The organism is Pseudomonas sp. CFBP 13602, assembly GCF_014842725.1.
Lineage (GTDB): Bacteria > Pseudomonadota > Gammaproteobacteria > Pseudomonadales > Pseudomonadaceae > Aquipseudomonas > Aquipseudomonas baltica.
On sequence record NZ_JACYVT010000002.1, the window covers coordinates 115,343 to 173,013 of the forward strand.

The window sequence follows — 57,671 nt, forward strand, 5'->3', positions numbered from 1 at the left end:
TTTGGATCATGATCAAGAACTATGCGCAGCTGGATTTCGGTACCAGCTTCTTCCGCGATGCCAAGGTCATCGACCTGATCGTGGAAAAGATGCCGGTGTCGATCTCGCTGGGCCTGTGGAGCACCCTGATCATGTACCTGGTGTCGATTCCCCTGGGCATCGCCAAGGCCACCCGCCACGGCAGCCATTTCGACGTCTGGACCAGCTCGGCGATCATCATCGGCTATGCCATTCCCGCCTTCCTGTTCGCCATCCTGCTGATCGTGGTATTCGCCGGCGGCAGCTACCTGGACTGGTTCCCGCTGCGCGGCCTGACGTCCAACAATTTCGAGGAGCTGAGCTGGAGCGGCAAGGTGCTGGACTACTTCTGGCACCTGGTGCTGCCCGTCGGCGCCCTGGTGATCGGCCACTTCGCCACCATGACGCTGCTGACCAAGAACAGTTTCCTCGACGAAATCGGCAAGCAATACGTGGTCACCGCCAAGGCCAAGGGGCTGAGCAATCGCCGCGTGCTGTACGGCCACGTGTTCCGCAATGCCATGCTGCTGGTGATCGCCGGCTTCCCCTCGGCCTTCATCGGCATCTTTTTCACCGGGTCCCTGCTGGTCGAAGTGATCTTCTCCCTCGACGGCCTGGGGCTGATGAGCTTCGAGGCGGCGATCAACCGCGATTACCCGGTGGTGTTCGGCACCCTGTTCATCTTTACCTTGCTGGGGCTGGTGGTGAAATTGATCGGCGACCTTACCTACACCCTGGTCGATCCACGCATCGACTTCGGCCATCGGGAGCACTGAGATGAACCTGTCTCCCCTCAATCGGCGGCGCTTCGAACGGTTCAAGGCCAACAAGCGCGGCTGGTGGTCGCTGTGGCTGTTCCTGGTGCTGTTCGGCCTGAGCCTGGGCGCCGAACTGATCGCCAACGACAAGCCCCTGGCGGTGCGCTACGACGGCGAGTGGTATTTCCCTGCCTTCAAGCGCTACCCGGAAACGACGTTCGGCGGCGAATTCCCCCTCGAAGCCAACTACAAAAGTCCCTACCTGCGCGAACTGCTGGCGGCCAAGGACAGCTGGACGCTCTGGGCGCCGATCCCGTTCAGCTACCAGAGCATTAACTACGACCTCAGGGTACCGGCACCGGCGCCGCCTTCCGCGCAGAACTGGCTGGGCACCGACGACCAGGGGCGCGACGTGCTGGCGCGGGTCATCTATGGCTTCCGCATCTCGGTCCTGTTCGCCCTGACGCTGACCATCGCCAGTTCGATCATCGGAGTCATCGCCGGTGCGCTGCAGGGCTTCTATGGCGGCTGGGTGGACCTGGCAGGCCAGCGTTTCCTGGAGATCTGGTCCGGCCTGCCGGTGCTGTACCTGCTGATCATCCTGGCCAGCTTCGTGCAACCCAATTTCTGGTGGCTGCTGGGCATCATGCTGCTGTTTTCCTGGATGAGCCTGGTGGACGTGGTGCGCGCCGAATTCCTGCGTGGCCGCAACCTGGAATACGTGCGCGCAGCCCGCGCGCTGGGCATGCAGAACGGCGCGATCATGTTCCGCCACATCCTCCCCAACGCCATGGTCTCGACCATGACCTTCATGCCGTTCATCCTGACGGGCGCGATCGGCACCCTGACCGCCCTGGATTTTCTCGGCTTCGGCCTGCCTGCCGGTTCGCCATCGCTGGGTGAGCTGGTCGCCCAGGGCAAGTCCAACCTGCAGGCGCCCTGGCTGGGCATCAGTGCTTTCACCGTGCTGGCGCTGATGCTCAGCCTGCTGGTGTTCATTGGCGAATCGGCCCGTGACGCCTTCGACCCGAGGAAATGACATGAGCCAGGACAATCTGATCGAGGTCCGCGACCTGGCCGTCGAGTTCGTCGCCGGGGAAAGTCGGCAACGCGTGGTCGAACACATCAGCTTCGATATCCGCCGTGGCGAAACCCTCGCGCTGGTGGGTGAAAGCGGCTCGGGCAAGTCGGTGACTGCGCACTCCATCCTGCGCCTGCTGCCCTACCCGCTCGCCCAGCACCCCAGCGGCACCATCGTCTACAACGGCCGCGACCTGCTCACGCTCCCGGAAAAGCAGCTCAGGCACATCCGTGGCAACCGTATCGCGATGATCTTCCAGGAGCCGATGAGTTCGCTCAATCCGCTGCACAACATCGGCAAGCAGATCGGTGAAGTGCTGGCCCTGCACAAAGGGCTCACCGGGGCTGCCGCTGCCCGGCGCACCCTGGAATTGCTCGAGCTGGTCGGCATCGGCGAGCCGCACAAGCGCCTCAAGGCGTTGCCGCACGAATTGTCCGGCGGCCAGCGTCAGCGGGTGATGATCGCCATGGCCCTGGCCAATGAGCCTGAACTGCTGATTGCCGACGAGCCCACCACCGCACTCGATGTCACCGTGCAACTGAAGATTCTCGAACTGCTCAAAGACCTGCAGGCGCGGCTGGGCATGGCGTTGCTGCTGATCAGCCATGACCTCAACCTGGTGAAGCGAATTGCACACCGGGTATGTGTCATGCAGCGCGGTCGCATCGTCGAACAGGCTGGCTGTGAAGAATTGTTTCGAGCGCCGCAGCATCCGTACACCCAGGTTCTGCTGGGTGCCGAACCCAGTGGCGAGCCGGCGGCCACCGCGGTCGGCGAGCCGATACTGGCGGTCGACGCCTTGCGCGTGTGGTTCCCGATCAAGAAGGGATTGCTGGGCCGTACCGTGGATCACGTCAAGGCCGTCGATGGCATCCAGTTCACCCTGCCCCGTGGGCAGACCCTTGGTATCGTTGGCGAAAGCGGCTCGGGCAAGTCCACGCTGGGCCTGGCGATCATGCGCTTGATCGCCAGCCGTGGCTCGATCCAGTTCCAGGGCACCGCGCTGGACGGCTTGGCCCAGCAGCAGGTACGACCGCTGCGCAAGCAGATGCAGGTGGTCTTCCAGGACCCGTTCGGCAGCCTCAGCCCACGCATGAGCGTGAGCCAGATCGTCGGCGAAGGCCTGCGAATACACAAGATCGGCAACGAAGCCGAGCAGGAACAGGCTATCATTGCCGCGCTCGAGGAGGTTGGGCTGGACCCGCAGACCCGCCATCGTTACCCTCACGAGTTCTCCGGCGGGCAACGGCAACGTATCGCCATTGCCCGGGCCTTGGTTTTGAAACCGGCGTTGATCCTGCTGGACGAGCCCACATCGGCGCTCGACCGCACCGTTCAACGCCAGGTAGTGGAGCTGTTGCGTTCACTGCAACTGAAATACAACCTGACCTATTTGTTTATCAGCCACGATCTGGCGGTAGTCAAAGCCTTGAGCCACCAACTGATGGTGATCCGGCACGGTCAGGTCGTCGAACAAGGGGCGGCGCGGGCTATCTTTGCCGCGCCGCAGCACCCTTATACACAGCAGCTGTTGGAAGCAGCCTTCTTGGCCCCAACGGCTGTCGATTAACCTGAAGAGGAACAACACATGGGTTTTCTCGCCGGTAAGCGCGTCCTGATCGTCGGTGTCGCCAGCAAACTGTCCATCGCATCCGGCATCGCTGCCGCCATGCATCGCGAGGGTGCTGAACTTGCCTTCACCTACCAGAACGAAAAGCTCAAGGGCCGCGTCGAAGAATTCGCCGCCGGCTGGGGCTCGAGCGCCGATCTGTGCTTCCCTTGCGACGTGGCCAGCGATGCTGAGATCGCCTCGGTCTTCGAAGCCCTGAGCAAGAAGTGGGACGGCCTGGACGTCATCGTTCACTCCGTCGGTTTCGCCCCCGGCGACCAGCTCGATGGCGACTTCACCCAAGCCACCACCCGCGAAGGCTTCCGCATCGCCCACGACATCAGCGCCTACAGCTTCGTAGCCCTGGCCAAGGCCGGTCGCGACATGATGAAAGGCCGCAATGGCAGCCTGCTGACCCTGTCGTACCTGGGCGCCGAGCGCACCATGCCCAACTACAACGTCATGGGCATGGCCAAGGCTTCGCTGGAAGCCGGCGTGCGTTACCTGGCCGGTTCTCTGGGCCCGGAAGGCACTCGCGTCAACGCCGTATCGGCGGGTCCGATCCGTACCCTGGCAGCGTCGGGCATCAAGAACTTCCGCAAGATGCTCTCGGCCAACCAGGCGCAGACCCCGCTGCGCCGCAACGTCACCATCGACGAAGTCGGCAACGCCGGCGCGTTCCTGTGCTCCGACCTGGCGTCGGGCATCAGTGGCGAAATCATGTACGTGGACGGCGGCTTCAACACCACCGCCATGGGTGATATCGAAGAGTAAGTCGTCAGGCTGCACTCGATCGAAGAAAACGCCGCTCACCTCGAGCGGCGTTTTTTTACCTGAGATTCAGAAATCTCCGTAGGAGCGGTCATCGGCCGCGAAAGGGCGCCGCCGATGCCTGGACAAACAAAAGGCCGCATACGCGGCCTTTTGTTCAAACATCCATCACCTCAATACTTGGTGATGTCCGCCTTGGTTTCCAGCAACTTGCGGTACGCGGCAAAATCCTGCTGCCCCATGCGCGACGCCAGGAACCGGCGATACTGGGTCTTCTCTTCATCACTGGGCGCAGCAGCCTCGTTCACGCCGTCCAGGCGGAGAATCACGAAGCTGCCGTCCTTGAGCGACACACTGGTAAACTCGGGCTTCTCCTTGGCCTGCGGCTTGGGCATGCGGAACAGCGCCTGCAGCTCGGCCGGCTCGATGCCGTCCTGACCGCGGGTGACCGCCTCCAGCACTTTCCACGACTGCCCGTCCTGGCGGGCAGCCAACGGCACCTTGCCGTCACGCAGACCGGCCAGCAACGCTTCGCCCTTGGCCTTCACCTGGGCTGCAGCGTGCTGCTTGGCCAACTCGGTACGGATCGGCCCGGATACGGCTTCCAGCGGCAGCTGCGCAGGCTTGCGATGCTCCTTCACACGCACCACGACCATGGTTTCCGGATCCAGCTCGAGCGCAGCGCTGTTGGAACCCTCTTCCAGCACTTCGGGGCTGAACGCAGCCTGGACCACCGCGCGACTGGCCGTGACGCCCTGGCTGCCGCCGTCCCTGCCGAATGGCTCGGAGGTCTGCACCTTGAGGCCCAGTTCCTGGGCGGGCTGACCGAGGTCGGAGGCTTCGAACGCCGAGTCTTCCAACTGCTTGGTGGCGGTGACGAAGCGCTGTTCCACTTCCTGGGTCTTGAGGTCGCTGGTGAGCTTGGCCTTGAGGCTGGCAAAGGTCGGTACGTCCGGCGCCTGCACGTCTTCGAGCTTGATCAGGTGCCAGCCGAAATCGGTGCGCACCGGCGCCGACACCTGGCCCTTGCTCAAGGCATTGAGCGCCGTTTCGAACGCCGGGTCGTACACGCCATTGCCGGCGAAGCCGAGATCGCCGCCATTGTTGGCCGAGCCTGGGTCCTGTGAGACTTCCTTGGCCAGCTTGGCGAAGTCCTCGCCCTTGTCCAGGCGCGCCTGTACTTCCTCGATCCTGGCCTTGGCCTGCGCGTCATCGAGCTTGTCGTTGACTTCGATCAGGATGTGCGCGGCACGGCGCTGCTCGGACAGGTTGGCGATCTCTTTCTGGTAGGCGTCCTGGAGATCCTCGTCCTTCACGTTGATCTGGTCGAAGAACGAAGACTTCTTCAATTCGACATAGTCGATGACCACCTGATCGGGACTCATGAACTCCTTGGCGTGCTCTTCGTAGTGCGCCTTGATCTCCTCGTCGGTGACCTTGGTCGCCGACGGGTCAGCCTTGAAGGTCAACGAAGCGAAATCGCGGGTCTGCTTCTCGAGACGGGCGAAAGCGGCAACCTGCTCGTCGGTCACGAAGCTGCTGCCTGCCAGGCCGGCGCGCAGCTGGCTGATGAGCATCTCTTCGGAGAGCATCTGGCGGAACTGCAAGCGGCCATAACCCATCTGGCGGATGACCTGGTCGAAACGTTCGGCGCTGAACTTGCCGTCAACCTGGAATTCCGGTGTCTGCAGCATGATCTGGTCGAGCGCGCCTTCGGAGAAGGCGAACTTGGCGTCATGTGCGCCTTGCAGCAGCAACTTGCGGTCGATCAGACCCTTGAGGGCCGCTTCGCGCAGCATCTTGTCGTCGAGCAGGGCCGGATCGAAATCCTTGCCCAGCTGTTGCATCAGCTGGCGACGTTGCATCTCGGTGGCCTGGCTTAGCTCGTTCAAGGTGATCTCGTCACCGTTGACCTTGGCAGCGTCCTGGCTATGGCTGGCGGCCTGGAAGATCGCGTCGAAACCGGTAAGCGCCATCAACACGATGATCAAACCGATGATGGTCTTGGCAATCCAGCCCTGGGAGTTATCCCTGATGTTCTGCAGCATGCATCCCCCGAAAACGGTCGTACAGATAGAGCGACCGCGGAGAGTAATAGGAATCCGGATAGAAGAAAGGCGCATCCGAGGATGCGCCTTCTCGTAACTCGCGGAGCTTGCTCAGCTCCACTCCTGTTGCCGGCATGGCCTGGCAGCAGGTAGCAAAGGCGTGGCCGAAGCTTAGTTGACAGCTTCTTTCAGGGCTTTACCGGCTTTGAAGCTGGGCTTCTTGGCAGCCGCGATTTCCAGCGCCTTGCCGGTTTGCGGGTTGCGACCGGTGCGCGCCGGGCGATCAGTCACGGAGAACGTACCGAAACCTACCAACACAACCGAATCACCGGATTTAAGGGCGCCCGTCACGGATTCGATCACGGCGTCCAGCGCCTTGCCAGCTGTAGCCTTGGAGATATCAGCAGATGCGGCGATTGCGTCAATCAGTTCCGACTTGTTCACTATAAGTCCCCTTATATCGATATTTTGAGTTGTTTCTAAGTATGTGGTGAAACGTGCGCCGGGTGGCTGTCGAGACAGCAAGTGCCGCTTTATAACAAGGGCTCTAAAAAACTGTCAAGAAAGCCACCCAGTCAAATCAAGGCTCAATGCGTGCTGATTCGTTCCTTGGAATCCGTATCGCGTTTCTCATCCTTGGCGACAATCTCGGGAGCCACATCGGGCAAGGGCTCAGGCGCGTATTGCAGCGCAATTTGCAGGACTTCGTCAATCCATTTAACAGGTTTAATCTGCAGATCCTGTTTGATATTGTCGGGAATTTCCTTGAGATCGCGCACGTTTTCTTCAGGGATGATTACAGTCTTGATTCCACCACGATGGGCCGCCAGCAACTTCTCTTTGAGGCCACCGATGGCCAATACCTGGCCGCGCAGGGTGATCTCGCCGGTCATGGCGACATCGGCACGCACCGGAATCTTGGTCAGGGCCGAAACCAGCGCAGTGCACATGCCGACACCGGCACTCGGACCGTCCTTGGGCGTGGCGCCTTCGGGCATGTGGATATGCGTGTCGTGCTTCTCATGGAAGTCCGGCGCGATACCCAGGCTCTTGGCGCGGCTGCGTACCACCGTCTGCGCCGCCGTGATGGACTCGACCATCACGTCACCCAGCGAACCGGTCTTGATCAGCTGGCCCTTGCCGGGAACCACGGCAGCCTCGATGGTCAGCAACTCGCCGCCCACCTGAGTCCAGGCAAGGCCGGTGACCTGACCCACCTGGTCCTGCTGCTCGGCCAGGCCGTAGCGGAACTTGCGCACGCCCAGCAAGTGCTCCAGCGATTCGGCGGTGACCTTGACGGTGAATTTCTTCAGGTGTGCATGTTCCTTCACCACCTTGCGGCAGATCTTGGCGATCTGACGCTCCAGGCCTCGCACGCCCGCTTCGCGGGTGTAGTAGCGAATGATGTCGCGGATCGCCTCGACGTCGATCTCGACTTCGGTCTTTTTCAAGCCGTTGGCTTCGATCTGCTTGGGCGACAGGTACTTGATCGCGATGTTGATCTTCTCGTCTTCGGTGTAGCCGGGCAGACGGATCACTTCCATCCGGTCGAGCAACGCCGGCGGAATGTTCATCGAGTTCGAGGTGCACAGGAACATCACGTCGGAAAGGTCGTAGTCGACTTCCAGGTAGTGATCGTTGAAATTATGGTTCTGCTCTGGATCGAGCACTTCCAGCAGCGCCGAGGCCGGATCGCCGCGCATGTCGCTGCCCATCTTGTCGATCTCGTCGAGCAAGAACAGCGGATTGCGGACCCCCACCTTGGTCATCTTCTGAATCAGACGACCAGGCATCGAACCGATGTAGGTACGACGGTGACCGCGAATCTCGGCTTCGTCGCGAACACCGCCCAAGGCCATGCGCACGAACTTGCGGTTGGTGGCATGGGCGATGGATTCGGCCAGGGAGGTCTTGCCCACACCGGGCGGCCCGACCAGGCACAGCACAGGGCCACGGATTTTCTTCACGCGCTTTTGCACGGCGAGGTATTCGAGGATGCGTTCCTTGACCTCTTCGAGCCCGTAGTGATCGGCATCGAGAATGCTTTCGGCGCGTGCCAGGTCGAGGCGCACCTTGCTCTGCGCCTGCCAAGGCACCTGCACCAGCCAGTCGATATAAGTCCGCACCACCGTTGCTTCTGCAGACATCGGCGACATCTGCTTGAGCTTGTTCAACTCGGCCGTGGCCTTGGCCAGGGCGTCCTTGGGCAGGCCCGCCGCGTCGATGCGCTTTTTCAGCTCTTCGACTTCGTTGTGCCCTTCCTCGCCATCGCCCAGCTCTTTCTGAATGGCCTTCATCTGCTCGTTCAGATAGTACTCGCGCTGGCTGCGCTCCATCTGCTTCTTGACCCGCCCGCGAATGCGCTTCTCGACCTGCAGCAGGTCGATCTCGGCATCCAGCAGTGCCAGTACGTGTTCGACACGCGCCGGCAACTCGATGATCTCGAGGATCTCCTGCTTCTGTTCGATTTTCAGCGCCATGTGCGCGGCCATGGTGTCGACCAGGCGGCCAGGCTCATCGATGCTGTTCAGCGAGGACAGCACCTCGGCAGGGACCTTCTTGCCCAGCTGCACGTACTGCTCGAACTGACCCAGCAGCGTGCGCACGAACACTTCGGACTCGCGATCCGGCGCATCGACTTCGTCGATCAATTGCACTTCGGCGCGAACGTGGCCGTTGATCTCCAGGAACTGCTCGACGCTGCCGCGCTGCTCGCCTTCGACCAGCACCTTGACGGTGCCGTCAGGCAGCTTGAGCAGCTGCAGAACGGTGGCAACGGTACCGACACGGTACAGGGCGTCCTCACCTGGATCATCATCGGCGGGATTCTTCTGCGCGAGCAAAAGGATCTGCTTTTCGCCAGACATCGCCGCCTCGAGGGCTTCGATGGACTTCTCACGACCCACAAACAGCGGGATAACCATATGCGGATAGACGACGACATCACGCAATGGCAGGAGAGGCAATTCGATGGTTGTCTTCATGATTTCGCCTCTACAGCGGCCCCGAAGGCCGTAAACAGATGGAATTGAGCATGCCTTCAATGTGGGGGCTCGCCCCGCAAAAAACAAGTTCACTGTCTGAAAAACGAAAGGGGCCCGTAGGCCCCTTCCTTGTTCCAGCTCAGATTGTCGATCAGGCGTCGGGTGCAGCCTTCGCCGGCGGCTCGCTGTTTTCGTAGATCAACAGCGGCTTGGACGTCCCTTCGATCACGCTCTCATCGATGACCACTTTGCTTACATCGGTCTGCGAAGGAATTTCATACATGGTGTCGAGCAGAACGCCTTCGAGAATCGAACGCAGGCCTCGCGCACCAGTCTTGCGCTCAAGAGCACGACGAGCAACGGACTTCAAGGCATCGCTGCGGAACTCGAGATCCACACCTTCCATTTCGAACAACTTGCCGTACTGCTTGGTCAGCGCGTTCTTCGGTTCGGTAAGGATCTGGATCAGTGCCGCCTCGTCCAGTTCGTCCAGCGTTGCCAGAACCGGCAGACGACCGACGAACTCGGGGATCAGCCCGAACTTGACCAGATCGTCCGGCTCCACTTCACGCAGCGACTCGCCGACCTTCTTGCCTTCCTGCTTGCTGCGCACCTGGGCACCGAAACCAATACCACCCTGGGTGGAGCGATTCTGGATGACTTTTTCCAGGCCGGAAAATGCACCACCACAGATGAACAGGATGTTGCGCGTGTCGACCTGCAGAAACTCCTGCTGAGGATGCTTGCGACCACCTTGCGGCGGTACCGAGGCAACGGTGCCCTCGATCAGCTTCAACAGCGCCTGCTGCACGCCTTCGCCCGAAACGTCACGGGTGATGGACGGGTTGTCCGACTTGCGCGAAATCTTGTCGATTTCGTCGATGTAGACGATGCCCATCTGGGCTTTCTCTACGTCGTAGTCGCACTTCTGCAGCAGCTTCTGGATGATGTTCTCGACGTCCTCACCCACGTAACCGGCTTCGGTCAGGGTGGTGGCATCGGCGATGGTGAACGGAACGTTGAGCAGGCGAGCCAGTGTTTCAGCCAGCAAGGTCTTGCCCGAACCGGTCGGGCCGATCAGCAGGATGTTGCTTTTGCCGAGCTCGACGTCGTCGTTCTTCTTGTCACGCTGGTTCAAGCGCTTGTAGTGGTTGTACACCGCTACCGCCAGAACCTTCTTCGCGCGCTCCTGGCCAATCACATACTGATCCAGGATGCCGCTTATTTCTTTGGGCGAGGGCAATTTATGCGCGCTGCTCTCGGCCTGGGCTTCCTGCACCTCCTCGCGGATGATGTCGTTGCACAGGTCGACGCACTCGTCGCAGATAAAGACCGAGGGGCCGGCAATCAATTTGCGCACTTCATGCTGGCTTTTGCCACAGAAGGAGCAATAGAGCAGCTTGTTGCCGTTGTCCTCGCCGTTGCGGGTGTCAGTCATTCGATCGATCCAAATCCGATAGGCTTGCAACACAAGATGAAGGCTATTGCGGGCTTTTTCAAGCCCACAGGTGGCTGACATGGCCACCACCCCCATCTGGCTGCTTAGGCGGGCAAGTTGCGCTTGGACATCACAGAGTCGATCAAACCGTAATCGACCGCACGCTCGGCGCTCATGAAATTGTCGCGGTTGGTGTCCTTCTCGATGGTCTCGATGCTCTGGCCGGTGTGGTGCGCCAGCAGCGAATTGAGACGCTCGCGAATGAACAGGATTTCCTTGGCATGGATCTCGATGTCCGAGGCCTGGCCCTGGAAACCGCCCAGCGGCTGGTGAATCATCATGCGCGAGTTGGGCAGGCAATGACGCTTGCCCGCGGCGCCACCGGCAAGCAGGAACGCGCCCATGCTGCAGGCCTGGCCGATGCAGGTGGTGGACACGTCCGGCTTGATGAACTGCATGGTGTCGTAGATCGACATCCCCGCCGTCACCGACCCGCCTGGTGAGTTGATGTAGAGATGGATGTCCTTGTCCGGGTTTTCCGCCTCAAGGAACAGCAACTGCGCGGCGACTAGGTTGGCCATGTAGTCTTCCACAGGGCCGATCAGGAAGATCACTCGTTCCTTGAGCAGGCGCGAGTAGATGTCGTACGCACGTTCGCCACGAGCCGATTGCTCGATAACCATCGGGACCAGGCCGCCTGCGGCCTGGATGTCAGAGCTCTGCTGAATATAAGAATTGCGGGACATGTCTCGCACTCACTCCCAAATAGTCATGTCTTGAATACGCATAAGCCAGCGCGAAGGCTGGCTTATGGTGTTTTCGAACCTCAGAGAACGATCACTCGGCTTGTGCTGCTTCCGCCGGCTTGACCGCTTCTTCGTAAGAGACCGACTTGTCGGTCACCTTGGCTTTCTGCAGAACAGTATCCACAACTTGTTCTTCCAGCACAACCGAACGGACTTCGTTCAGCTGCTCATCATTTTTGTAGTACCACGATACAACTTGCTCAGGCTCCTGGTAGGCCGAGGCCATTTCCTGGATCAGCTCGCGCACGCGTGCTTCGTCCGGCTTGAGTTCGTTCTGCTTGACCACTTCGGCAACGATCAGGCCCAGCACGACGCGACGCTTGGCTTGCTCGGTGAACAGCTCGGCCGGCAATTGGTCAGGCTTGATGTTGCCGCCAAACTGCTGCACGGCTTGAACGCGCAGACGGTCGACTTCGTTGTCGAGCAGCGCCTTGGGCACTTCGATCGGGTTGGTCGATACCAGACCGTCCATGACCTGATTCTTGATCTTGGCCTTGATTGCCTGACGCAGCTCGCGCTCCATGTTCTTGCGAACTTCGGCGCGGAAGCCGTCGAGACCGGTTTCCTTGATGCCGAACTGGCCGAAGAACTCTTCGTTCAGCTCTGGCAGTTTGGCTTCGGAAACGCTGTTGACGGTGACGGTGAACTCGGCGGCCTTGCCGGCCAGCTCGAGGTTCTGGTAGTCCTCGGGGAAGCTCAGGTTCAGGACCTTCTCTTCACCGGCCTTGGCGCCGACCAGGCCGTCTTCGAAACCAGGAATCATGCGGCCCGAACCCAGAACCAGCTGGGTACCTTTGGCGGAACCACCGGAGAACTCTTCGCCTTCGATCTTGCCGACGAAGTCGATGTTCAGCTGGTCTTCGGTCTGCGCGGCGCGATCGGTCTGCTCGTAGCGTACGTTCTGCTTGCGCAGCACTTCGAGCATGTTGTCCAGGTCGCTGTCGGCGACGTCGGCGCTCAGACGCTCGACTTCGATGCTGTCGAACGCGCCGACTTCGAACTCGGGGAACACTTCGAAGGTGGCGATGTATTCCAGGTCCTTGCCCTTCTCGAACACTTTCGGCTCGACGGCGGGTGCGCCGGCTGGATTGAGCTTCTGCTCGACCACGGCTTCATAGAAGGAAGCCTGGATGACGTTGCCCAGGGCTTCCTGGCGCGCGTCAGCCTCGTAGCGCTGACGGATGACGCTCATAGGCACCTTGCCTGGACGGAAGCCCGGGATCTTGGCGTTACGGGCGGTCTGTTGCAGACGCTTGTTGACTTCGGCCTCGATGCGCTCGGCGGGAACGCCGATGGTCATGCGGCGCTCGAGAGCGGAAGTGTTTTCAACAGAAACTTGCATGGATTTTCCTCGTTGCACAGACGTTAGCCGGCCATTTCCGACCCCAGATCAAGGGCAAGCATTCTAGAGGCTCGAACTCAAGAAGTCACCCTATGCACATGGATGCGCACAAAGTCGCTGAAGAAACCGTCAAACGGCAGCAAAAGAAGGCTGGCCCAGGCCTGCAAATGCCCTGACGGACAAGTTTTGCAAGATAATCTCAGGCTCGCTGGTATCCTATGCAAAGGATAAAGCCATTACCTTGCACTTCCACGTGGAGATCTCGGCCATTCTGTCGCTTCCCGTAGCAACCTCTATTCTTGCAGGACCCTCATGGCCATAAGCCCTGACACGCCGGTCTCCCTCGCCAATTGCGAGGACGAGCCCATTCATCGGCCCGGGGCCATTCAGCCTCACGGCGCGCTGATCGCACTGGACGGCGAAGGTCGCGTGCTGACTCGCAGCGCCAACCTGATGGCCATCACCGGATTGGATGTATTGCCGGGCACTACCCCGAACAGCGAACTGCTGGGCGCCGATGCCCTGGCCTTGATCGCCGAGGGCCTTGCCAGCAGTGATCACTGGGCGAACAGCGTCGAGAGTGTCCTGCTTGGCCGCCTGTTCGACGTGGTTGCCCATCGCCATCTGCAGGTCCTGTATCTGGAGTTCGAGCCGCGTCGGACCGCCAGCGGCTCGTTCAGCCAGTTCGCCCTGTACGCGCAGCGCATCATCAGCCAGATGCAGAACCGCCACGACATCGACGCACTGCTGAGCCGCGTGACTGCCGAAATCCGCAACATGACAGGTTTCGACCGGGTCATGGCCTACCGTTTTCGCCCCGACCTGTCTGGCGAAGTCATCGCCGAGGCCCACCGCGAAGACCTCGAGAGCTACCTGGGCCAGCGCTACCCGGCATCGGACATCCCTGCCCAGGCACGCCTGCTTTATATACTCAACCCGATTCGCCTGATCGCCGACGTGGCCTATGCGCCAGCGCCGTTGACGCCGTCCTTGGATCCACGGACCGGCCAGCCGTTCGACCTCAGCTTCAGCACCCTGCGCAGCGTTTCGCCGATTCACTGCGAATACCTGACCAACATGGGCGTGCGCGCCTCGATGAGCGTGTCGATCGTCGTCGGCGGCAAGCTGTGGGGGCTGTTCTCCTGCCATCACATGGCACCCAAGACGATGGCGCATCCATTGCGCATGTCTTTTCAGGTCATCTCGCAGGTGTGCAGCGCGCTGGTCGAGCGGTTGGAACACAACCTGGCCACCCAGACCTTGAAGCAGGCGAGCGACCAGCAACAAAAACTCATGACCCTGGCGCGCGACTCCGAAGACCTGGTCAGTGCATTGGCGGGCGAGCCGGACAACATTGCCGCGCTGATACCCTGCGATGGCGCCGCAGTGGTCATGTCGGGTCGCACCCAAAGCATCGGCGGGCACTTCGACCCACTGTGTCGCCAGGTGCTGGAGCACGTCGAGCAGGACCCGAACCTCGAGGTCTTCCACACCGACAATTGGCAGGGTTCAGAGAGTGAACGCAATACCAGCGGCTACTGCGGCATTCTGGCGGTCCGTTTCCATCGCCAGGAATCGGGCTGGGTGATGTGGCTGCGCAAGGAAGAAATCAACAATGTGCGCTGGGGCGGCAAGCCGGAGAAAATCATCAAGGTCGGGCCGTCCGGGCCACGCCTGACGCCACGGGGCTCCTTCGAGGCTTGGGAAGAAGTGGTGCGTGGGCGTTCGGCCAACTGGGGCGATACCGATATCACCATTGCCGAGAAGCTGCGACGCGACCTGGTCGAATTGTGCCTGAGCCGTGCCAGCGAGATCGATGGCATGCGTCAGCGCCTGATCGCCATGCTCGGCCATGACCTGCGCAATCCGCTGCAGTCGATTTCCATGGCTGCGGCCATGTTGTCCTCGAGCGAGACGCGCGACACCGAACTGCGCAAGCACATCAGCCACTCCAGTGGTCGCATGGAACGGCTGATCAGCCAGATCCTTGAGATGAGCCGCCTGCAGTCCGGCCTCGGCATCATGGTCAATCGGGTCGAAACCGATCTGTCGGCGCTGGTCGAAAGCATCGTCGATGAGACAGCGGTGGCTTTCCCTGGCCTGACCATCGAGGCACGCATCCAACCGGATGTGCGCGCCATGGTCGATCCGGACCGCTACGCGCAGGTCATCACCAACCTGCTGGGCAACGCCCGCTACCATGGCACGCCGGATACGCCGGTACTGATCAGCTTGAGCACGGAGCAAAACAACACGCGGCTGTCGGTCCTCAACCAGACCACCCCGGTGGCCCCCGAGCGCCTGTCGACGCTGTTCCAGCCGTTCAAGCCGCACAGCAGTGAAAACCTGCGCAACAAGAACGGCCTGGGGATCGGGCTGTACATTTCTCAGGCCATCGCGGTTGCGCACAGTGGCAACCTGAGCGTCGAGCAGAACGGCAATGTCATCACCTTCAGCATGGTCCAGCCCGTGGAGGCGTGACTCGTCGACTGAAACGCAGACACGAAAAAGCCGCCCGAAGGCGGCTTTCACGTTGCGCAGCAGGCCTAGGCCTGGCTGTACGGGTTGGTGCGGACGAAGAGACTCGAACTCTTACACCTTGCGGCGCTGGAACCTAAATCCAGTGTGTCTACCAATTCCACCACGTCCGCGTGTAGCTTTTAAAGCAAAGGCGCCGGATCGGTAAGAATCGGGCGCCTTTCGGAATATGGGGTGGACGATGGGGATCGAACCCACGACAACAGGAGTCACAATCCTGTGCTCTACCAACTGAGCTACGCCCACCATATTGCGTTTACTGCGTTACTTGTGCCAAAGCTGCCTAATGGCGCACCCGGCAGGACTCGAACCTGCGACCATCCGCTTAGAAGGCGGATGCTCTATCCAGCTGAGCTACGGGCGCTTTTGAGTCTGTAGTCCTTGCAGATTACAAATCCAGAGCTTCAGTCGGTGATGACAAACAAGCCTTGAAACCGCCTGTTTTGCTCTACCTTCTTCACCAGTGCTAGGCCCTGCCCGACAAGTGCGACGAATGTTATAGGCGAGCCTTGGGGTCGTCAACTCTTTTTTGAAAAAAATTCATTTAATTAAAGGGCTTAGGAGGTTTCGCGAAGCAAGCGCCTTTGCCCTGGGCGTGCGACATGCGAGAATGCGCGCACATTTTCATTCCTTTTCGATGGTTAATCACGCGTCATGACTGCACAACTTATCGACGGCAAGACGATCGCCGCCAACCTGCGTCGGCAGATCGCTCATCAGGTTGCCGAGCGTCGTCGGCAAGGCCTGCGCACGCCGGGCCTTGCGGTGATTCTGGTGGGTACCGACCCCGCGTCCCAGGTCTATGTTTCGCACAAGCGCAAGGACTGCGAGGAAGTCGGTTTCGTTTCCCGGGCCTTCGACCTGCCGAGCACCACCTCGCAGATTGAGCTCGAGACGCTGATCGACACGCTCAATGCCGACACCGAGATCGACGGCATTCTGTTGCAGTTGCCGCTGCCCGAGCATCTGGACGCCTCGCTGCTGCTCGAGCGCATCCGTCCGGACAAGGACGTCGATGGTTTCCATCCCTATAACGTCGGCCGCCTGGCCCAGCGCATTCCGTTGCTGCGTCCGTGCACGCCCAAGGGCATCATGGCCCTGCTGGAAAGCACTGGCCAGGATCTGTATGGCATGGACGCGGTAGTGGTGGGTGCCTCCAACATCGTTGGCCGACCGATGGCCATGGAGTTGCTGCTGGCAGGCTGCACCGTGACCGTGACCCATCGGTTCACCAAGGACCTGGCGGGCCACGTGGGCCGCGCCGATCTGGTGGTGGTTGCCGCGGGCAAGCCAGGGCTGGTGAAGGGCGAATGGATCAAGGAAGGTGCGATCGTGATCGACGTGGGCATCAATCGCCAGGCCGATGGCAAGCTGGTGGGCGACGTGGTGTATGACACTGCCCTGCCCCGTGCCGGCTGGATCACTCCAGTCCCAGGCGGCGTAGGTCCGATGACTCGCGCCTGCCTGCTGGAAAACACCCTGTATGCGGCAGAAACGCTGCACCAGTGACGTAAGCCCTGATGCGCGCTGCATCCGTTGCACCGCAGCGCGGCTTTCGCGGCCGCTGACCGCGCCTGCGGGGGTATCCATCTTCCGTAGGAGCGGCCTGTGGCCGCGAAAAGGACAGCGCGGTGTGGCAGGCCAATCGCAGCGCGGCTTTCCTGGCCGCTGACCGCGCCTGCAGCTACTTTCTTGCATCCTCCCACGACTTGACCAGTTCGGCGTAGCCCACGGTCTGACCTTGCGGTTTTTCGTTGGCCAGTTTAGGCTTGGGTGCGCCGGGCTGGTCGAACCAGTACTGGGCGTCGCGCTCGGGGTTCATCTTCGGCCCGCACACGGGTTGCACCTTGCTGCGCTCCAGGCGGGTCATGATCGCGTCCTGGTCCTTGGCCAGGCCATCGAGCGCCTGCTGTGGGGTCTTTTCGCCGCTGGCTGCCTCGGAAATGTGGCTCCACCACAACTGCGCCAGACGCGGATAGTCAGGCACGTTGGTGCCGGTCGGGGTCCATTGCACGCGAGCCGGGCTGCGGTAGAACTCCACCAGGCCACCCAGCTTGGGTGCCAGATCGGTCATGGCCTGGGAATTGATGTCCGATTCGCGAATCGGCGTCAGGCCGACGATGGTCTTTTTCAGCGAGACCGTCTTCGACGTCACGAACTGCGCGTACAGCCAGGCTGCCAGGCGCTGTTTCTCGGGCGTCGACTTGAGGAAGGTCCAGGCGCCGGTGTCCTGATACCCCAGCTTCATGCCCTCTTCCCAGTACGGGCCCTTGGGCGAAGGTGCCATGCGCCATTTCGGCGTGCCATCGCCATTCATCACCGGCAGGCCAGGCTTGGTCATGTCTGCAGTGAAGGCGGTGTACCAGAAGATCTGCTGGGCGATGTTGCCCTGGGCCGGTACCGGGCCGGATTCGGAGAAGGTCATGCCCTGAGCTTCGGGCGGTGCGTAGGCACGCATCCAGTCGACGTATTTCTGCGTCGCATAGACGGCTGCCGGGCCGTTGGTGTCGCCGCCACGGGTCACGCTGGAACCCACCGGATGGCAGTCCTCCACGCGAATGCCCCACTCGTCCACCGGCAAGCCGTTGGGCAGGCCCTTGTCGCCACCGCCGGCCATGGAGAACCAGGCATCGGTGAAGCGCCAACCCAGCGAGGGGTCTTTCTTGCCGTAGTCCATGTGCCCGTAGATGCGTTTGCCGTCGATCTCCTTGACGTCCTCGGAGAAGAACTTGGCGATGTCCTCGTAAGCCGACCAGTTGACCGGGACACCGAGTTCGTAGCCGTAGATTTCCTTGAACTTCTTCTTCAGTTCCGGGCGCTCGAACCAGTCGGCACGGAACCAGTACAGGTTGGCGAATTGCTGGTCGGGTAGTTGATAGACCTTGCCGTCGGGCGCGGTGGTGAACGAGATGCCGATGAAATCCTTGAGGTCGAGGGTCGGCGAGGTAGCCTTCTTGCCCTCGGGACTGGCCATCATGTCGGTGATCGATTCGCTCTTGCCGTAGCGAAAGTGGGTACCGATCAAATCCGAATCGTTGACCCAGCCATCGTAGATGTTCTTGTCCGACTGCATCTGCGTCTGCAGCTTCTCGACCACATCGCCTTCCTGCAACAGGTCGTGGGTGAGCTTGATCCCGGTGATCTCGCTGAACGCCTTGGCCAGGGTCTTGGCTTCGTATTCATGGGTGGTGAGGGTTTCGGACACCACGTTGATGCTCATGCCTCGGAACGGCTTGGCGGCCTCGATGAACCATTGCATCTCCGCCATCTGCTGCTCGGGCGTGAGGGTGGATGGCTTGAATTCGGCGCCTACCCATTTCTTCGCCGCGTCTTCATAGGCATCCGCCCAAGCCGCGGCGCTCAGTCCGGCACACGCCAGCGCGGTCGCCAGGGCAATGCTATGTCGCAGTTTGTTGTTGTTCTTGTACATAGTGACCTCCTGTTTGGAATTTTTGCGTCGCGCAGACCCGTGTGGCTCAGCCCCAACGCATTACCGCCAGCAACCACACCAGGGACAGCGCCGAGGCGACCCAGATGCTCCAGTCGGTAACGCCGATCACCAGCAGGTGCAGGTAGGCGCTACCGAGAAGACCGATGAACAACCGATCGCCGCGAGTGGTCGCGATCGGCAGGAACCCGCGCCGCTCGGTGCAGGGCGAGCGCAATTCGTAGAACGTCATGCCGGCGAGCAACAGCGCGATGGCGCCGAAGAACAGGGCAGTCGGTAGAGTCCAGGCCATCCACTCCATCACAGGCTCCTCATACGCGGCCCAGGGCGAAGCCCTTGGCCACATGGTTGCGAACGAACCAGATCACCAGCATGCCGGGCACGATGGTCAGCACGCCGGCCGCAGCCAGCACACCCCAGTCGATGCCCGAGGCTGAAACGGTACGGGTCATCACCGCCGCGATCGGCTTGGCATTGACCGAAGTCAGGGTGCGCGCCAGGAGCAATTCCACCCACGAGAACATGAAGCAGAAGAAGGCCGTTACACCGATACCCGAGCCAATCAGCGGCATGAAGATCTTCACGAAGAATTTCGGAAAGCTGTAGCCATCGATGTAGGCGGTTTCGTCGATCTCCTTCGGCACGCCGGACATGAAGCCTTCGAGAATCCACACCGCCAGCGGTACGTTGAACAGGCAGTGCGCGAGCGCGACGGCGATGTGCGTGTCGAACAGGCCGATGGATGAGTACAGCTGGAAGAACGGCAGCAGGAACACCGCAGGCGGCGCCATGCGGTTGGTCAGCAGCCAGAAGAACAGGTGCTTGTCGCCTAGAAAGCGGTAACGCGAAAACGCATAGGCCGCCGGCAGCGCGACGCTGAGCGAGATCAGCGTGTTGAGGCTCACGTAGTACAGCGAATTGATGTAGCCGGTGTACCAGCTGGGGTCGGTGAAGATCACCCGATAGTTGGCCAGGGTGAATTCGTGGGGAAACAGGGTCAGCCCGCCGAGGATTTCACCGTTGCTCTTGAACGACATGTTCAGCAACCAGTAGATGGGCACCAGCAAAAACAGGATGTACAGCAGCAGGGGAATCAGTTTGCGTTTGCTCATGGCTGCCTCAACCTTGCTTGTCGTTGTGGGTCATGGCGGTATAGAACAGCCATGACACCAGCAGGATGATCAGGAAGTACACCAGCGAGAAGGCCGCGGCCGGGCCCAGGTCGAACTGACCCACGGCCATCTGCGTCAGGGTCTGGCTGAGGAACGTGGTGGCGTTGCCCGGCCCGCCACCGGTCAGCACGAAGGGTTCGGTGTAGATCATGAAGCTGTCCATGAAGCGCAGCATGACCGCGATCAGCAGCACGCTTTTCATCTTCGGCAACTGGATGTGCCGGAACACCGCCCAGTTCGAGGCACGGTCGATACGCGCAGCCTGGTAGTAGACGTCGGGGATGGCGCGCAGGCCCGAATAGCACAGCAGCGCCACCAGCGAAGTCCAGTGCCACACATCCATGACCAGCACCGTGACCCAGGCGTCCACGGTGTTGGACGCATAGTTGTAGCTGATGCCCATGGCGTTGAGCGTGTAGCCCAGCAAGCCGATGTCGGCGCGGCCGAAGATCTGCCAGATGGTGCCTACCACGTTCCACGGAATCAGCAGCGGAATGGCCATGACGATCAGGCACAGCGACGACCAGCGGCCCTTGGCCGGCATGGTGAGGGCGATGGCGATGCCCAGGGGTATCTCGATCAGCAGCACGCAGCCCGAATAGATGAACTGGCGCAGCAGCGAATCGTGCAGGCGCGGGTCCTGCAGGACCTGACGGTACCAGTCGGCGCCAACGAAGTAGCGGCTGGACTGGTCGAAGATGTCCTGCACCGAATAGTTGACCACGGTCATCATCGGAATCACGGCGCTGAACGCCACCAGCAGGAACACCGGCAGCACCAGCCACCAGGCCTTGTTGTTCTGAACCTTGTTCATGGCTTCACCTCCAGCAGGCGGTCATCGGCATAGACCATCAGCCACTGCGCGGGAAAGCTGATGAACACCGTGCCCTCGGGCACGGTGCGGTCCTCGGGCAAACGCACCTTGAAGGTCTGGCCGCCGAGCAGCAGGGTGAGAATCTTGTAGGTGCCCAGGTCTTCCAGATGGACCCGCTCGCTGTGCAGGGCCGCCTCGAAGCCTTCGTCCCAGACCCGGATGAACTCGGGACGGATGCCGATCTGCAGGCGTTGCCAGCCGCCCTGGGCAATGCGCGCCTGCAAGGCCTCCGACAAGGGCACATGAATGCCGCCGAAACCGACCCCACCACGCTCGGGCTGGACATCGACGAGGTTCATGCCGGGGCTGCCGATGAAGTAGCCGACGAAGGTGTGCGCCGGTCGCTCGAACAGCTCGCGCGGGGTGCCGAACTGGACGATCTGGCCGCCGTACATGACCGCGATCTTGTCGGCGAAGGTGGAGGCCTCGAGCTGGTCGTGGGTGACATAGACCATGGTGATGTTGAACTGCTCGTGGATCTGCTTGAGCTTGCGCCGCAGTTTCCATTTCAGGTGCGGGTCGATGACCGTCAGCGGTTCATCGAAGAGGATCGCCGAGACGTCGTCGCGTACCAGGCCACGGCCCATCGACACCTTTTGCTTCTCGTCGGCGCTGAGGTTGCGCGCCTTGCGCTGCAGCAGGCGCTGCAGGTCGAGCACTTCGGCCACTTCCTGCACCCGAGCGTGAACCTGTTCCTCGGACTTGCCCTGGTTGCGCAAGGGGAACGCCAGGTTGTCGAATACCGTCATGGTGTCGTACACCACCGGGAACTGGAACACCTGGGCGATGTTGCGCTGCTCGGGCGGCAGTTCGTTGACCACTTTGCCGTCGAACAGCACCTGCCCGTGGGACGGGCTGAGCAACCCGGAAATGATGTTGAGCAAGGTCGATTTGCCGCACCCGGACGGGCCGAGCAAGGCATAGGCGCCGCCCTGCTCCCAGATGTGATCCATCTCGCGGATGGCATAGTCTTCGGGCCCCGCCGGGTGGGCGCTGTAGCTGTGGGCCAGGTGCTGCAGACGTATCTCGGCCATCAGGCAGCCCTCGCTACACGCAGGCCGGGGGCCTGGACCAGTTGCCCGTCGAGCTGGAACACGAACAGCTTGTGGGTCGGGATGTACACCGGGATGGCTGCGTCCACCGCATAGTCGTGAACGCCCGGCAGGTGCAGCACCAGCGAAAAGTACTCGTTGCGTACGTGCAGGAAGGTTTCCGAGCCGCTGATTTCCGCAAGTTCCACGGTGACCGCCAGCTCCAGGTCATCGTCGTTGCTGGGTGTCAGGCCGATGTGGCTGGGTCGTACGCCGAAGCGGTAATCGCCATCGGGGACCCCGGACAGGTCGAGATTGCGGGCGAAGTGCACGAAGTTGGCGAAGCTGACCTCCTGGCCACCGATGCGACCTTCGATCAGGTTGATCGGCGGTTCGGAAAACAGCTCGGCCGCGAGCACAGTGGCTGGCCGGTGGTAGACCTCCGGCGTTCTGCCACTCTGGATCACCCGCCCCTCGTGAAGAATGGTGGTGGTGCCGCCCAACGCCAGGGCTTCGTTGGGCTCGGTGGTGGCGTACACGGCAATGGTATGGCGGGTCAGGAACAGTTCACGCATTTCGAAACGAAGTTCTTCGCGCAGCTTGTAGTCCAGGTTCACCAGCGGTTCGTCGAACAGGATCAGCTCGGCATCCTTGACCAGCGCGCGCGCCATGGCCGTACGCTGCTGCTGGCCGCCGGACAATTCCAGCGGGTGGCGCTTGAGGAACGGCTCGATACGCAACATGCGTGCGGTCTGCAGCACACGCTCCTCGATCTGCTCGCGGGCCATGCCAGCCTGGCGCAGCGGCGAGGCAATGTTGTCGAAGACGGTCATGGTCGGGTAGTTGATGAACTGCTGGTAGACCATGGAGACGTTGCGCTGGCGCACCGGCTTGCCGGTCACGTCCACACCGTTCATCAACACCCGGCCCTGGTCGGGTTTGTCCAGGCCGGCCATCAGGCGCATCAAGCTGGTCTTGCCGGACAACGTGCGCCCCAGGAGGACATTGAACGAACCGGGTTCCAGCACCAGCGATGCATTGTCGATGTACAGCTGGTTTTCCACACGACGAGTGACCTGCTCGAGCACAAGGGACATGGCGGCGCCTTTTTTATTATTGGAAGCGGTTGCGGCTTCGCATCGGTACGACTGCTGGCAAACCCAGAGCGATAAGCGTGCCAATTGCCGCCAGTCAAGGCTGAAAGCGCCAGCCAAACGGTTCGAGGGTATGTGTCACAGGCAGGCGGGGTTCACCACTGAACAAAAATGAACGCCTGGCGCATTGACAATGAACAACCGTGAACAACACTGCATGAACAAAAACAACAAGGCCGCGTGCCGGGATACTCGAACCATGTCCGTATCCAATCCAATGCTTGCCCATGACCGGCTCATCCACGACTCCTGGGCACGCTGTCGCGAAGCGGGGCTTGAGCACCATCACGCGCCGCGCTTCGAGCCGCTGCCACGGGCCGCGTTGCAACAGATGCTCGAACGCCACCAGGCGCTGCTGCACACCACCCATCGCGAGGTGTTGCCCTACTACGAACACATCCTGGGCAATTCGCGCTGCCTGATTCGGCTGGCCGACCCGCAGGCGCGCGTGCTCAGGTCGTGGGGAGAGCAGCCGGGCGCTACCCACAGCCATGCCGGTTTCGTCCCCGGCGCGTCCTGGCTGGAAACATCGGCCGGGACCAATCCGATCGGCACTGCGCTAGCCTGCCGCCAGGCCGTGCACGTCGAGCCCGACGAGCACTTTCTGCTTGCCAACCGCTTGATGAACGGCTCGGCGTCACCGATCTTCGACGCGCAACGGCGATTGGTCGCGGTGCTGGACGTTTCCAGCGACAGTCACCTGCCGCCTTCGCACACGCTCGGGCTGGTGAAGATGATGAGCCAGACGGTGGAGAATCGTCTGATTCTCGAGGCGTTCGCCGACCGGCATCACCAATTGATCTTCAATACCGGAGTCAACAACCTCGACAGCCAGTGGGCCGGACTGCTGGTGTTCGACGACAACGGTTGCGTGCTGGCGGCCAATCGTCGTGCCGACAGCCTGCTGGGTGTCGAGCTTCCGGGCTTGACCGTGCAGCAGGTGTTCCGGCTGACGCCGCAGGCACTGCTCGACCACCCGCCGGAGCGCACGTTCGCCCTGCAACCGCCAGGGCGCAACCGGTTGCAGTGTCTGCTCAAGAAGCCGGTTTTACCGTGCCCGGCGCCGGCTGCAGCGCACCGTGGCACCGACCCGCGCCTGGACAAAGCCATGCAACAGGGTCTGCGCCTGCTGGAAAAGGACGTGCCGTTGCTGCTGCGCGGCGACACCGGTACCGGCAAGGAAGTGCTGGTCAAGGCTCTGCACCGGGCCAGCAGCCGCGCGTCGTGCCCGCTGATTGCGGTCAACTGTGCGGCGATTCCCGCCGAGCTGGTGGAGTCGGAACTGTTCGGCTACGAGCGTGGTGCCTTCACCGGTGCCAGCCAGAAGGGCAGCCCTGGCCTGGTGCGCAAGGCCGACAAGGGCATTCTGTTCCTCGACGAGATCGGCGACATGCCGTTGCCGACACAGGCGCGGCTGCTGCGCGTATTGCAGGAGCGCTGCATCCAGCCGCTGGGCTGTGGCGACCCGATACCGGTCGACATTCGTCTGATTTCCGCGACCCATGAGGATCTGCGCCAGCGGGTGCAGGCCGGCTTGTTCCGCGAAGACCTCTACTACCGCCTGGCTGGCATGACCCTGCACCTGCCGACCCTGCACGCGCGCAGCGACAAGCGCGAGCTCATCGAACAGGTGTGGGAGTCGCACCGCGAACCCCAGCAGAGCGCCGGTTTCAGCGCCGAGGTGTGGGCCGCATTCATGGCCCACCCATGGCCTGGCAACGTGCGTCAGTTGTCTGCGGTGGTCAAGGTCGCGCTGGTCCTGGCCGATGAGGAGGTGATAGGCCTGGACCATCTGCCCGAGGATTTTCTTCGCGAGGCGGGCCAACTGCCGACGCAGGAACAGGCCTTGCCGCGCCCGCTGCTGACCCTGGCCAAGGTCAGTGACCTGGGCGAACTGTTGCAGGCCAACGACGGCAACATCTCGCGTCTGGCCAGGCGCCTGGGAGTCAGCCGCAATACGCTTTACAAGCGTCTGCGCGAACAGGGCCACGCCGGGCACGGCGGCCCGTCAGACCTTGCCGAAGGTCTGCGAGGGCCTGCGCAGGGTCGGGTCGAAGGGGTTCAGCCGTGGGCCGATGGCAGCAGCTTCGCGCTTGAGCAGTTCGACCACGGTGGGTAGACGGTCGGGGCCAAGTCGATCGCTGATGGTGGCAACACTGAGGGCCGCCACCGCGTGGCCGTTGCGGTCGAGTATCGGCACCGCCAGGCCCGCCATGCCGGGCAGCACGCCGGTGTTGCGCGCGGCATAGCCGAGCTTGCGCACGCTGTCGACTTCCGAACGCAACAGCACCTCGTCGTACAGGTGCAGGTCCCTGAGCCGGGGCAGGTTGTAGTGGATCACGGTTTCGCGCTCGTCTTCGGGCAGGAACGCGAGGATCGCCAGGCTGCCTTGCCCTACCCCCAGCGCAACGCGGCCACCGATGTCGCCGGTGAAGGTGCGTATCGGGTAGGGCCCTTCGCTGCGGTCCAGGCAGATGGCATCGAAGCCACTGCGCGCCAGCAGAAACAGCGAGTCACCCAAAGACGCCGACAGCCGCAGCAGGCTGGGGCGCGCCAGTTCGCGCAGGTTGCTGCCATTGCCGGCGCGGGCGGCCAGGGCGAAGAACTCCAGGCTCAGCCGATAGCGCTTGCTGCGTACATCCTGCTCGACCATGCCCTCCTCTACCAGCCCGCGCAACAGGCGGTGCGTAGTGGGTTGCGACAGGCCGATGCGCTCAGCGAGCTGGATGACGCGCTCGCCCTCGGTGGGCGCTGCCGACAATCCACGCAATACGGCAAACAACCGGGAGACACCGCCTGTACCTGGTTCTGAATTCCGCTCAGTGGAATCGTTATTCATATTTTATTCATCCGATTTCATTGAAAGGATTAATCTGAAAATAACCATCCGCTCAGTGAAATAAGCGCTTTCGCCATCCTAGTCTTCGTCCTACTCTGCGTCCACGGGGCGAGACCAACAATAGCCGGCAGCCGACTCAGAACGAGCGCCACCCCATTGCAGGACCCCTTTCGCCTCTGCCCTCGATCAACGCACCGCACATGCGGCCGACAACGACAGGAGGAACGCAGCCATGGCCTTTCTCGAACTTCAAGCACTGTGCAAACGCTACGGACCCGTGCAGGCCGTGGTAGCGACCGACCTGAGCGTCAGCCAGGGCGAGTTCGTCTCGCTGCTCGGCCCTTCGGGTTGCGGCAAGACCACCACGCTGCAGATGATCGCCGGCTTCGTCGATGTCACCAGCGGCCGGATCGTGCTCGACGGCCGCGACATCACCCATGCCAAACCCAGCAGCCGCGGCCTGGGCGTGGTGTTCCAGAGCTACGCGCTGTTTCCGCACATGAGCGTGCGCGACAACGTGGCCTTCGGCCTGAAGATGCGCAAGGTTGGCAGCAGCGACATCCGCACCCGTGTCGACCAGGTGCTGGCGCTGGTGCGCCTGACCGCCCATGCCGACCGTTACCCACGCGAGCTGTCCGGGGGCCAGCGCCAACGGGTGGCCCTGGCTCGGGCCTTGGTGATCCAGCCGCCGGTGCTGCTGCTCGACGAGCCATTGTCCAACCTCGACGCGAGCCTGCGCGAGGAAATGCAGTTCGAGATTCGCCGCATCCAGTGTGAAGTCGGCATCACCACGCTGATGGTGACCCACGACCAGGCCGAAGCCTTATCGATCAGCGACCGGGTGGTGGTGATGCAAGCCGGTCAGGTCACCCAGATCGACGAGCCCTACAAGCTCTACGAGCACCCGCGCACGCCGTTCATTTCCGGTTTCGTCGGCAAGGCCAACCTGCTGCCCGGCGAATACGACGCGCTGGGCCACCCACAGGTCTTGGCACAGGCCGGGGAAGGCGAACTGATGTTGAGCCTGCGCCCGGAGAAGATCGATTTCTGCAACGCCGGTGATGGGCGCATCCAGGGCCGTATCGTGACCCGCTATTTTCTCGGCAGCCAGTGGCTGTACCGCTTGGAAACGGTGCTCGGCGAGATCACCGTGGTGCGTCGCAACGATGGCAGCGCACCGCTGGCCACTGGCGTCACCGTCGGCCTGGACTGGCCGGGCGAGCTGCTTCGAGTGCTCGCCAGCGAGGCCTGCGCATGAGCCGCGGATACCTGCTGTCGGCGCCGGCGCTGGCGCTGTTCGTCGGTCTGCTGATCGTCCCGCTGGGGCTGACCCTGGTGCTGTCGTTCAACCTGTTCGACTACGAAGTGGGGGTCAAGAGCGACAGCTACACGCTGGCCAACTACACCGCCCTGCTCAGCGACGGCTATTTCTACGAGATTTTCTGGCGGACCTTCTGGATCAGCGCTCTGGTGACCTTGCTGTGCGTGGTGATCGGCGTGCCGGAGGCCTACATCCTAAGCCGCATGGGCACGCCGTGGCGCTCGATCTTCCTGATTCTGATCCTGACCCCGCTGCTGATTTCGGTGGTGGTGCGCGCCTTCGGCTGGAGCCTCTTGCTGGGCGCCGATGGCCTGATCAATCAGGCTATCGCAGCGCTGGGCGGGCGGCCGCTGAAAATGCTCTATACACCCTTCGCGGTGATTCTGGCGCTGGTGCACGTGATGTTACCGTTCATGATCATCCCGGTCTGGACCTCGCTGCAGAAGCTCGACCCGGCTGCCGAGCAGGCGGCGCAATCGCTGGGCGCAAGCCAGGCCAAGGTGATGCGCATGGTGGTGCTGCCGCAGATCATGCCCGGCGTGCTGTCGGGCACGCTGATCGTCTTCGGTCTGGCGGCCAGCTCGTTCGCCATTCCCGGGCTGCTCGGCGGGCGCCGCTTGAAGATGGTCGCCACGGTGGTCTACGACCAGTACCTGTCGGAACTCAACTGGCCCATGGGCGCAACCATTGCCGTGGCGCTGTTGCTGGCCAATCTGCTGATCATGCTGTCCTGGAACCGCCTGGTCGAAGGTCGCTACAAGAAAGCCCTGGGGGAATGATCGATGTCCAAGAACGGTCCGTTGGCCCTGTCGTTTCATGCCTTGGTGGTGGTGTTCATGCTGGCCCCGCTGGTGGTGGTGTGCCTGGTGGCGTTCACCCCGGAGAACACCCTCACCCTGCCCACCTCCGGGTTTTCCCTGCGCTGGTTCCGCGCCGTGTTCGAGCGCGCCGATTTCATCGATGCGTTCTATAACAGCCTGATCCTGGCCGTGGTGGCTGCAACCCTGGCGACCCTGATCGCCGTGCCGGCGGCGCTGGCGATCACCCGCTATCACTTTCCGGGACGCGACTTTCTCAATGCGCTGTTTCTGTCGCCGATCATCATTCCGCACCTGGTGTTGGGCGTGGCGATGCTGCGCCTGTTCGCGCTGATGGGGGTCAATGGCAGCTTCGTCTGGCTGATGCTGGCCCATGTGGTGGTGATCACGCCTTATGTGCTGCGTCTGGTGATCGCCGCCGCCATCGGTATCGACCGCAGTGCCGAGCAGGCGGCGGAATCGCTGGGCGCCAGCCGTTTCACCCTGTTTCGTCAGATCACTCTGCCGATGATCCTGCCGGGGGTGGCCGGGGGCTGGCTGCTGGCGTTCATCAACAGCTTTGACGAGGTGACCCTGTCGATCTTCGTTACATCGCCCGCCACCCAGACCCTGCCCGTGCGCATGTACGTGTACGCCACCGAGTCCATCGACCCGATGATGGCGGCGGTGTCGGCACTGGTGATCGCCTTGACCGCGGCGACCATGATTCTGCTCGACCGGGTGTATGGCCTGGACCGCGTACTGGTAGGGAAAAACTGATGGCTTTGTTCAAGCGGCTGGCCGAACTCGATCGCGCGTCGGTACCCTTCACCCTCGACGGACAAGCGGTCACCGGTCTGGTCGGGGATACCCTGCTGGTCGCAGTACTGACCTGCGCCGAGGACCTGCGCGGCAGCGACTTCAGTGCCCAGGCCCGTGCCGGTTTCTGCCTGATGGGCGCCTGCCAGGATTGCTGGGTGCGCTTGGGCGACGGCCGCCGCGTGCGCGCCTGTGCCACGCCATTGGCAGCCGGCATGCAGGTCGACCGCGAACCGGGGCGGCGCTCGTGAACGCGGTGGTGATCGTCGGCGCCGGACCGGCCGGCATCCGTGCCGCGCAGACCCTGGCCGCCCATGGCCTGCGCCCGTGCCTGGTGGACGAAGCCTTGCAGGGCGGCGGCCAGGTCTATCGCCGAGCACCAGGCAACTTTCAACGTCCTGCCAGCCAGCTCTATGGCTTCGAAGCGCGCAAGGCAGGTGCGGTGCATCAGGCGCTGGACGCGCTGCGCGGGCAGATCGACTACCGGCCCGACACATTGGTGTGGAACGCCGAGGATGGCTACCTGCACACGCTCAACCAGCAGCGCGTCGGCACCGTCAAGTATGACTGCCTGTTGATCGCCACCGGCGCTACCGACCGCATCCTGCCGGTGCCGGGTTGGACCTTGCCCGGTGCCTACAGCCTCGGCGCTGCGCAGATTGCCTTGAAGGCCCAGGGGTGTGCCATTGGCGAGCAGGTGGTGTTCGCCGGCAGTGGGCCGTTGCTGTATCTGGTGGCTTATCAGTACGCCAAGGCCGGCGCGCGGGTGCTGGCGGTACTGGACAGCTCGCCGTTCGCTGCTCAGGTCGCAGCCCTGCCCCGGCTGCTGCGTCAGCCCTTGACCCTGGCCAAGGGCTTGTATTATCGGGGCTGGTTGACCGCCCACGGGATCGCCGTGCATCAGGGCGCGCATCTGGTCAGGGTCGACGGCGAGCGCAGGGTCGAAGCCGTCACCTGGCAGCAAGGTGGCAAACGACACACCCTGGCCTGTGACGGGTTGGCCTTCGCTCACGCGCTGCGCAGCGAAACGCAACTGGCCGACCTGCTCGGTTGCGCGTTTGCCTGGAGCGCGCTCAACCGGGCCTGGCTGCCGAGCCGCGACCCGGCCGGGCGCAGCAGCGTGCCGGGGGTCTACCTGGCCGGTGATGGCGCTGGGATCATGGGCGCCGATGCGGCGGAAATGGCGGGTGAGCGCGCCGCCCTGGCCCTGCTCGAAGACCTGGGCGTGGCCATCGACGCCAGGCGTGGCGCGCACCTGCAAAGGCAACTGGCGCGCATCCAGGGGTTTCGTGCCGGCCTGGAAGACGCATTCCCGTTCCCCGAGGACTGGGCTCGCCAGGCGCCCGATGAACTGATGCTGTGCCGATGCGAGGAAGTCAGCGTCGGCGAGGTACGCGGGGTGGTCGCCCAGGGCCATACCGATATCAACCGAGTCAAAGCCCATTGCCGGGTCGGCATGGGCAGGTGCCAGGGGCGCATGTGTGGCAGCGCCACCGCGGAAATCATTGCCCAAGCCGCCGCGTGCTCGCCGCAGGACGTCGGCCGCCTGCGCGCGCAGGCGCCCATCAAGCCGCTGCCCTTCGGTGTGGAGGTGCAGCCTTGAGCCAGGTCTGCGAAACCGATGTGATCATCGTCGGCGGCGGAATTGTCGGTGCTTCGGCAGCCTTGATGCTGGCGCTGCGCGGTCAGCGGGTGGTATTGCTGGAGCGCGACTTCTGCGGCTCGCGGTCCAGCGGCGTGAACTACGGTGGCGTGCGCCGTCAGGGCCGTTCGCTGGTGCAATTGCCGCTGTCGCAGCGCGCCCATGAACTGTGGAGCGACCTGCCCGGACTGATCGGCATCGACGGCGAGTACGTGCGTTCCGGTCATCTCAAGCTGGCCCGCAGTGACGCCGACATGGCCCGTCTGCAAGCCTGGGCCGACGCCGCCGCGGATTTCGATCTGGGTGTGGAGCTGCTCGATCGTGGTCAGTTGCGCCAGCGTTTTGCCTGGGTGGGCGACGTGGCCGTGGGTGCGTCGCTGTGCAGCGCCGATGGGCATGCCAACCCACGCCTGGTCTCGCCCGCCTTCGCGGCAGCGGCCAGGCGTGCCGGTGCACGGATCGTCGAGCAGGTGCAGCCGTTGGCCTTCGACCATGACGGCCAGGCGTTCGTGCTGGCCTGCAGCAACGGCGAACGGCTGCGCGCGCCCTGGCTGCTCAACTGTGCCGGGGCTTGGGCGAACCACATCGCCGAACAGTTCGGCGAGCAGGTACCGATGACCAGTGGCCACCCGGCAATGCTGGTGACCGAACCGCTGCCTGTGGTCATGGACGTCAGCACCGGGGTCGAGGGCGGTGGCATCTACGCGCGCCAGGTGGCACGGGGCAATTGCGTGCTCGGCGGCGGGCAGGGTTTCGCCGTGGACACGGTGCGGGCACGCCCCGGTCAACTGGCCACCCTGGATATCCTGCGCAACGCCGTCGAGTTGTACCCGTTCCTGCACGGCGCGCAGGCGATCCGTACCTGGAGCGGGACCGAAGGCTACCTGCCCGACCGCGAGCCGGTGATCGGCCACAGCCTGGCGCAGGCGGGCCTCATCCATGCATTCGGCTTTGCCGGAGCCGGTTTCCAGATCGGCCCGGCAGTCGGTGAAGCCTTGTCGCAACTGATCGTCGAGGGCAGCAGTCGAGCGCCGATCGACGCGTTTTCCATCCAACGCTTTTCTCCCCTTGAACTGCATAAAGGAAGGTCGCTTTCATGAAGCCAGTCAAACCTACGGTTCACGCACTCTCCCTCGCTGCACTGCTTGCAGCCACCGGCGCCCAGGCCGGGCCCACGCTCTACCTGGGCATGAACGGCGGCACCATGGAACGCCTGTACGCCGACAAGGTGCTGCCGGCGTTCGAGGAGGCCAATGATGTGAAGGTGGTTATCGTTCCGGGCACTTCTTCGGACATTCTCGCCAAGGTCCAGGCGAGCAAGGACAACCCGCAGATCCATGTGATGTTTCTCGACGACGGCATCATGTACCGCGCCATCTCCATGGGCCTGTGCGACACCCTGCAGGACAGCGACGGCCTGGCGGCCATCCCGGCCAAGGCGCGGATCAAGGATCAGGCCGCTGCGGTCAGCCTGGGGGTGACTGGGCTGGCCTACAACACGCGCCTGTTCAAGAAGAATGGCTGGGCCGCCCCCACCTCGTGGATGGACATGGCCGACAGCCGTTTCAAGGACAAACTGGTGTTCCAGTCACTCGCCTCCTCGACCTTCGGCCTGCATGGTTTCTTGATGTTCAACCGCTTGCAGGGTGGCAGCGACACCGATGTCGAACCGGGGTTCATGGCATGGCCCAAGACGGTAGGCCCGAATGTGCTGGAGTACATTGCCAGTTCGGCGAAGATCTCCGAGATGGTGCAGACCGACGAGGCCGCGTTGTTTCCGCTCACACCGACTCAGGTGACCGCCTTGAAACTGCGCGGTGTACCGGTTGAGTACGCGCAACCCAAGGAGGGCGCGGTGGTGCTCAACGTGGCGGAGTGCGTGATCGCCAAGAACGACCAGCCCGAGCTGGCCCAGAAGCTGGCGGCCTACCTGCTGAGCCCCGAGGCCCAGGCACCGGCACTGGAGGAAGGCGATCAGATACCGTCCAACCCCAATACCCCAACAACCGACAAGACCCGTGGGCAGGTGCAGGCGATGGAGAAATACCTGGAAACGGCAGTGGCCATCGACTGGGATCAGGTCAACCAGCTGCGCCCTACCTGGAACGCCCGCTGGAGCCGCTCGATCGAGCGCTAGGCCACGCACCGAGTCGCCCGTTTCGCGGCCGATGACCGCTCCTACGCAAAATCCGTAGGAGCGGTCCGTGGCCGCGAAAAGCGTGACGCGGTCCAACTGGTACACCCCAGTGCCCGGTCCGCGGCCGATGACCGCTCCTACGCAAAATCCGTAGGAGCGGTCCGTGGCCGCGAAAGGCGCGACGCGGTCCAACTGGTACACCGCAGTGCCCGGTTCGCGGCCGATGACCGCTCCTACGGGGAATGTTGCTGTATCAGTCCGCCAGGCGCCAGGTGGTGCCGCCCTTGCCGTCTTCCAGCACAACGCCCAGCGCGGTGAGCTGGTCGCGGATGCGGTCGGATTCGGCCCAGTCCTTGCCGGCCCGCGCCGCCAGACGTGCGGCGATGAGCGCGTCCACGTGCGCCGCATCCACGCGTCCGGCAGCGCCGGCCTGGAGGAATTCGTCGGAATCGAGCTGCAATACCCCGAGCAGGTCGCCCAGTTCGCGCAAACGACCGGCCAAGCCCGCAGCTGCGTCGACATCACTGTCACGCAAACGGTTGATCTCGCGCACCAGATCGAACAACACGGCGCAGGCCTCCGGTGTGCCGAAGTCATCGTTCATGGCATTGGCAAAGCGCTCGACGAACAGCTCGCCCCCCGCTGCCGCCACTTTCGGCAAGCCCTTGAGCGCATGGTAGAACCGCTCCAGCGCGCCCTTGGCTTCCTTCAGGCTGTCTTCGGAGTAGTTGATCGAACTGCGGTAATGGCTGGAAACCAGCAGGTAGCGCACTACCTCGGGCTGATACTTCTCCAGCACATCGCGAATGGTGAAGAAGTTGTTCAGCGACTTGGACATCTTCTCGCCGTTGATGCGGATCATCCCGCAATGCAGCCAGGCGTTGGCGTACGGCTTGCCGGTGGCCGCCTCGCTCTGGGCGATCTCGTTCTCGTGGTGCGGGAATTCCAGGTCGTTGCCGCCACCATGAATATCGAAGGTGTCGCCCAGGCAGCAGGTCGACATCACCGAGCATTCGATGTGCCAGCCAGGACGGCCTGGGCCCCACGGTGACTCCCAACTAGGCTCGCCGGGCTTGACGCCCTTCCACAGGACGAAATCGAGGGGGTCCTGCTTGGCCTCTTCCACTTCGATGCGCGCCCCGATGCGCAGGTCTTCGATCTTCTTGCGCGACAGCTTGCCGTAGCCTTGGAACTTGCCGACCCGGTAGTACACGTCGCCGTTGCCCGGCGCATAGGCATAGCCCTTGTCGATCAAGGTCTGGATCATCGCCAGCATGCCCGGGATGTGCTCGGTGGCGCGCGGCTCCTGATCCGGCTTGAGGATGTTCAGGCGCGCCTCGTCCTCGTGCATCGCATCGATCATGCGCGCGGTCAGGGCATCGAAGCTTTCGCCGTTGTCCCGAGCACGGTTGATGATCTTGTCGTCGATGTCGGTGATGTTGCGCACGTAGGTCAGCTCATAGCCGCTGTAGCGCAGCCAGCGCGTGACCAGATCGAACGCGACCATGCTGCGACCGTGGCCCAGGTGGCAGTAGTCGTACACGGTCATGCCGCACACGTACATGCGCACCTTGTTGCCATCCAGCGGCTTGAAGACCTCTTTGCTCTTGCTCAGCGTGTTGTAGATGTTCAGCACAACGATTCCTCAACTTGGCCTGGCGAGGCTCAGCCCCACGAGTCACGCAGGGTGACGGTACGGTTGAACACCGGACGACCCGGTTGCGTGTCGACCAGGTCGGCGCAGAAATAGCCTTCGCGTTCGAACTGGAAACGATCCTCCGGCGCCGCGTTGGCCAGCGACGGTTCGGCGCGGCAGCCACGCAGTACCTGCAGGGAGTCGGGATTGATATTGTCGAGGAACGTCGCGCCGTCTTCGGCCTTCTCCGGGTTGGCCGAGCGGAACAGGCGATCGTACAGGCGCACTTCGCACTCGACGCTGGCCGCGGCCGGAACCCAGTGGATCACGCCCTTGACCTTGCGCCCTTCCGGATTCTTGCCCAGGGTGTCCGGGTCGTACGAGCAGCGCAGCTCGACGATGTTGCCGTCGGCATCCTTGATCGCTTCGTCGGCACGGATCACGTAGCTGCCACGCAGGCGCACTTCGCCGTTGGGCTCCAGGCGCTTGTAGCCCTTGGGCGGTTCTTCCATGAAGTCGCCGCGGTCGATGTACAGCTCGCGCTCGAACGGCAAGGCGCGCACGCCCATGTCTTCCTTGGGGTGGCGCGGCAGCTCGAGCTGCTCGACCTGGCCTTCCGGATAATTGGTGATCACCACCTTGAGCGGGCGCAGCACGCACATGGCGCGCGGTGCGTTGCGGTCGAGGTCGTCACGGATGCTGAATTCGAGCATCGACATGTCGACCACGCCGTCGGAACGGTTGGTGCCGATCATGTCGCAGAAGTTGCGGATCGACGCCGGGGTGTAGCCACGACGGCGGAAGCCCGAGAGCGTCGACATGCGCGGATCGTCCCAGCCCTGCACGTGCTGTTCGTCGACCAGCTGCTTGAGCTTGCGCTTGGAAGTCAGCGTGTAATTGAGGTTCAGGCGGCTGAACTCGTACTGACGCGGGTGCGCCGGCACCGACAGATGGTCGAGGAACCATTCGTACAGCGGCCGATGCCCTTCGAATTCCAGGGTGCAGATGGAGTGCGTGATGCCTTCGATGGCGTCGGACTGACCGTGGGTGAAGTCGTAGTTGGGGTAGATGCACCAGGCGTCGCCGGTCTGGTGGTGATGGGCGTGGCGGATGCGGTAGAGAATCGGGTCGCGCAGGTTCATGTTCGGCGAGGCCATGTCGATCCGCGCACGCAGCACGCGCTCGCCGTCCTTGAACTCGCCAGCCTTCATGCGCGCGAACAGGTCGAGGTTTTCCTCGACGCTGCGCTCGCGGAACGGGCTGTTGCGGCCAGGCTCGGTCAGGTTGCCGCGGTACTCGCGCGCCTGCTCGGGGGTCAGGTCGCAGACGTAGGCGTCGCCCTGCTTGATCAGCTCCACGGCCCAATCGTGCAGCTGGTCGAAGTATTGCGAGGCGTAACGCTCTTCACCGGCCCACTCGAAGCCCAGCCACTTGATGTCGCGCTTGATGGCGTCGATGTATTCCTGATCTTCCTTGGCCGGATTGGTGTCGTCGAAACGCAGGTTGCAGACACCGCCGAATTCCTGCGCCAGGCCGAAGTTCACGCAGATCGACTTGGCATGGCCGATGTGCAGATAACCGTTGGGCTCCGGCGGGAAGCGGGTGACGATCTGGCTGTGCTTGCCGGCGTCCAGGTCGGCCTGGACGATCGGGCGCAGGAAGTTGGCGGGCACGGCAGGGCCATTGCCTTTGGAGTTGGGAGCGTTGTCGGCGGTGGGCTTGCTCATTGGAATCCTTGAACGAACGATGCGGCGGCAGCCAGGGTAGGCCGACCAAATCAAAGCGCTTATCATAGCCGAAGCGGTCAACCGGCTGACAGGCCAGCCCCGACAAACTATCGGGTAAATCCTGCAGCGCGGCAAAAAACAGCCTTTGAATAGGCATCGTCGCCTGTAAACTGGGCGCCGTCGCTAGCGAATTTCCACAGAACATTCTCCACAGAACAGAGAGAGACCCATGTCCAAAGTCAAACTGACCACCAACCACGGCGTTATCGTCCTGCAACTGAACGCCGAAAAGGCCCCGCTGACCGTGGCCAACTTCCTCGAGTACGTGCAGGCCGGCCACTACGAAAACACCGTGTTCCACCGCGTGATCGGCAACTTCATGATCCAGGGCGGCGGTTTCGAGCCTGGCATGAAAGAGAAGAAGGACAAGCGCCCGAGCATCCAGAACGAAGCCGACAATGGCTTGCCGAACAAGAAGTACTCGGTGGCCATGGCCCGCACCATGGAGCCGCATTCGGCTTCGGCGCAGTTCTTCATCAACGTGGGCGACAACAGCTTCCTCAACCACACCGCGAAAACCACCCAGGGTTGGGGCTACGCGGTGTTCGGTGAAGTGGTCGAAGGCCAGGACGTGGTCGACAAGATCAAAGGCGTGTCCACCACCTCCAAGGCCGGTCACCAGGACGTACCCGCTGAAGACGTGATCATCGAGAAAGCCGAGATCGCTGAGTGATACTGCTGATCTCCGATCTGCACTTGCAGGAAGAACGCCCGGACATTACCCGGGCGTTTCTGGATTTCCTCGGCGGGCGTGCGCGCTCAGCCGAGGCGCTGTACATTCTGGGCGACTTCTTCGAAGCCTGGATCGGCGACGACGCCATGACCCCTTTCCAATCGTCCATCTGCGCAGCGCTGCGTGCGCTCAGCGACGGTGGCACGAAGATTTTCCTGATGCACGGCAACCGTGATTTCCTGATCGGCTCGAGCTTCTGCAGGAAGGCCGGCTGCACCCTGCTGGCCGATCCGAGCCTGGTGCGCTTGAACGGCGAGCCGGTGCTGTTGATGCACGGCGACAGCCTGTGCACGCGCGACGAGGGCTACATGCGCCTGCGCCGCGTGCTGCGCAACCCGCTGACCCTGTTCGTCCTGCGCAACCTGCCGCTGGGCACGCGCCACAAGCTTGCCCGCAAGCTGCGCAGTGAAAGCCGGGCGCAGACCCAGATGAAAGCCCATGACATCGTCGATGTCACCCCTGAAGAGGTGCCGCGGGTGATGCGCCAACACGGTGTGGCCATCCTGATTCACGGGCATACCCATCGTCCGGCAGTGCATGAGCTGCAGATCGGTGATCTGCCGGCACAGCGTATCGTGCTGGGGGACTGGGATCGTCAAGGGTGGGTGCTGCAGGTGGATGACCGGGGCTTCAACCTGGCGCCGTTCGATTTCCCGGCGCCGGCGGTCTGATACACCGCACTGCCTGTTCGCGGCCACTGACCGCTCCTACAGGTAGATCGCGGTGCCTCCGTAGGAGCGGTCAGTGGCCGCGAACAGGCGCCACGGTTTTCAATGCCCACCACCGGCAGCCGGCCCGGCCTTGGCGGTGAACGGTGGCTTGGCCAGCCAGACCAACAGCACCAGCCCGGCGAAGATCCATCCCATCAGGGTGAAATAGTCCACCGTACTCAACATGTAGGCCTGGCTGTTGACCATCTGCTCCATCCGCGCATACGCCTGAGGCGTGTTGCCGCCCATTTGCTCCAGCGCATGGCGGGTCACCGGATCGTAGGTGCTGATGCTCTCGGTCAGGTAGGCATGATGCTGATCGGCGCGGCGAATCCAGATCCAGGTCGTCAACGATGCGGCGAAACTGCCCCCCAGCGTACGCAGGAACGTCGCCAGGCCCGACCCGTCGGCAATCTGCTGCGGTGGCAGGTCCGACAGCAGAATGCTCAAGGTGGGCATGAAGAACAGCGCCACGCCGGCGCCCATGAACAGCTGCACCAGTGCCACATGCTGGAAGTCCACCTGGCTGTTGAAACCGGCACGCATGAAGCAACTGGTACCGATAGCCACGAACGCGAGGCCCGCGAGCAGACGCAAATCGAACTTGTGTGCGTACTTGCCGACAAAGGGCGACATCAGCACCGGCAGGATACCGATAGGTGCCACCGCCAGGCCCGCCCAGGTGGCGGTGTAGCCCATCTGGGTCTGCAGCCACTGCGGCAGGATCAGGTTGATGCCGAAAAACCCGGCATAGCCGAACACCAACACCAAGGTACCGATGCGGAAGTTGCGGAACGCGAACAGTCGCAGGTTCACCACTGGATGCTCATCGGTCAGCTCCCAGATGACGAACGCCGTCAAGGCTACGGCCGATATGACCGAGCCGACGATGATGAACCCGGACTCGAACCAGTCCAGATCGTTGCCCTTGTCCAGCACCACCTGCAATGCACCGACGCCGATGATCAACGTGATCAGGCCGACATAGTCCATGGGCTGCCTGCTCAGGTGCACCGGCCGCTTGGCCATCTGCTGACGCACCACAGCACAGGCGAACAAGCCGATGGGAATATTGATGAAGAAGATCCACGGCCAGCTGTAGCTGTCGGTGATCCAGCCACCCAGGATCGGCCCGGCGATCGGCGCCACCACCGTTACCATCGCCAACAGCGCCAGGGCCATGCCGCGCTTGGCCGGTGGATACACGGCGATCAGCAGGGTTTGCGTCATCGGGTACAACGGCCCTGCCACCAGCCCCTGCACCACGCGAAAGCCGACCAGCTCGGGCATCGAGGTGGAAATACCGCACAGGAACGAGGCCAGCACGAACAGCATCGTGGCCCAGAGAAACAGCTTCACTTCACCGAAGCGTCGACTCAGCCAGCCGGTCAGTGGCAAGGCGATGGCGTTGCTCACCGCAAACGAAGTGATGACCCAGGTGCCCTGCTCGGAGCTGACCCCCAGGTTGCCGGAAATGGTCGGCAGAGCGACGTTGGCGATGGTGGTGTCGAGCACCTGCATGAAGGTCGCCAGCGACAGGCCGATGGTGCAGAGCAACAGGCTTGGCGGCGTGAACGAGGCTTTGGAATCCATGATCCACCCTTTGCAATGCGATGCCGCGCCCGCCCTTCAGGGCCCGGCGCAGGCGAATCAGCGCGTGGCCGTGGTACCGGGCGCTGCGCTGTTGTCGTGGATCAACTGGGCGATCATGGCGTCCGCCTCACCCAACTGCTTGTCGTAGACATTGGTGGTGAAGGACGCCTGCTGCGGGGGTTGCTGGGCCAATACCGGCCCGCTCTGGTCGTGCAGGTTCACATCGACCACCGTCGACAGGCCGATGCGCAGCGGGTGCTCGCGCAACTGCGCGGGGTTGATGTGCACCCGCACCGGCACCCGTTGCACGATCTTGATCCAGTTGCCCGTAGCGTTCTGCGCCGGCAGCAGGGCGAACGCACTGCCGGTACCGGCGCCCAGGCTGTCGATGGTGCCGCTGTACTTCACCTCGTCGCCGTACAGGTCACTGGTGATGTCCACCGGCTGGCCGATGCGCATGTGGCGCAGCTGGGTTTCCTTGAAGTTGGCGTCGATCCACAGCTGGTCGAGCGGGATCACCGCCATGGTCGCGGTGCCCGGCTCGATGCGCTGCCCCAATTGCACGGTGCGCTTGGCCACATAGCCGGTCACCGGGGCGATCAAGGTGGTGCGGGCATGGGCCAGATAGGCCTGGCGCAACTGCGCTGCCGCGGCACGTACGTCGGGATGATTGGACACCTGCGTGGCATCCACCAGCGCGGTCGAAGTTGCCAGTTGCTGCTGGGTGTTGCTCAAGGCGCTTTGCGCGGAAATCAGATCGTCATGGGCGTGGGACAGCTCTTCCTGCGAGATCGCCCCGTCGGACGCCAGGTTCTTGCGTCGGCCATAGTTGTCCTGCGCGCGTTGCACTTCTGCCTTGCGTGCAGCGACCTGGGCTTTCATGCCGTCAACGTTGCTGTACAAGCCACGCACCTGGCGTACCGCCTTGGCCAGGTTGGCCTGGGCGTTCTGCAGGTCGATCTGCGAATCGTTCGGGTCGAACTGCACCAGCGGCTGGCCCTCGTGGACCAGGTCGCCGTCGTCGGCGCCGATGCTGATCACCGTGCCCGTGGTCAACGGGGTGATTTCCACCACGTTGCCATTCACGTAGGCATCATCGGTGCTTTCGCTCCAGCGCCCGTACAGGGTGTACCAGGCCCAGACGCCCAGACCGCCGAGCACCACCAGGGCGAGCAGGATGAACAGCCAGAGCTTGCGCTTGCGACGGTTGCCCGGCGCCTTGTCGTCGGCCGACGGCGCTGCGGGCGGTTGCTGGGTGGCATTGGAATCAGTGGCAGTGGCATTGGCCATGGCAGTTCACCTGAAAGGGTTCGGTCGGTGTTGCATCGAGCAGGTCGGTCCGGGGTCTCACGGCGGCGGGTTCACCCAGCGGCGGTACCCAGCGCCAACAGGGGGTCCCCGGAAGCCTGCAGCAGCTTCGTGAGAATCCGTTCCAATTCGACGATTTCTTCGCGTTCGAGCATGCCCACCAGCTCGTTCATGGCATTGGCACCGATGACCGGCAAGCGTGCCGCCAGTGCCTGCCCCTCTTCGGTCAGCACCAGCTGCACCTGGCGTCGATCGGCGGCGCTGCGCTGGCGCCTGATCAGCTGCTTGTGTTCCAGGCGGTCGAGCATGCGTGTCATCGAACCGCTGTCCAGCGACAGGTAGCGGGACATTTCCGCCGGTGTGTCGATACCGAACCGCGCATTGATGATCAGCACCTTGAATTGCGCCGCGGTCACCCCGTAAGGCACCAGGTGCGCGTCCAGCAAACGGTCCTTCAACGCCGATCCACGGCCCAGCAGCAGGCCCAGATTGCAGGTATGGAAGGTCTCGGGAGTGTAGTGATTCATGGGCTGGCAAGCTGTCCCGACAGTGTGAACACATCTTCGAAACATAATGTTACTGCTTAGGCAGACAATGTCAAGGCAATGGTTAGCTTGCTAACAGATAGATCTGTCGGTCGCTTTCACCGGAAAAATTCACCCGATCCAGATCGTGGCTGGTCAAAGCACGTAACGCTTGGGGCATAATGCTGGCGTTTCACCCGTAGTGGGGGTCTTCATTTCCTTATATGGCCCTCGTTTTCGTCACCCCTCGCCTGCAGGGTTTTCACGCACATGATCAAATCTCTTCGTCCAATACTGCTCGCCGGCCTGATGTTGCCACTGGCATTTCCCATCGCTGCCGCCCCCCTGAACACCACCCTGCCGCCCAAGGTTCAGCAAGCCATCAAGGCCAGCAAGCTGCAGAACGATGCACTGTCACTGGTCATGCTGCCGCTCAACGGCCCCGGCAGCCCGACCGTGTTCAACGCCGACGTGTCAGTCAACCCGGCCTCGACCATGAAGCTGGTCACCACCTATGCAGCACTCGAGTTGCTGGGGCCGACCTACCAGTGGAAGACCGAATTCTTTACCGACGGCACCCTGAGCAACGGCGTGCTCAACGGCAACCTCTACCTCAAGGGCGGCGGCGACCCCAAGCTGAACATGGAAAAGCTCTGGCTGCTCATGCGCGACCTGCGCGCCAACGGCGTGCGCCAGGTGACGGGTGACCTGGTGCTGGACCGCAGCCATTTCGTGCAGCCGCAACTGCCAGCGTTCAACGACGACGGCGGCGACGAAAACGCACCGTTCCTGGTGCGTCCGGATTCGCTGCTGGTCAACCTCAAGGCGCTGCGCTTCGTCACCCGCAACGACACCGGCAAGGTGCTGGTGTCGGTTGAACCGCCGATCGCGACCATCCGCATCGACAACCAGGTCAAGGCCCTGCCCGGCACCAAGTGCACGGGCGACGTGCGCTACAACCCGATCACCCAGGCCGACGGCATGACCGTGGTGGTCAGCGGCCAGTTGGCCGAGGGCTGCAGTTCGCAAACCTACCTGTCGCTGCTCGACCACCAGAGCTATGCAGCCGGCGCGGTGCGGGCCATCTGGAACGAACTGGGCGGCAGCATCCAGGGCGGCGACCGTCTAGGGGCCGTGCCGAAGAGCGCGCGAGTACTGGCGCGGGCGTTTTCGCCGGATCTGGTGGAAATCATTCGCGACATCAACAAGTACAGCAACAACACCATGGCTCAGCAGCTGTTCCTCAGCTTGGGCGAGCGCTATCGCAACGAGGCCGACGGCGACGATGCCAAGGCCGCACAGCGGGTGATTCGTGGGTGGCTGGCGAAAAAGGGCATCACCGCATCGCATCTGGTGATGGAGAACGGCTCGGGGCTGTCGCGTGACGAGCGCGTCAGCGCGCGGGAGATGGCCACCTTGCTGCAGGCGGCCTGGAAAAGTCCGTACGCTGCCGAGTTCATGGCGTCGATGCCGATCGTCGGCATGGACGGCACCATGCGCAAGCGCCTCAAGCGCACGGCCCTGCAAGGTGAAGGCCACATCAAGACCGGCACCCTGAACACCGTTCGCGCCATCGCCGGCTACAGCCGCGACAGCAATGGCAACACCTGGGCGGTGGTCGCCATTCTCAACGACCCACGCCCGTGGGGCGCCTCGTCGGTGCTGGATCAGGCACTGCTGGATCTGTATTCGCAGCCAAAAGCCGCGTCTACTTCGCCCAACATCCAGTAATCCACCCAAACCCTCTGGAAGGGAGGCGCGCTGCTTGCAAAGGCAGCGCCCTCTCTCGGTGAATCACCGCGCCTGAATCTTCCAGGCCCTGTGGATCTTGCCGTTGCGCGCGAAATCCTGATCCACTGTCTGCGCCGTGATGTCCTCGACCGCATAGCGCTCGGCCAAATTGGCGTCCAGCTGGAACTTGCGGAAGTTGTTGGAGAAATACACCACGCCCCCCGGTGCCAACCTTGCGACCGCCAGGTCCAGCAGCTCGACGTGGTCGCGCTGCACATCGAACACCCCTTCCATGCGCTTGGAATTGGAGAAGGTCGGTGGGTCGATGAAAATCATGTCGTATTCGTCACGACTGGCCTGTAGCCAAGCCATCACATCGCCCTGCTCCAGGCGGTTCTTGTCCGAGAAACCATTGAGCGACAGGTTGCGCCGCGCCCAATCCAGATAGGTCTTGGACAGGTCGACGCTGGTCGTGCTGCGCGCACCGCCCTTGGCCGCATGCACGCTCGCCGTGGCGGTGTAGCAGAACAGGTTGAGGAAACGCTTGCCCGCTGCCTCTTTCTGAATGCGCAGGCGCATTGGCCGATGATCGAGAAACAGCCCGGTATCCAGGTAGTCCGTCAGGTTCACCAACAACTGCACGCCGCCCTCCTGCACCTGGGTGAACTGGCCCTGAGCGCTCTGGCGCTCGTATTGGCGCGTCCCGCTCTGGCGCTCGCGGCGCTTGATGATGACCCGGCTCTTGTCGATGTTCAGTGCCTGCGGAATCGCCGCCAGGGCGTCGTACAGGCGTGCCGAAGCCTTCTCAGGGTCGATCGACTTGGGCGCGGCGTATTCCTGCACGTGCACCCAATCGTGGTACAGATCGATGGCCATGGCATATTCAGGCATGTCCGCATCGTACACACGGTAGCAATCGATACCCTCGCGTCGCGCCCATTTGCCCAGGGTCTTGAGGTTCTTCTGCAGCCGGTTGGCGAACATCTGCCCGCCTTCGCTCAGCCGCGCCTGCTCCACCACCGGCGCGGGCGTCGGCGCCGGCTTGACCGGATTGCCGTTCTTGTTCACCCGTGCATACGGATCGGCCAGCGCTGGCGCAGTATCCACCTGCTCGGCTTGCTCACGCGCGGCCTGGCGCTGCTCGGGCGTACGTCGCTCACCGGTGACGAACTGGTCTGGCAGCACCTTGATCAATAGCAACTTGCACGGCAACGGGCCGTTCCAGAACGAATACTGCTTGTGGCTGCGGATACCCATGCGCTTGCCCAGGTCGGGGGCACCGGTGAACACCGCCGCTTCCCAGTTCAGGCAGGCCTGGCGCAGGCGTTCGCCCAGGTTCTGGTACAGGTACAGCAAGCTGGCCTCATCGCCCAGCCGCTCGCCGTACGGCGGGTTACAGATGACCAGGCCTTTCTGGTTGTGATCGGGGCGCGGCTCGAACGTCGCCACCTCGCCCTGGTAGATCTTGATCCAGTCGCTGAGGCCGGCGCGTTCCACGTTGTTGCGGCCTGGCTGGATCAACCGCGGGTCGGCTTCGTAGCCGCGAATCCACGAGGCTGGCTTGGCCAACCCGGCTTCGGCCCTTGCCAGCGCCTCGTCGTGCAGCTTTCGCCAGGTGGCGGGAACATGACCGAGCCAGGCGCTGAAGCCCCAGCGCGTGCGCTTGAGGTTGGGTGCGATGTCGGCGGCAATCATGGCCGCCTCTACCAGAAAAGTCCCCACACCACACATCGGGTCGGCCAGTGCGCCGCCCTCGGCAGCGATGCGCGGCCAGCCCGCACGAATCAGAATGGCGGCTGCAAGGTTTTCCTTGAGCGGCGCAGCGCCTTGCTGCAGGCGGTAGCCACGCTGGTGCAGGCTGTGTCCGGACAGATCGAGCGAGAGAATCGCCTCGCCGCGGTCCAGGCGCAGATGCACGCGCAGGTCCGGGTTGAGCTTGTCGACGCTGGGACGCTCGCCGCTGGGCGTGCGCAGCTTGTCGACAATGGCATCCTTGACCTTCAGCGCACCGAAGTGAGTGTTGTCGATGCCCGAACCATGCCCGCTGAACTCCACGGCCAGGGTGCCGTCGGGCAGCAGGTGGTCCTGCCACTCGACATCCAGAACGCCGTGATAGAGGTCTTCGGCATCTTTCATGGCAAAGCGCTTGAGCACCAGCAGCACGCGGTTGCCCAGCCGCGACCACAGGCACAGCCGGTAGGCGGTTTCCATGTCGGCCATGCCGCGCACTGCGGAGGTGTGCTCGCGGGTTTCTTCCAGGCCCAGGGCGGTGGCTTCTTCGGCAAGCAAGCCTTCGAGGCCCTTGGGGCATGTGAGAAACAGTTCAAAACGGTCCGACATGGTACTTCCTGGCCCATTTGGGCATTGATGAGACGGCAAGCGCATTGCCGTCTCGAGATTCAACCAGGCGCCTTACGCAATGGAGCGCCCGAGCGACACCACCGTGGTGTCAATCCACCCCACCTGCCGCCTTGATAAGCGAGAAGCCGAGGCAGAACCTGATTCTGCTGAAAAAGGCATCGCCTGCGCGACCCTTCGTCGATTTTTCACGTCTCTGGAATCGAGATGATTCGCAATGGCATATTGACCTCATTGCATACTGCAAGCCTTGTCTTGGACGGGCTAGCAGTCGAGTGAAGCTTGAAGTACCTGCTTACTTATTGCCCATACCGCGAAATAGTTACGTGCTTATGACAAAACGATCATTCACATCGCGCAGTTCAACGTTTAGAAATCACCTCAGGTCGTCGCCGCAATGGCGAAGACATCACTGCTCGCCACGCCGGCAGCGAGCGCGATACCGGCAGATCATCTGCCTGGCCTCACACGAGGCCAACGGGACATTACAGTCAATAGACAGAGGGCAACACCCTATGAGAAGACTTAAGCGTGATCCGTTGGAACGAGCATTTCTACGCGGATACCAGTATGGCATCCATGGCAAATCCCGCGAGCTTTGCCCTTTTACTCTACCGTCGGTACGCCAAGCCTGGATCAACGGCTGGCGCGAAGGACGCGGCGACAACTGGGACGGTATGACCGGCACTGCGGGGATCCATAGGCTCAACGAACTTCACGCCGTCGGCTGACACTCTTTTTCCTTTTCACCATGCACGCCCAACTAGGGCGGCGGGCTAGCGCCCAGGGGCCTCTGCGAGGCCCCTATCGCGCCTTGAATCATTGCCTGGCGCGCAGCGCCGCGATGGCGTCCACCGACTCGCGGATCAGTGCAGGCCCCTTGTAGATGAAGCCCGAATAAATCTGCACCAGACTGGCACCCGCGGCAATTTTTTCGGCCGCATGCCCACCCTCGGTGATCCCGCCTGCTGCAATGATCGGCAATCTGCCGTTCAAGGTCTGCGACAGCACCTTGACGATGTGAGTGCTTTGCTCCCGCACCGGCGCTCCCGACAACCCACCGGCTTCGTCTGCGTGAACCAGCCCCTCGACACCGACCCGGCTGAGGGTGGTATTGGTGGCGATCACTGCGTCCATACCAGCGTCGACCAGTGCCTGTGCCACCAGTGCGGTTTCTTCATCGCTCATGTCCGGAGCGATCTTGATCGCCAGTGGCACATGCCGTCCGCTTTGCCCGGCCAGCACCACGCGCCGTGCTGCCAGCGTGTCTAGCAACTGCTTGAGCGAGTCACCGAACTGCAGGCTGCGCAGGCCGGCGGTATTGGGCGAGCTGATGTTGACGGTGATGTAGCTGGCGTGGTCGTAGACCTTGTCCAGACAGATCAGGTAGTCGTCCACGGCGCGCTCGACCGGGGTGGTGAGGTTCTTGCCGATATTGATACCCAGCACGCCCCGATACTTGGCCGCCTTGACGCGCTCGACCAGGTTGTCGACACCCAGGTTGTTGAAGCCCATGCGGTTGATGATTGCGCAGGCTTCAGGCAGGCGAAACAAACGGGGCTTTGGATTGCCCGGCTGTGGACGTGGCGTCACCGTGCCGATTTCCACCGAGCCGAAACCCAGCTGGGAGAAGCCGTCGATGGCCGCACCGTTCTTGTCCAGACCCGCTGCCAGCCCCACCGGATTGTCGAACTGCAGACCCATGACCGTGACCGGCAGGCGCGCCGGCGGCTTGGCGAGCAGGCCGTTGAGGCCCAGGCGGCCACCGGCGCCGATAAGGTCCAGCGACAAGTCATGGGAGGTTTCAGCGGACAATTTGAACAGCAGCTGGCGGGCCAGATTGTACATAGGCGGGCTTGGCTCCGAGGAAGCGATAGAGGGGTGCGATTGTGCCAGATCCGCGGCCGGTTAGGTATGGTGGCGGGGGGCACAGGCCAAATCGCAGGCAAAGAAAAGCCCGGCATGAGCCGGGCTTTTCGTTGAAGCGGTAGCTAATTACTTAGCTTGAGCTTCTACTTCAGCTTCTACGCGACGGTTTACAGCGCGGCCAGCGTCGGTGGCGTTGTCAGCCACTGGGCGGGTTTCGCCGTAGCCAACCGAGTTTACGCGGTTGGATTCAACACCGTACTGACCGGTCAGCACTTGCTTGACAGCAGCAGCGCGACGCTCGGACAGCTTCTGGTTGTAGGCATCAGGACCGACGGAGTCAGTGTGACCTTCAACAGTGGTGGTGGTCTGTGGGTACTGCTTCATGAAGTCAGCCAGGTTCTTGATATCGCCATAGCTGTTGGTCTTCACGACCGACTTGTCGAAGTCGAACTTGACGTCCAGCTCAACGCGAACGGTTTCGGCGACGGCTGGGCAGCCATCAGCGTCAACGGTAACGTTGGCAGGGGTGTCAGGGCACTTGTCGACGTTGTCGCAGACGCCGTCGTTGTCGGAGTCAGCGCAGACTTCAGCTACTGGAGCTGGAGCAGCGGCTGGAGCAGGCTTGGAGCCGCCACCGAAGTTCACGCCGATACCGACGCTTGGCGCCCACTCGGTGTCGCCTTGGTCGATGTTGTACTGAGCTTCAACACCGGCACGGGCGTAGAAGTTGTCAGTGAAGTACAGCTTGGCACCGCCGCCCAGGTTGGCGAAGGTGGAACCGTTACGGCCGTTGCGATCGTTCTGACCGATGCTTTGGTCAGAGAAACCAGCCGAAACGTACGGACGCAGCATGTCGCCTGGCTTGTTGAAGTGGTACAGAGCGTCCAGAGCTGTGTTGGAGCCCTTGATGTTCTTGCCGCTGTCGCTGCGAACGTTGTGGACTTCGTCGTAACCCAGACGCAATTCAACGTCGTCGGTCAGGAAGTAACCAACCGAGCCACCGAACAGGTTGCCGTCGTTTTTGAAGTCGCGAGCGCTGTCGTAGTATTCTTTCTTGGCGAAGCCTTCGATTTCAACTGCGCCTTGGCCTTGTGCCAATACGCCGAATGAAGTTGCGGCAACGAGAGAACCAATGGCAAGGCCCAAGGTGTTTTTCAGTTTCATCCGTTAAATCCCCATCTGGTGATTGTTAAGCGCCCCTCATCCGGGGCAGCTTGACGGCAAGTCTAGCAGACCTTGCCGGTAGGTTAGAGACCTTTGCGCCGAACTAAGTTTCGGACAGGTCTGCAAATTTATCGCGGAGCTTATCTAAGGCCCGCTTGTACCGCATTTTGGTGGCGCTCAAGCCCATGTGCATGATGTCGGCGATTTCCTGGAATTCCAGCTCCGCGACGAATCGCAGCACAAGAATCTCCCGGTCTATCGGGTTTACGAACACCAGCCATCGGTCGAGACCACCGCGCTCCTCCGACTTTGGCGCCTTCTCTTCGGATGCCTCCTCGAGCGGATCGAGACTCAGGGCATCCATCAAGCGGCGCTTGCGCCTTTCCTTCCGGTACTGCGTGATGCATTCGTTATAGGTGATGCTGTAAAGCCACGTCTTGAATTTCGACTTACCCTCGAAATTCTTTAGCCCGTACAGCACCTTCAACATCACTTCCTGACAGACATCGTCAGCGTCACGATCGTTCCCTAAATATCTTGCACAGACGTTGAAGAGGGTTCGCTGGTAGCGACGCATCAGCTCTTCATAGGCCCGCGTGACATGGAACAGCTCCTCGTGCGAACGCGCCACCAACTCCTCGTCAGAGAGCTCGCGGGGGTCGTAGCGCACGGGCAGCGTATGTACTTTATTCAAAACAGGTCGGCCCGAAGGTCAGGTCCCCGAAGGTCAGGTCATTGTCCGCCAAGGCATGATCGCTCAGCCTTTTTGCGGCGGCATACATTAGCAAAACGTTGACCTATCGGCTACTCACCCGCTGTTCCAGCAGCTCGCGGTTGGACATCGAAACCAGCTCGCCGTCGTCGGTCATCACTGTCGTCTTGACGGTGCCGATTTCCTCGATCTGCCCTTCGACCCCTCCAACCTGCACCTGCTGGCCCACTTGAAACAGTTCCCGCACGTAGATCCCGGCCAGTATCTGACTGGCGATTTCACGGCTGCCCAACCCCATGGCCAGTGCTGCGGCCAGACCAACGGTAATCAAGGCGATGACGATCACGTGGTTCAGCAGGTCGGTCTTGACCTCCAGCTGGCTGATGGCCACCGAAATGCTGATGATGATCACCAACCACTGCGCCACACGTCCCAGGCCACCTGCGTAATCGAGCCCTACCCCTTCGGCAGCGCCGCGTACCACGCCATTGACCAGTTGCGCCAGCAGTACACCGACCAGCAACACCAAGGCTGCACCGAACACCTTGGGCAGGTACAGCGCCAGCATGTCCAGGGTCGCCGAAACTCGCTGCAGCCCCAGCGACTCGGCGGCCGACACCAGGAAAATCAGCAGCACGAACCAATAGACGATCTTGCCGATAAGGGTCGAGATCGGCACCCTGAGGCCGCCACGGCCCAGCAGTTTGGTCAGGCCGGTCCCCGCCATCAGGCGGTCGAGCCCGAACTTGGCCAGCAGCTTGGACAACAATGTGTCGAGCAGCTTGGCGACCAGGAAGCCCAGCAGTACCACCACCAACGCCCCGAACAGGTTGGGGATGAAATTGGCGACCTTGGTCCACAGGGCGGTCATCGCCGCCACCAGGCTTTGAGTCCAGGGGTCCAGTTCCATTGATCAATCAGCCTTATCCGCAGCGGCGGAATCCGTACGACGAGACACCGGCGCGATATTCGCCGAACCACTGTTCACCGCGATCATGAATGCCTGACCCCAGCGCCCTATCAGGCTGAAGAGATCGCCCGCGCCGACCTGGCGATTGGCAGTCTTGAGCACTCGCCCCAGCGCGGCGCGGTCGTCGCGACCCGGCGCGTGAGCGTTGAGCATGTCTCGCAGGGATTCTTCGAACGGATCAGGCATGCATACCTCGCGAATTTCATTCAAAGACGAGACCCTGCGGCGGTGAGTCACAAAGGTCTCGGCGAGCACAGGGTAAATTCCGTGTCAGACCCAGCGCAAGCGTCGAAACAACAACCATTGGCCCAACGCTACGGCCACCATCAATGCGCAGGCAATGGTGAAACCATAGGGGCTGTCGGAACCGGGAATGCCGCCGACGTTGATGCCCAGTAGACCGGTCAGAAAGCTCATCGGCAGAAAGATCCCGGTGATGATGCCGAAGCGATACATGGTGCGATTCATGCGCTCGCTCTGACGCCGGTCTTCGGCCTCGAGCACCAGCCCCACACGCTCGCGCGCCAGTTCCAGCTCTTCCAGATAACGGGTCAGGCTGTTGTTGAGTTCGTTCCAGTAGTCGGCGTCGTCGTCGACGAACCAGGGCACCTTGTTGCGCGCCAACTGGCCAAAGATATCGCGTTGCGGCGCGAGGAAGCGCCGCAGTCCGGCTGCCCTTCGGCGCAGCTGGAGAATGCTGCCGTGCTCGGGCGTGTACCGTTCGTCGGCGTCGAGTTTGTCTTCCTCCATATCGACGATGTCGGAGAGGTCTTCGACCAGTGCCTGGACCTTTTCGGTCAAGTGCTGAGCCAGGTACAGAATCAACTCCGAAGCGGTTTTCGGGCCCTTGCAGGCGGCGAACTGTTCGAGCAGGTCGTCGGTCGCGCGCAATGGCCGCAGTCGCAGGGAAATGATGCGCTGGGCCTGGGCGAAGATCCGCACCGAGACCATGTCCTCGGGCTCGGCTCCTGGATTGAGATTGACCCCACGCAGGAACAGCAGCAGTTCATCGTCGGGCAACGGGACCAGGCGCGGGCGGGTGTTTTCCTCCAGCAGCAGGTCGCAGCTGAATTCGCTCAGGCCACTATTGCGGCGCAACCAGTCACGGGTCTGGGGATGGCTGCGATCCCAGTGCAGCCACAGGCTCTGGTGAGGTTGCAGCTGCAGCCCGTCGATATCGGTCCGGGCAACCGACCGCGCACCTCCCTTGCCGTCCAGCAACAGGGCATGCACCAGCCCCCATTGCGCATTGTCTTCCTCGTACATCGTGTCCCCGTTACTGATGGAAAGTTGTCATTCGGGCATGCTCAACGCCTCTGGCGAGACGATGATGCCGTTGTTGTCGGCATACAGATAGTGGCCGGGAACGAATGTGACACCGGCGAAGCTGACCTTCACATCGAGATCACCCAGACCCCGTTTGACGGTCGGCATCGGATGGCTGGCCAGGGCCTGCACACCCACATCGGTTTGCGCGAGCATGTCGACGTCACGCACGCACCCATAGATGACCAGGCCTTCCCAACCGTTCTCCGCGGCTTTCTGGGCAAGCATGTCGCCCAGCAGCGCCTTGCGCAGCGAGCCTCCACCGTCGACCACCAGCACCTTGCCGGTGCCATCCAGAGCCACCTGCTCGCGTACTCGCGAGTTGTCTTCGAAGGTCTTGATGGTGACGATCTGGCCGCCGAAAGAGTCGCGGCCACCGAAATTGCTGAACATCGGCTCGAGCACCTCGACGTCGGGGTAGGCATCACACAGGTCGGGGGTCAGATAGTGCATGGCATTGCTCCTGGGGCGAATGGCGGCTGCAAGAGCCAGTAGCCTGCACCGGACGCGGCGCGGCCCTCACAGCCTAGACCATGCTCAGGTCGTCGCCAACGGTGTCGCGCCGGGCAGCAGCGGCCGGTAGGGGTCGCTCAGCCAGGTCCCGACCAGCGGCCAGACCTCGGCCTGGGCTTGCGCGCTGACCAGCATGCGCACGTGGTCGAAGTCGTCGCCGAAGCCCTGGGCACGGCCCAGGTTGACGAACTGATTGTGGCCCCCGCCGAATTGCTCGAACAGCTGCCGACAGTCCCAGCTCGGATCCTGCAGGTCACCGACGGCCGCCACGGCCAGGATGGGCAGCTTCACCTCGCCCAGCCCCTGCCACCAGTCCCGCTCGGCATCGCCGAAGCGGCCGAACAGGCCTTTCCAGCGCATCCATTCGAGGCCAACGCCTACCGGTTCGTCTTCCGGGCCGCGCTTGAGGCGGGCTCCGGAAATGTGCGGATAGCGCTTGAGCAGGCGGCGCGCGGCCCAGTTCAGCGGAGGAATCCGCAACTGCCAGTGACGACGACTGACCTGCGCGCCGAACAAGGCCGCGGACGCAGCCAGATCACCTTGCAGATAGCCGCCACCCAGGGCGGCGGCCAGGGTGATGCCGCCGAGCGAATGCCCGACCCAGTGCGGTGTTTGAGCACTGACCTCGGCAACGAACGCACCGATGACCGGAAGATCGTAGCGGGCGTAGTCGGCCACGGTATTGCTGGCGTAGTGCTGGTTGCGCGGCGACAGCCCGTGGCCGCGCATTTCGGCTATCCACACGTCGAACCCGCGACGTGCCAGCCAAGGCCCCAGGCCTATGCCCTTGGGCGAGTACCAGAAGCGCCGGTTGGAAAAGCTGCCATGCAGGAGGATCACCGGCACCCCGCGCGCACCCGGCTGGTCGGCCAGGCCCAGGCGCGTCAACGCCAGCTCGACACTGGGGTCGGGGCTGTTGGCGGCCTTGATGCGGTAGATGTCTTCGCTGAGGTCGCCGCGACGCTCGGCACTGAGCAGCGCGACGGGAAAAAGGGTACTGCTGCTTTGCATAAGGCACTTGCGTCTGAATGAATGAGACTGTAACCGGGGCGCAAGCTGCGTTCCCATTGATCTGTGCGTGAAGGGCAGGATCAAGGGCGACGCGGCTTGCGCCGCTGCTACAGGCGACCGGGGTGTTTGAAAGGACACACCGGTCTGGGGTGATACAGGGGACCGGGGTGCCGGAAAGGACACACCGGTCTGGGGTGATACAGGGGACCGGGGTGCCGGAAAGAACACACCGGTCTGGGGTGGGACGGCTTAAACGGCGCTTTCCTTTTCTGCCAGGAAGAACCAGGTTTCCAGGACCGAGTCGGGGTTCAGCGACACGCTTTCGATGCCCTGCTCCATCAGCCATTTGGCCAGGTCAGGGTGATCGGACGGGCCCTGGCCGCAGATGCCGATGTACTTGCCGGCCTTGTTGCAGGCCTGGATGGCATTGGCCAGCAGCTTCTTGACTGCCGGGTTACGCTCGTCGAACAGGTGGGCGATGATCCCCGAGTCGCGGTCCAGGCCGAGGGTGAGCTGGGTGAGGTCGTTGGAACCGATCGAGAAGCCGTCGAAGAACTCCAGGAACTCGTCGGCCAGGATGGCGTTGGACGGCAGCTCGCACATCATGATGATGCGCAGACCGTTGTCGCCGCGGGCCAGGCCATTCTCGGCGAGCAGGTCGATCACCTGCGACGCTTCGCCCAGGGTGCGCACGAACGGCACCATGATCTCGACGTTGGTCAGGCCCATTTCGTTGCGCACCCGCTTCATCGCCCGGCATTCGAGTTCGAAGCAGTCGCGGAACGACTCGCTGATGTAGCGCGACGCCCCGCGGAAGCCCAGCATCGGGTTCTCTTCTTCCGGCTCGTAGAGCTTGCCGCCGATCAGGTTGGCGTATTCGTTGGACTTGAAGTCGGACAGCCGGACGATGACTTTTTTCGGCCAGAAGGCCGCAGCCAGGGTGCTGATGCCCTCGACCAGCTTGTCGACGTAGAAATTCACCGGGTCGCTGTAGCCGGCCACACGCTTGTCGACGCTGTCCTTGATTTCCGGGGTCAGGGTGTCGTAGTTGAGCAGCGCCTTGGGGTGCACGCCGATCATCCGGTTGATGATGAACTCCAGGCGCGCCAGGCCGACACCGGCATTGGGCAACTGGGCGAAATCGAAGGCGCGATCCGGGTTGCCGACGTTCATCATGATCTTGAATGGCAGCTCGGGCATGGCGTCGACCGAATTCTGCTTGATGTCGAAGCCCAGTTCGCCCTCGAAGATGTAGCCGGTGTCGCCCTCGGCGCAGGACACCGTCACGCCCTGGCCGTCCTGGAGCAGTTGCGTGGCGTTGCCGCAGCCCACCACTGCCGGAATGCCCAGCTCGCGGGCGATGATCGCGGCGTGGCAGGTTCGCCCGCCGCGATTGGTGACGATGGCACTGGCGCGTTTCATCACCGGTTCCCAGTCCGGGTCGGTCATATCCGAAACCAGCACGTCACCGGCCTGGACCTTGTCCATCTCGGAGACGTCGTGAATGATGCGGACCTTGCCGGCGCCGATGCGCTGGCCGATAGCGCGGCCCTCGACCAGCACGGTGCCCTTTTCCTTGAGCAGGTAGCGTTCCATCACGTTGGCGCTGGAGCGGCTCTTCACTGTCTCCGGGCGCGCCTGGACGATGTACAGCTGGCCGTCGTCGCCGTCCTGGGCCCACTCGATGTCCATCGGCCGGCCGTAGTGCTTCTCGATGATCATCGCCTGCTTGGCCAGCTCGCTGACCTGCGCATCGGTCAGGCAGAAACGCGCACGTTCGGCCTTGTCGACGTCCACCACCTTGACCGAGCGTCCGGCGCGCGCTTCGTCGCCGTAGACCATCTTGATCGCCTTGCTGCCCAGGTTGCGCCGCAGGATCGCCGGACGACCGGCCTCCAGGGTGTGCTTGTGCACATAGAATTCGTCAGGGTTCACCGCGCCTTGCACCACGGTCTCGCCCAGGCCGTAGGCGCCGGTGATGAACACCACGTCACGGAACCCGGACTCGGTGTCCAAAGTGAACATCACCCCGGCAGTGCCGGTTTCCGAGCGCACCATGCGCTGCACGCCGGCCGACAGGGCAACCAGCTTGTGATCGAAGCCCTGGTGAACGCGGTAGGCAATGGCGCGGTCGTTGAACAATGAAGCGAAGACTTCCTTGGCCGCGCGAATGACGTTCTCGACACCGCGGATATTGAGGAAGGTTTCCTGCTGGCCGGCAAAGGAGGCATCGGGCAGGTCTTCGGCGGTGGCCGAGGAACGCACGGCAACGGCGATGTCCGGGTTGCCCTTGGACAGCTCGGCGAAGGCGATGCGGATCTCTTCGTTGAGACGCTCGGGGAACTCGGCCTCCATGACCCACTGGCGGATCTGCGCGCCGGTGCGAGCCAGGGCATTGACGTCGTCCACGTCGAGCGCATCGAGCGCCGCGTGGATCTGCTCGTTGAGCCCGCTCAGGTCGAGGAAGTCGCGATAGGCCTGGGCGGTGGTGGCAAAGCCGCCAGGCACCGACACGCCGGCACCAGCCAGATTGCTGATCATCTCGCCCAGGGACGCATTCTTGCCCCCCACGTGTTCCACATCATTGTTGCCAAGCTTATCGAGGGAAACTACGTACTCTACCAAGGTGATCTCTCCACTGACTGGGTTGGAAAAGCTCGGGATGCCCGGCGCGAATCGTCGCACGCGGGGGGCTGTGGCCGCAGCCTCGGAAATGAACGAGAATGCCTGGCAATGCTGGCCGTCAATCGGGCCTATCATATCCAAGAATCGTCAGTTGCCTAAGGGCCGGGGCGCACAATGAAACGATCTGCATTCTTCATCTCCGACGGTACCGGCATTACCGCCGAAACGCTGGGGCAAAGTCTACTGGCGCAGTTCGAAAACATTACCTTCAGCAAGTTCACGCGGCCCTATATCGACAGCGTGGACAAGGCTCGGGCCATGGTACAGCAAATCAATAACTGCGCCGAAAAGGACGGTGTGCGACCGATCATCTTCGACACCATCGTCAATCAGGACATCCGCGAGATCCTCGCCACCTCCAACGGCTTCATGATCGACATCTTCTCGACCTTCCTCGCCCCGCTGGAAATGGAGCTCAGCGCACATTCCTCGTACTCGGTGGGCAAGTCCCACTCCATTGCGCACAATGCCAACTACATGGAACGCATCGAAGCGGTCAACTTCGCGCTGGACAACGACGACGGCGCCAGAACCCACTACTACGACAAGGCCGACCTGATCCTGGTGGGCGTGTCGCGCTGTGGCAAGACCCCGACCTGCCTGTACATGGCCATGCAATTCGGCATCCGCGCCGCCAACTACCCGCTGACCGAAGACGACATGGAGCGCCTGCAGTTGCCACCCGCGCTCAGGGCCCACCAGCACAAGCTGTTCGGCCTGACCATCGACCCCGATCGACTCACCGCGATCCGCCACGAACGCAAGCCCAACAGCCGTTACGCCAGCTTCGCCCAGTGCGAGTTCGAGGTGCGCGAGGTGGAAGGCCTGTTTCGCCGCGAGAACATTCCGAACATCGACTCGACCCATTTTTCGGTGGAAGAAATCTCCGCCAAGATCCTCGTCGAGAAAGGCGTCGAACGGCGCTTCAAATAGGCGCCTGCACCCGTGGCGCCCACCCCTGACGAGCGGTCGACCCTCGAACTTCACGGTCGTTTCGCACTCCAAGGCCTCGCCCGACTGTGCCTGCGCTGGCGGCACGAAAGCACCGTGCTAGAATGCGGTGCTCTCTTCCTGTTACCCGCGAAACGTTTTTGCGGTGCCCGATTCGGTATTCATAATTTCAATTCATGACTCTCAAACCCCTCTCCCGCCTGTTCAGCCTTTTATTCATTCCGTTCATTCCGGGCCTGGGCCTGGCTGCCGAAAAGACCACCTACGGCTTGAACGAGTACGCACAGTTGACCGACATCAACCTGCGGGTCGCAGCCAAACTCGATACGGGCGCATTGACCGCCTCGCTCAGTGCCCGTGACATCAAGCGTTTCAAGCGCAATGGCCAACCCTGGGTGCGCTTCTACCTGGCGATCGACAATGCCCATTCCCACCCCATCGAGCGGCCGCTGGTGCGCGTGAGCTCCATCAAGCGACGCGCCGACGATTGTGAATGCAGTGCCCGCGAACGCAAGACCCACACCCAGCGGCCGGTGATCGAACTCGACGTGTGCATGGGCCATACCCAGCGCCGCATCGAAGTCAACCTCACCGACCGCACCGCATTCGACTACCCGCTGCTGATCGGCTCCGATGCGCTCACCCGCTTCGATGCGCTGGTCGACCCCAGCCGCAAACACGCTGCCGGCAAACCCGCCTGCGCCACTGTCGCCACCATCGCAGAGTAATTTCAATGCGCGCTCTAACCCTGCACTTGAAGATCCTGATCACCGCGCTGGTGGGGCTGGGCATCGCCATCACCGCCTATCAGATCCTCGTACTCGGCATCCCGGTGACCGAAGACGAAACCGACGATCTGTGGAACATCGACGCCAAGGTCGAATTCGTCGCCAGCGCCAAGGACCCGGTGAAGGTGCAGATGTTCGTGCCGCCACTGAGTCGTGACTATGTGAGCCTCAACGAGAGCTTCATCTCCAACAACTACGGGGTCAGCGTCAATCGTCTGGACGGCAACCGCAAGGTGACCTGGTCGGCCCGGCGCGCTTCGGGCAACCAGACGCTGTACTACCGCCTGGTGCTGACCAAGCGCTACAGCGGCGAAAAAATCAAGGTCAAGGGGCCGATCTTCCGCGACAGCCTGGCCGTGGAAGGCCCGGAAAAGATCGCCGCCGAAGCATTGCTGGCGCCCATCCGCCAGCATTCGGCCGATGTCGAAACCTTCGTCGGCGAAACCATCAAGCGGGTCAACAATCTGGCCGACGACAACGTCAAGCTGCTGCTGGCCGGCGACACCTCGACCTTGCACAAGGCACGCATCATCGACCTGCTGCTGTCCATCGCCCACGTGCCGATGGAAAAGGTCCATACCGTGCGCCTGCTCGCCGACCAGGCGCAGACACCGGAACTGTGGCTGCGCAGCTTCAACGGCAACGACTGGCTGTACTTCAATCCCGATACCGGCG

48 protein-coding genes, 3 tRNA genes and 1 pseudogene (2 of these 52 running past the window's edge) are annotated in these 57,671 nt (G+C 62.3%); 21 read left to right on the top strand and 31 right to left on the bottom strand.

Annotated features, from left to right (window positions below):
- The 4 genes in view from IFU31_RS03650 to fabI are tightly spaced (at most 18 nt apart) and all read left to right on the top strand, a layout consistent with a single transcriptional unit that may run on beyond the window.
- Window positions 1-794, top strand: the 3' portion of a protein-coding gene (locus tag IFU31_RS03650; RefSeq protein WP_122476002.1) for a microcin C ABC transporter permease YejB. Its footprint begins 280 nt before the window's first position; 794 of the gene's 1,074 nt are visible here — the last part of the coding sequence; its start codon lies beyond the left edge, outside the window; it ends in the stop codon at window positions 792-794.
- Between the two features lies 1 nt (window position 795).
- Window positions 796-1,815: an ABC transporter permease gene (locus IFU31_RS03655; RefSeq protein WP_122476003.1), complete on the top strand. Its 1,020-nt coding sequence runs from the start codon at window positions 796-798 to the stop codon at window positions 1,813-1,815.
- Between the two features lies 1 nt (window position 1,816).
- On the top strand, window positions 1,817-3,427 hold the full coding sequence (locus IFU31_RS03660; protein WP_192102322.1) for an ABC transporter ATP-binding protein: 1,611 nt from the start codon (window positions 1,817-1,819) through the stop codon (window positions 3,425-3,427).
- A gap of 18 nt (window positions 3,428-3,445) precedes the next feature.
- On the top strand, window positions 3,446-4,240 hold the full coding sequence (gene fabI, locus IFU31_RS03665; RefSeq protein ID WP_122476006.1) for an enoyl-ACP reductase FabI: 795 nt from the start codon (window positions 3,446-3,448) through the stop codon (window positions 4,238-4,240).
- Window positions 4,241-4,410: 170 nt separating this feature from the next.
- Here fabI and IFU31_RS03670 read toward each other — a convergent pair whose 3' ends face one another.
- From IFU31_RS03670 to tig, 6 genes are all read right to left on the bottom strand, one after another.
- On the bottom strand, window positions 4,411-6,285 hold the full coding sequence (locus tag IFU31_RS03670) for a SurA N-terminal domain-containing protein (protein ID WP_192102323.1): 1,875 nt from the start codon (window positions 6,283-6,285) through the stop codon (window positions 4,411-4,413).
- A 171-nt stretch (window positions 6,286-6,456) separates the two neighbouring features.
- Complete coding sequence (locus IFU31_RS03675) at window positions 6,457-6,729, bottom strand: HU family DNA-binding protein (RefSeq protein WP_049858847.1); 273 nt, start codon at window positions 6,727-6,729, stop codon at window positions 6,457-6,459.
- A 143-nt stretch (window positions 6,730-6,872) separates the two neighbouring features.
- Window positions 6,873-9,269 (bottom strand): endopeptidase La, encoded by a 2,397-nt coding sequence (gene lon / locus IFU31_RS03680; protein WP_192058147.1) that lies wholly within the window; start codon window positions 9,267-9,269, stop codon window positions 6,873-6,875.
- A gap of 151 nt (window positions 9,270-9,420) precedes the next feature.
- Window positions 9,421-10,707 (bottom strand): ATP-dependent Clp protease ATP-binding subunit ClpX, encoded by a 1,287-nt coding sequence (clpX, locus tag IFU31_RS03685; RefSeq protein WP_122476011.1) that lies wholly within the window; start codon window positions 10,705-10,707, stop codon window positions 9,421-9,423.
- Between the two features lie 104 nt (window positions 10,708-10,811).
- Entirely contained in the window at window positions 10,812-11,453 is a 642-nt protein-coding gene (clpP, locus tag IFU31_RS03690) for an ATP-dependent Clp endopeptidase proteolytic subunit ClpP (protein ID WP_122476013.1), read from the bottom strand.
- Window positions 11,454-11,544: 91 nt separating this feature from the next.
- Window positions 11,545-12,855, bottom strand: a complete 1,311-nt coding sequence (gene tig / locus IFU31_RS03695; RefSeq protein ID WP_192102324.1) for a trigger factor — start codon at window positions 12,853-12,855, stop codon at window positions 11,545-11,547.
- Between the two features lie 312 nt (window positions 12,856-13,167).
- On the opposite strand from tig, the gene IFU31_RS03700 reads away from it, so the two are divergent.
- Window positions 13,168-15,336 (top strand): GAF domain-containing protein, encoded by a 2,169-nt coding sequence (locus IFU31_RS03700; protein ID WP_192053282.1) that lies wholly within the window; start codon window positions 13,168-13,170, stop codon window positions 15,334-15,336.
- A gap of 85 nt (window positions 15,337-15,421) precedes the next feature.
- Here the strand turns inward: IFU31_RS03700 and IFU31_RS03705 are convergent.
- The 3 genes from IFU31_RS03705 to IFU31_RS03715 form a co-directional block, all read right to left on the bottom strand.
- Window positions 15,422-15,506: transfer RNA gene (locus IFU31_RS03705), tRNA-Leu, on the bottom strand.
- 57 nt (window positions 15,507-15,563) lie between these two features.
- Window positions 15,564-15,639 (bottom strand) — tRNA-His (locus tag IFU31_RS03710).
- A gap of 41 nt (window positions 15,640-15,680) precedes the next feature.
- Window positions 15,681-15,757: transfer RNA gene (locus IFU31_RS03715), tRNA-Arg, on the bottom strand.
- A gap of 290 nt (window positions 15,758-16,047) precedes the next feature.
- Between IFU31_RS03715 and folD the strand changes: the two genes are divergently transcribed.
- A complete protein-coding gene (gene folD, locus IFU31_RS03720) occupies window positions 16,048-16,902 on the top strand; it encodes a bifunctional methylenetetrahydrofolate dehydrogenase/methenyltetrahydrofolate cyclohydrolase FolD (RefSeq protein ID WP_122476016.1) in 855 nt (284 codons plus the stop codon).
- Window positions 16,903-17,077: 175 nt separating this feature from the next.
- Here folD and IFU31_RS03725 read toward each other — a convergent pair whose 3' ends face one another.
- The 6 genes from IFU31_RS03725 to IFU31_RS03750 are packed head-to-tail and all read right to left on the bottom strand — an operon-like array spanning window position 17,078 to window position 23,015.
- Window positions 17,078-18,823, bottom strand: coding sequence for an ABC transporter substrate-binding protein (locus IFU31_RS03725; RefSeq protein WP_122713755.1), 1,746 nt, complete (start codon window positions 18,821-18,823; stop codon window positions 17,078-17,080).
- A gap of 46 nt (window positions 18,824-18,869) precedes the next feature.
- Window positions 18,870-19,142 carry a DUF2160 domain-containing protein gene (locus IFU31_RS03730; RefSeq protein ID WP_122476019.1) on the bottom strand — a complete coding sequence of 91 codons (273 nt, stop codon included), beginning with the start codon at window positions 19,140-19,142 and terminating at the stop codon, window positions 18,870-18,872.
- A gap of 10 nt (window positions 19,143-19,152) precedes the next feature.
- Entirely contained in the window at window positions 19,153-19,953 is an 801-nt protein-coding gene (locus IFU31_RS03735; RefSeq protein ID WP_122476020.1) for a carbohydrate ABC transporter permease, read from the bottom strand.
- Between the two features lie 7 nt (window positions 19,954-19,960).
- On the bottom strand, window positions 19,961-20,827 hold the full coding sequence (locus IFU31_RS03740; RefSeq protein WP_122476022.1) for a carbohydrate ABC transporter permease: 867 nt from the start codon (window positions 20,825-20,827) through the stop codon (window positions 19,961-19,963).
- On the bottom strand, window positions 20,824-21,921 hold the full coding sequence (locus IFU31_RS03745; RefSeq protein ID WP_192102325.1) for an ABC transporter ATP-binding protein: 1,098 nt from the start codon (window positions 21,919-21,921) through the stop codon (window positions 20,824-20,826). The genes IFU31_RS03740 and IFU31_RS03745 overlap by 4 nt, the downstream gene beginning before the upstream one ends.
- Window positions 21,921-23,015: an ABC transporter ATP-binding protein gene (locus IFU31_RS03750; RefSeq protein WP_122476025.1), complete on the bottom strand. Its 1,095-nt coding sequence runs from the start codon at window positions 23,013-23,015 to the stop codon at window positions 21,921-21,923. The genes IFU31_RS03745 and IFU31_RS03750 overlap by 1 nt, the downstream gene beginning before the upstream one ends.
- 256 nt (window positions 23,016-23,271) lie before the next feature.
- Between IFU31_RS03750 and IFU31_RS03755 the strand changes: the two are divergent.
- Window positions 23,272-25,056, top strand: a pseudogene (locus IFU31_RS03755) (sigma-54-dependent Fis family transcriptional regulator); the annotation flags it as partial.
- A gap of 24 nt (window positions 25,057-25,080) precedes the next feature.
- On the opposite strand, the gene IFU31_RS03760 reads toward IFU31_RS03755, so the two are convergent.
- Window positions 25,081-25,911, bottom strand: coding sequence for an IclR family transcriptional regulator (locus tag IFU31_RS03760; protein WP_192102327.1), 831 nt, complete (start codon window positions 25,909-25,911; stop codon window positions 25,081-25,083).
- Window positions 25,912-26,143: 232 nt separating this feature from the next.
- Between IFU31_RS03760 and IFU31_RS03765 the strand changes: the two genes are divergently transcribed.
- The 7 genes from IFU31_RS03765 to IFU31_RS03795 are packed head-to-tail and all read left to right on the top strand — an operon-like array spanning window position 26,144 to window position 32,627.
- Window positions 26,144-27,169, top strand: a complete 1,026-nt coding sequence (locus IFU31_RS03765; RefSeq protein WP_192102328.1) for an ABC transporter ATP-binding protein — start codon at window positions 26,144-26,146, stop codon at window positions 27,167-27,169.
- Window positions 27,166-28,011, top strand: a complete 846-nt coding sequence (locus IFU31_RS03770) for an ABC transporter permease (RefSeq protein ID WP_192102329.1) — start codon at window positions 27,166-27,168, stop codon at window positions 28,009-28,011. The genes IFU31_RS03765 and IFU31_RS03770 overlap by 4 nt, the downstream gene beginning before the upstream one ends.
- A 3-nt stretch (window positions 28,012-28,014) precedes the next feature.
- Window positions 28,015-28,809 carry an ABC transporter permease gene (locus IFU31_RS03775; RefSeq protein ID WP_122476031.1) on the top strand — a complete coding sequence of 265 codons (795 nt, stop codon included), beginning with the start codon at window positions 28,015-28,017 and terminating at the stop codon, window positions 28,807-28,809.
- Complete coding sequence (locus tag IFU31_RS03780) at window positions 28,809-29,099, top strand: (2Fe-2S)-binding protein (protein ID WP_192102330.1); 291 nt, start codon at window positions 28,809-28,811, stop codon at window positions 29,097-29,099. Before IFU31_RS03775 ends, IFU31_RS03780 begins: the two co-directional genes overlap by 1 nt.
- Window positions 29,096-30,451, top strand: a complete 1,356-nt coding sequence (locus IFU31_RS03785) for an FAD-dependent oxidoreductase (RefSeq protein WP_192102331.1) — start codon at window positions 29,096-29,098, stop codon at window positions 30,449-30,451. The genes IFU31_RS03780 and IFU31_RS03785 overlap by 4 nt, the downstream gene beginning before the upstream one ends.
- Window positions 30,448-31,590, top strand: a complete 1,143-nt coding sequence (locus IFU31_RS03790; RefSeq protein ID WP_192102332.1) for an NAD(P)/FAD-dependent oxidoreductase — start codon at window positions 30,448-30,450, stop codon at window positions 31,588-31,590. The genes IFU31_RS03785 and IFU31_RS03790 overlap by 4 nt, the downstream gene beginning before the upstream one ends.
- The gene (locus tag IFU31_RS03795) at window positions 31,587-32,627 is read left to right on the top strand and encodes an ABC transporter substrate-binding protein (protein ID WP_192102333.1); all 1,041 of its coding nucleotides are present in this window, start codon (window positions 31,587-31,589) and stop codon (window positions 32,625-32,627) included. Before IFU31_RS03790 ends, IFU31_RS03795 begins: the two co-directional genes overlap by 4 nt.
- A gap of 253 nt (window positions 32,628-32,880) precedes the next feature.
- Here the strand turns inward: IFU31_RS03795 and cysS are convergent, their stop codons facing one another.
- A complete protein-coding gene (gene cysS, locus IFU31_RS03800) occupies window positions 32,881-34,263 on the bottom strand; it encodes a cysteine--tRNA ligase (RefSeq protein ID WP_192102334.1) in 1,383 nt (460 codons plus the stop codon).
- A gap of 29 nt (window positions 34,264-34,292) precedes the next feature.
- Complete coding sequence (locus tag IFU31_RS03805; protein ID WP_192102335.1) at window positions 34,293-35,990, bottom strand: glutamine--tRNA ligase/YqeY domain fusion protein; 1,698 nt, start codon at window positions 35,988-35,990, stop codon at window positions 34,293-34,295.
- A 229-nt stretch (window positions 35,991-36,219) separates the two neighbouring features.
- Here IFU31_RS03805 and IFU31_RS03810 point away from each other — a divergent pair, with 229 nt between their 5' ends.
- On the top strand, window positions 36,220-36,723 hold the full coding sequence (locus IFU31_RS03810; RefSeq protein WP_122476043.1) for a peptidylprolyl isomerase: 504 nt from the start codon (window positions 36,220-36,222) through the stop codon (window positions 36,721-36,723).
- On the top strand, window positions 36,720-37,454 hold the full coding sequence (gene lpxH, locus IFU31_RS03815) for a UDP-2,3-diacylglucosamine diphosphatase (protein ID WP_192102336.1): 735 nt from the start codon (window positions 36,720-36,722) through the stop codon (window positions 37,452-37,454). Before IFU31_RS03810 ends, lpxH begins: the two co-directional genes overlap by 4 nt.
- Window positions 37,455-37,553: 99 nt before the next feature.
- On the opposite strand, the gene IFU31_RS03820 is transcribed toward lpxH, so the two are convergent.
- The 3 genes from IFU31_RS03820 to IFU31_RS03830 form a co-directional block, all read right to left on the bottom strand.
- Entirely contained in the window at window positions 37,554-39,086 is a 1,533-nt protein-coding gene (locus IFU31_RS03820; protein ID WP_192102337.1) for a DHA2 family efflux MFS transporter permease subunit, read from the bottom strand.
- A 57-nt stretch (window positions 39,087-39,143) separates the two neighbouring features.
- Window positions 39,144-40,376 carry an HlyD family secretion protein gene (locus tag IFU31_RS03825; protein ID WP_192102338.1) on the bottom strand — a complete coding sequence of 411 codons (1,233 nt, stop codon included), beginning with the start codon at window positions 40,374-40,376 and terminating at the stop codon, window positions 39,144-39,146.
- Between the two features lie 71 nt (window positions 40,377-40,447).
- Window positions 40,448-40,921, bottom strand: a complete 474-nt coding sequence (locus tag IFU31_RS03830; protein ID WP_192053161.1) for a MarR family winged helix-turn-helix transcriptional regulator — start codon at window positions 40,919-40,921, stop codon at window positions 40,448-40,450.
- A gap of 267 nt (window positions 40,922-41,188) precedes the next feature.
- Here IFU31_RS03830 and dacB point away from each other — a divergent pair, with 267 nt between their 5' ends.
- Window positions 41,189-42,649, top strand: a complete 1,461-nt coding sequence (gene dacB / locus IFU31_RS03835) for a D-alanyl-D-alanine carboxypeptidase/D-alanyl-D-alanine endopeptidase (protein ID WP_185794463.1) — start codon at window positions 41,189-41,191, stop codon at window positions 42,647-42,649.
- Window positions 42,650-42,712: 63 nt separating this feature from the next.
- Here the strand turns inward: dacB and rlmKL are convergent, their stop codons facing one another.
- On the bottom strand, window positions 42,713-44,989 hold the full coding sequence (gene rlmKL / locus IFU31_RS03840; protein WP_192102339.1) for a bifunctional 23S rRNA (guanine(2069)-N(7))-methyltransferase RlmK/23S rRNA (guanine(2445)-N(2))-methyltransferase RlmL: 2,277 nt from the start codon (window positions 44,987-44,989) through the stop codon (window positions 42,713-42,715).
- Window positions 44,990-45,522: 533 nt separating this feature from the next.
- On the opposite strand from rlmKL, the gene rmf reads away from it, so the two are divergent.
- The gene (rmf, locus tag IFU31_RS03845; RefSeq protein ID WP_008368461.1) at window positions 45,523-45,738 is read left to right on the top strand and encodes a ribosome modulation factor; all 216 of its coding nucleotides are present in this window, start codon (window positions 45,523-45,525) and stop codon (window positions 45,736-45,738) included.
- Between the two features lie 88 nt (window positions 45,739-45,826).
- Here rmf and IFU31_RS03850 read toward each other — a convergent pair whose 3' ends face one another.
- From IFU31_RS03850 to ppsA, 9 genes are all read right to left on the bottom strand, one after another.
- A complete protein-coding gene (locus IFU31_RS03850) occupies window positions 45,827-46,855 on the bottom strand; it encodes a quinone-dependent dihydroorotate dehydrogenase (RefSeq protein ID WP_192102340.1) in 1,029 nt (342 codons plus the stop codon).
- Between the two features lie 147 nt (window positions 46,856-47,002).
- Window positions 47,003-48,040, bottom strand: a complete 1,038-nt coding sequence (locus IFU31_RS03855; RefSeq protein WP_192053153.1) for an OmpA family protein — start codon at window positions 48,038-48,040, stop codon at window positions 47,003-47,005.
- Window positions 48,041-48,143: 103 nt separating this feature from the next.
- On the bottom strand, window positions 48,144-48,734 hold the full coding sequence (gene sigX, locus IFU31_RS03860) for an RNA polymerase sigma factor SigX (RefSeq protein WP_122476059.1): 591 nt from the start codon (window positions 48,732-48,734) through the stop codon (window positions 48,144-48,146).
- 103 nt (window positions 48,735-48,837) lie between these two features.
- The gene (locus IFU31_RS03865) at window positions 48,838-49,662 is read right to left on the bottom strand and encodes a mechanosensitive ion channel family protein (RefSeq protein ID WP_185794460.1); all 825 of its coding nucleotides are present in this window, start codon (window positions 49,660-49,662) and stop codon (window positions 48,838-48,840) included.
- A 3-nt stretch (window positions 49,663-49,665) separates the two neighbouring features.
- A complete protein-coding gene (locus tag IFU31_RS03870; protein ID WP_122476063.1) occupies window positions 49,666-49,908 on the bottom strand; it encodes a CrfX protein in 243 nt (80 codons plus the stop codon).
- 84 nt (window positions 49,909-49,992) lie between these two features.
- On the bottom strand, window positions 49,993-50,988 hold the full coding sequence (locus tag IFU31_RS03875; RefSeq protein WP_192102341.1) for a zinc transporter ZntB: 996 nt from the start codon (window positions 50,986-50,988) through the stop codon (window positions 49,993-49,995).
- Between the two features lie 27 nt (window positions 50,989-51,015).
- Complete coding sequence (rraA, locus tag IFU31_RS03880) at window positions 51,016-51,501, bottom strand: ribonuclease E activity regulator RraA (RefSeq protein ID WP_122476067.1); 486 nt, start codon at window positions 51,499-51,501, stop codon at window positions 51,016-51,018.
- An 84-nt stretch (window positions 51,502-51,585) separates the two neighbouring features.
- The gene (locus IFU31_RS03885; protein ID WP_192102342.1) at window positions 51,586-52,572 is read right to left on the bottom strand and encodes an alpha/beta fold hydrolase; all 987 of its coding nucleotides are present in this window, start codon (window positions 52,570-52,572) and stop codon (window positions 51,586-51,588) included.
- Window positions 52,573-52,821: 249 nt separating this feature from the next.
- The gene (gene ppsA, locus IFU31_RS03890) at window positions 52,822-55,197 is read right to left on the bottom strand and encodes a phosphoenolpyruvate synthase (protein WP_122800229.1); all 2,376 of its coding nucleotides are present in this window, start codon (window positions 55,195-55,197) and stop codon (window positions 52,822-52,824) included.
- A gap of 174 nt (window positions 55,198-55,371) precedes the next feature.
- Here ppsA and ppsR point away from each other — a divergent pair, with 174 nt between their 5' ends.
- From ppsR to rloB, 3 genes are all read left to right on the top strand, one after another.
- Window positions 55,372-56,190 (top strand): posphoenolpyruvate synthetase regulatory kinase/phosphorylase PpsR, encoded by an 819-nt coding sequence (gene ppsR / locus IFU31_RS03895; protein WP_122476071.1) that lies wholly within the window; start codon window positions 55,372-55,374, stop codon window positions 56,188-56,190.
- Window positions 56,191-56,384: 194 nt separating this feature from the next.
- Entirely contained in the window at window positions 56,385-56,936 is a 552-nt protein-coding gene (rloA, locus tag IFU31_RS03900) for a retropepsin-like aspartic peptidase RloA (RefSeq protein WP_192058116.1), read from the top strand.
- Window positions 56,937-56,941: 5 nt separating this feature from the next.
- Window positions 56,942-57,671 carry the 5' portion of an osmotic stress tolerance membrane protein RloB gene (gene rloB / locus IFU31_RS03905; protein ID WP_122476074.1) on the top strand. The gene runs 806 nt beyond the window's last position, so only the first 730 of its 1,536 coding nucleotides appear in the window; the start codon lies at window positions 56,942-56,944; the stop codon falls past the right edge of the window.

Coding starts and splice junctions, on each gene's coding strand:
- IFU31_RS03770 (WP_192102329.1), top strand. CDS start 27,166: ATGAGCCGCGGATACCTGCTGTCGGCGCCGGCGCTGGCGCTGTTCGTC.
- IFU31_RS03670 (WP_192102323.1), bottom strand. CDS start 6,285: ATGCTGCAGAACATCAGGGATAACTCCCAGGGCTGGATTGCCAAGACC.
- tig (WP_192102324.1), bottom strand. CDS start 12,855: ATGCAAGTTTCTGTTGAAAACACTTCCGCTCTCGAGCGCCGCATGACC.
- IFU31_RS03740 (WP_122476022.1), bottom strand. CDS start 20,827: ATGAACAAGGTTCAGAACAACAAGGCCTGGTGGCTGGTGCTGCCGGTG.
- IFU31_RS03760 (WP_192102327.1), bottom strand. CDS start 25,911: ATGAATAACGATTCCACTGAGCGGAATTCAGAACCAGGTACAGGCGGT.
- IFU31_RS03700 (WP_192053282.1), top strand. CDS start 13,168: ATGGCCATAAGCCCTGACACGCCGGTCTCCCTCGCCAATTGCGAGGAC.
- ppsR (WP_122476071.1), top strand. CDS start 55,372: ATGAAACGATCTGCATTCTTCATCTCCGACGGTACCGGCATTACCGCC.
- clpP (WP_122476013.1), bottom strand. CDS start 11,453: ATGTCCCGCAATTCTTATATTCAGCAGAGCTCTGACATCCAGGCCGCA.
- IFU31_RS03805 (WP_192102335.1), bottom strand. CDS start 35,990: ATGAGCAAGCCCACCGCCGACAACGCTCCCAACTCCAAAGGCAATGGC.
- IFU31_RS03750 (WP_122476025.1), bottom strand. CDS start 23,015: ATGTCCCTTGTGCTCGAGCAGGTCACTCGTCGTGTGGAAAACCAGCTG.
- rraA (WP_122476067.1), bottom strand. CDS start 51,501: ATGCACTATCTGACCCCCGACCTGTGTGATGCCTACCCCGACGTCGAG.
- rloA (WP_192058116.1), top strand. CDS start 56,385: ATGACTCTCAAACCCCTCTCCCGCCTGTTCAGCCTTTTATTCATTCCG.
- IFU31_RS03810 (WP_122476043.1), top strand. CDS start 36,220: ATGTCCAAAGTCAAACTGACCACCAACCACGGCGTTATCGTCCTGCAA.
- IFU31_RS03660 (WP_192102322.1), top strand. CDS start 1,817: ATGAGCCAGGACAATCTGATCGAGGTCCGCGACCTGGCCGTCGAGTTC.
- IFU31_RS03655 (WP_122476003.1), top strand. CDS start 796: ATGAACCTGTCTCCCCTCAATCGGCGGCGCTTCGAACGGTTCAAGGCC.
- clpX (WP_122476011.1), bottom strand. CDS start 10,707: ATGACTGACACCCGCAACGGCGAGGACAACGGCAACAAGCTGCTCTAT.
- IFU31_RS03735 (WP_122476020.1), bottom strand. CDS start 19,953: ATGAGCAAACGCAAACTGATTCCCCTGCTGCTGTACATCCTGTTTTTG.
- IFU31_RS03865 (WP_185794460.1), bottom strand. CDS start 49,662: ATGGAACTGGACCCCTGGACTCAAAGCCTGGTGGCGGCGATGACCGCC.
- IFU31_RS03830 (WP_192053161.1), bottom strand. CDS start 40,921: ATGAATCACTACACTCCCGAGACCTTCCATACCTGCAATCTGGGCCTG.
- IFU31_RS03795 (WP_192102333.1), top strand. CDS start 31,587: ATGAAGCCAGTCAAACCTACGGTTCACGCACTCTCCCTCGCTGCACTG.
- IFU31_RS03730 (WP_122476019.1), bottom strand. CDS start 19,142: ATGGAGTGGATGGCCTGGACTCTACCGACTGCCCTGTTCTTCGGCGCC.
- fabI (WP_122476006.1), top strand. CDS start 3,446: ATGGGTTTTCTCGCCGGTAAGCGCGTCCTGATCGTCGGTGTCGCCAGC.
- lon (WP_192058147.1), bottom strand. CDS start 9,269: ATGAAGACAACCATCGAATTGCCTCTCCTGCCATTGCGTGATGTCGTC.
- IFU31_RS03850 (WP_192102340.1), bottom strand. CDS start 46,855: ATGTACAATCTGGCCCGCCAGCTGCTGTTCAAATTGTCCGCTGAAACC.
- IFU31_RS03765 (WP_192102328.1), top strand. CDS start 26,144: ATGGCCTTTCTCGAACTTCAAGCACTGTGCAAACGCTACGGACCCGTG.
- IFU31_RS03885 (WP_192102342.1), bottom strand. CDS start 52,572: ATGCAAAGCAGCAGTACCCTTTTTCCCGTCGCGCTGCTCAGTGCCGAG.
- IFU31_RS03825 (WP_192102338.1), bottom strand. CDS start 40,376: ATGGCCAATGCCACTGCCACTGATTCCAATGCCACCCAGCAACCGCCC.
- IFU31_RS03775 (WP_122476031.1), top strand. CDS start 28,015: ATGTCCAAGAACGGTCCGTTGGCCCTGTCGTTTCATGCCTTGGTGGTG.
- IFU31_RS03725 (WP_122713755.1), bottom strand. CDS start 18,823: ATGTACAAGAACAACAACAAACTGCGACATAGCATTGCCCTGGCGACC.
- dacB (WP_185794463.1), top strand. CDS start 41,189: ATGATCAAATCTCTTCGTCCAATACTGCTCGCCGGCCTGATGTTGCCA.
- IFU31_RS03855 (WP_192053153.1), bottom strand. CDS start 48,040: ATGAAACTGAAAAACACCTTGGGCCTTGCCATTGGTTCTCTCGTTGCC.
- IFU31_RS03820 (WP_192102337.1), bottom strand. CDS start 39,086: ATGGATTCCAAAGCCTCGTTCACGCCGCCAAGCCTGTTGCTCTGCACC.
- rlmKL (WP_192102339.1), bottom strand. CDS start 44,989: ATGTCGGACCGTTTTGAACTGTTTCTCACATGCCCCAAGGGCCTCGAA.
- IFU31_RS03870 (WP_122476063.1), bottom strand. CDS start 49,908: ATGCCTGATCCGTTCGAAGAATCCCTGCGAGACATGCTCAACGCTCAC.
- IFU31_RS03780 (WP_192102330.1), top strand. CDS start 28,809: ATGGCTTTGTTCAAGCGGCTGGCCGAACTCGATCGCGCGTCGGTACCC.
- rmf (WP_008368461.1), top strand. CDS start 45,523: ATGAGAAGACTTAAGCGTGATCCGTTGGAACGAGCATTTCTACGCGGA.
- IFU31_RS03875 (WP_192102341.1), bottom strand. CDS start 50,988: ATGTACGAGGAAGACAATGCGCAATGGGGGCTGGTGCATGCCCTGTTG.
- folD (WP_122476016.1), top strand. CDS start 16,048: ATGACTGCACAACTTATCGACGGCAAGACGATCGCCGCCAACCTGCGT.
- IFU31_RS03745 (WP_192102325.1), bottom strand. CDS start 21,921: ATGGCCGAGATACGTCTGCAGCACCTGGCCCACAGCTACAGCGCCCAC.